This window comes from Acinetobacter sp. CY73 (assembly GCF_059515865.1).
On sequence record NZ_JCAKMZ010000028.1, the window covers coordinates 1 to 50,438 of the forward strand.

At 38.9% G+C, this 50,438-nt stretch carries 52 protein-coding genes; 23 read left to right on the top strand and 29 right to left on the bottom strand.

The annotated features are described in order from the left end of the window. Nucleotides 1-810 (bottom strand): IS5 family transposase (locus tag AC5YD2_RS12595; RefSeq protein ID WP_496126669.1); only part of this gene is annotated, 810 nt, incomplete at its 3' end. 464 nt (nt 811-1,274) lie between these two features. Between AC5YD2_RS12595 and AC5YD2_RS12600 the strand changes: the two genes are divergently transcribed. The 4 genes from AC5YD2_RS12600 to AC5YD2_RS12615 all read left to right on the top strand — a co-directional run bounded on the left by AC5YD2_RS12600 (nt 1,275) and on the right by AC5YD2_RS12615 (nt 6,409). Further along, nucleotides 1,275-1,664, top strand: coding sequence for a hypothetical protein (locus tag AC5YD2_RS12600; RefSeq protein WP_496126718.1), 390 nt, complete (start codon nt 1,275-1,277; stop codon nt 1,662-1,664). A gap of 464 nt (nt 1,665-2,128) precedes the next feature. Beyond that, nucleotides 2,129-4,153, top strand: a complete 2,025-nt coding sequence (locus tag AC5YD2_RS12605; RefSeq protein ID WP_496126670.1) for a CocE/NonD family hydrolase — start codon at nt 2,129-2,131, stop codon at nt 4,151-4,153. A 437-nt stretch (nt 4,154-4,590) separates the two neighbouring features. Then, entirely contained in the window at nt 4,591-5,148 is a 558-nt protein-coding gene (locus AC5YD2_RS12610; protein WP_496126671.1) for a hypothetical protein, read from the top strand. 484 nt (nt 5,149-5,632) lie between these two features. Then, nucleotides 5,633-6,409, top strand: coding sequence for a hypothetical protein (locus AC5YD2_RS12615; RefSeq protein ID WP_496126672.1), 777 nt, complete (start codon nt 5,633-5,635; stop codon nt 6,407-6,409). A gap of 121 nt (nt 6,410-6,530) precedes the next feature. On the opposite strand, the gene AC5YD2_RS12620 is transcribed toward AC5YD2_RS12615, so the two are convergent. Together AC5YD2_RS12620 and AC5YD2_RS12625 are read right to left on the bottom strand one after the other, a co-directional pair. Beyond that, complete coding sequence (locus AC5YD2_RS12620; protein ID WP_496126673.1) at nt 6,531-7,484, bottom strand: 2-hydroxyacid dehydrogenase; 954 nt, start codon at nt 7,482-7,484, stop codon at nt 6,531-6,533. A gap of 71 nt (nt 7,485-7,555) precedes the next feature. Further along, on the bottom strand, nt 7,556-8,275 hold the full coding sequence (locus AC5YD2_RS12625; RefSeq protein WP_496126674.1) for a TetR/AcrR family transcriptional regulator: 720 nt from the start codon (nt 8,273-8,275) through the stop codon (nt 7,556-7,558). Between the two features lie 80 nt (nt 8,276-8,355). On the opposite strand from AC5YD2_RS12625, the gene AC5YD2_RS12630 reads away from it, so the two are divergent. Both AC5YD2_RS12630 and AC5YD2_RS12635 read left to right on the top strand, forming a co-directional pair. After that, entirely contained in the window at nt 8,356-9,468 is a 1,113-nt protein-coding gene (locus AC5YD2_RS12630; RefSeq protein ID WP_496126675.1) for a fatty acid desaturase, read from the top strand. Nucleotides 9,469-9,608: 140 nt separating this feature from the next. Beyond that, complete coding sequence (locus AC5YD2_RS12635) at nt 9,609-10,043, top strand: hypothetical protein (RefSeq protein WP_496126676.1); 435 nt, start codon at nt 9,609-9,611, stop codon at nt 10,041-10,043. A gap of 5 nt (nt 10,044-10,048) precedes the next feature. Here the strand turns inward: AC5YD2_RS12635 and AC5YD2_RS12640 are convergent, their stop codons facing one another. Next, nucleotides 10,049-11,311: a hypothetical protein gene (locus tag AC5YD2_RS12640; protein WP_496126677.1), complete on the bottom strand. Its 1,263-nt coding sequence runs from the start codon at nt 11,309-11,311 to the stop codon at nt 10,049-10,051. Between the two features lie 120 nt (nt 11,312-11,431). Between AC5YD2_RS12640 and AC5YD2_RS12645 the strand changes: the two genes are divergently transcribed. Next, complete coding sequence (locus AC5YD2_RS12645; RefSeq protein WP_496126678.1) at nt 11,432-12,220, top strand: class I SAM-dependent methyltransferase; 789 nt, start codon at nt 11,432-11,434, stop codon at nt 12,218-12,220. Nucleotides 12,221-12,329: 109 nt separating this feature from the next. Beyond that, on the top strand, nt 12,330-12,896 hold the full coding sequence (locus AC5YD2_RS12650) for a hypothetical protein (protein WP_496126679.1): 567 nt from the start codon (nt 12,330-12,332) through the stop codon (nt 12,894-12,896). A gap of 58 nt (nt 12,897-12,954) precedes the next feature. Here the strand turns inward: AC5YD2_RS12650 and AC5YD2_RS12655 are convergent, their stop codons facing one another. Both AC5YD2_RS12655 and AC5YD2_RS12660 read right to left on the bottom strand, forming a co-directional pair. Further along, the gene (locus tag AC5YD2_RS12655; RefSeq protein WP_496126680.1) at nt 12,955-13,389 is read right to left on the bottom strand and encodes a protease inhibitor I42 family protein; all 435 of its coding nucleotides are present in this window, start codon (nt 13,387-13,389) and stop codon (nt 12,955-12,957) included. A gap of 109 nt (nt 13,390-13,498) precedes the next feature. After that, nucleotides 13,499-14,092: a hypothetical protein gene (locus AC5YD2_RS12660; protein ID WP_496126681.1), complete on the bottom strand. Its 594-nt coding sequence runs from the start codon at nt 14,090-14,092 to the stop codon at nt 13,499-13,501. A gap of 344 nt (nt 14,093-14,436) precedes the next feature. Here AC5YD2_RS12660 and AC5YD2_RS12665 point away from each other — a divergent pair, with 344 nt between their 5' ends. Beyond that, nucleotides 14,437-15,114 carry a class I SAM-dependent methyltransferase gene (locus AC5YD2_RS12665; RefSeq protein ID WP_496126682.1) on the top strand — a complete coding sequence of 226 codons (678 nt, stop codon included), beginning with the start codon at nt 14,437-14,439 and terminating at the stop codon, nt 15,112-15,114. Nucleotides 15,115-15,117: 3 nt separating this feature from the next. On the opposite strand, the gene AC5YD2_RS12670 is transcribed toward AC5YD2_RS12665, so the two are convergent. Continuing rightward, the gene (locus tag AC5YD2_RS12670) at nt 15,118-15,585 is read right to left on the bottom strand and encodes a Holliday junction resolvase-like protein (RefSeq protein WP_496126683.1); all 468 of its coding nucleotides are present in this window, start codon (nt 15,583-15,585) and stop codon (nt 15,118-15,120) included. A gap of 131 nt (nt 15,586-15,716) precedes the next feature. Between AC5YD2_RS12670 and AC5YD2_RS12675 the strand changes: the two genes are divergently transcribed. The 5 genes from AC5YD2_RS12675 (at nt 15,717) to AC5YD2_RS12695 (ending at nt 19,648) form a co-directional block, all read left to right on the top strand. Continuing rightward, a complete protein-coding gene (locus tag AC5YD2_RS12675) occupies nt 15,717-16,361 on the top strand; it encodes an AAA family ATPase (protein ID WP_496126684.1) in 645 nt (214 codons plus the stop codon). Between the two features lie 124 nt (nt 16,362-16,485). Continuing rightward, entirely contained in the window at nt 16,486-17,598 is a 1,113-nt protein-coding gene (locus AC5YD2_RS12680) for an AI-2E family transporter (protein ID WP_496126685.1), read from the top strand. Nucleotides 17,599-17,703: 105 nt separating this feature from the next. Continuing rightward, nucleotides 17,704-18,315: a superoxide dismutase [Cu-Zn] SodC gene (gene sodC, locus AC5YD2_RS12685; RefSeq protein ID WP_496126686.1), complete on the top strand. Its 612-nt coding sequence runs from the start codon at nt 17,704-17,706 to the stop codon at nt 18,313-18,315. A gap of 219 nt (nt 18,316-18,534) precedes the next feature. Next, entirely contained in the window at nt 18,535-19,071 is a 537-nt protein-coding gene (locus AC5YD2_RS12690; RefSeq protein WP_496126687.1) for a hypothetical protein, read from the top strand. Nucleotides 19,072-19,351: 280 nt separating this feature from the next. Next, nucleotides 19,352-19,648: a DUF3817 domain-containing protein gene (locus tag AC5YD2_RS12695; protein ID WP_496126688.1), complete on the top strand. Its 297-nt coding sequence runs from the start codon at nt 19,352-19,354 to the stop codon at nt 19,646-19,648. A gap of 162 nt (nt 19,649-19,810) precedes the next feature. Here AC5YD2_RS12695 and craA read toward each other — a convergent pair whose 3' ends face one another. Together craA and AC5YD2_RS12705 are read right to left on the bottom strand one after the other, a co-directional pair. Further along, nucleotides 19,811-21,040: a chloramphenicol efflux MFS transporter CraA gene (gene craA / locus AC5YD2_RS12700; RefSeq protein ID WP_496126689.1), complete on the bottom strand. Its 1,230-nt coding sequence runs from the start codon at nt 21,038-21,040 to the stop codon at nt 19,811-19,813. A 179-nt stretch (nt 21,041-21,219) separates the two neighbouring features. After that, the gene (locus AC5YD2_RS12705) at nt 21,220-22,080 is read right to left on the bottom strand and encodes a pirin family protein (RefSeq protein WP_496126690.1); all 861 of its coding nucleotides are present in this window, start codon (nt 22,078-22,080) and stop codon (nt 21,220-21,222) included. A gap of 218 nt (nt 22,081-22,298) precedes the next feature. Between AC5YD2_RS12705 and AC5YD2_RS12710 the strand changes: the two genes are divergently transcribed. Beyond that, nucleotides 22,299-22,682 (top strand): hypothetical protein, encoded by a 384-nt coding sequence (locus AC5YD2_RS12710; protein WP_496126691.1) that lies wholly within the window; start codon nt 22,299-22,301, stop codon nt 22,680-22,682. Nucleotides 22,683-22,727: 45 nt separating this feature from the next. On the opposite strand, the gene AC5YD2_RS12715 is transcribed toward AC5YD2_RS12710, so the two are convergent. The 3 genes from AC5YD2_RS12715 to AC5YD2_RS12725 form a co-directional block, all read right to left on the bottom strand. Further along, a complete protein-coding gene (locus AC5YD2_RS12715) occupies nt 22,728-24,131 on the bottom strand; it encodes an AbiH family protein (RefSeq protein WP_496126692.1) in 1,404 nt (467 codons plus the stop codon). Between the two features lie 94 nt (nt 24,132-24,225). Beyond that, nucleotides 24,226-24,594 (bottom strand): hypothetical protein, encoded by a 369-nt coding sequence (locus AC5YD2_RS12720; protein WP_496126693.1) that lies wholly within the window; start codon nt 24,592-24,594, stop codon nt 24,226-24,228. A gap of 171 nt (nt 24,595-24,765) precedes the next feature. Further along, entirely contained in the window at nt 24,766-26,175 is a 1,410-nt protein-coding gene (locus AC5YD2_RS12725) for a D-2-hydroxyglutarate dehydrogenase (RefSeq protein WP_496126694.1), read from the bottom strand. 365 nt (nt 26,176-26,540) lie between these two features. Between AC5YD2_RS12725 and serA the strand changes: the two genes are divergently transcribed. Together serA and AC5YD2_RS12735 are read left to right on the top strand one after the other, a co-directional pair. Next, nucleotides 26,541-27,773, top strand: a complete 1,233-nt coding sequence (serA, locus tag AC5YD2_RS12730) for a phosphoglycerate dehydrogenase (protein WP_496126695.1) — start codon at nt 26,541-26,543, stop codon at nt 27,771-27,773. Nucleotides 27,774-27,924: 151 nt separating this feature from the next. Next, the gene (locus tag AC5YD2_RS12735) at nt 27,925-28,800 is read left to right on the top strand and encodes an EamA family transporter (RefSeq protein WP_496126696.1); all 876 of its coding nucleotides are present in this window, start codon (nt 27,925-27,927) and stop codon (nt 28,798-28,800) included. 47 nt (nt 28,801-28,847) lie between these two features. On the opposite strand, the gene AC5YD2_RS12740 is transcribed toward AC5YD2_RS12735, so the two are convergent. After that, the gene (locus AC5YD2_RS12740; RefSeq protein WP_496126697.1) at nt 28,848-30,878 is read right to left on the bottom strand and encodes a PKD domain-containing protein; all 2,031 of its coding nucleotides are present in this window, start codon (nt 30,876-30,878) and stop codon (nt 28,848-28,850) included. A gap of 550 nt (nt 30,879-31,428) precedes the next feature. Between AC5YD2_RS12740 and AC5YD2_RS12745 the strand changes: the two genes are divergently transcribed. Further along, on the top strand, nt 31,429-32,304 hold the full coding sequence (locus tag AC5YD2_RS12745) for an EamA family transporter (protein WP_496126698.1): 876 nt from the start codon (nt 31,429-31,431) through the stop codon (nt 32,302-32,304). A 134-nt stretch (nt 32,305-32,438) separates the two neighbouring features. Here the strand turns inward: AC5YD2_RS12745 and AC5YD2_RS12750 are convergent, their stop codons facing one another. The 3 genes from AC5YD2_RS12750 to truB form a co-directional block, all read right to left on the bottom strand. Next, nucleotides 32,439-32,897, bottom strand: coding sequence for a hemerythrin domain-containing protein (locus AC5YD2_RS12750; protein ID WP_496126699.1), 459 nt, complete (start codon nt 32,895-32,897; stop codon nt 32,439-32,441). Nucleotides 32,898-33,052: 155 nt separating this feature from the next. Further along, complete coding sequence (locus tag AC5YD2_RS12755; protein ID WP_496126700.1) at nt 33,053-33,820, bottom strand: sulfite exporter TauE/SafE family protein; 768 nt, start codon at nt 33,818-33,820, stop codon at nt 33,053-33,055. Nucleotides 33,821-33,835: 15 nt separating this feature from the next. Then, complete coding sequence (truB, locus tag AC5YD2_RS12760; RefSeq protein WP_496126701.1) at nt 33,836-34,756, bottom strand: tRNA pseudouridine(55) synthase TruB; 921 nt, start codon at nt 34,754-34,756, stop codon at nt 33,836-33,838. A 143-nt stretch (nt 34,757-34,899) separates the two neighbouring features. Between truB and AC5YD2_RS12765 the strand changes: the two genes are divergently transcribed. The 5 genes from AC5YD2_RS12765 to AC5YD2_RS12785 all read left to right on the top strand — a co-directional run bounded on the left by AC5YD2_RS12765 (nt 34,900) and on the right by AC5YD2_RS12785 (nt 39,256). Further along, a complete protein-coding gene (locus tag AC5YD2_RS12765; protein WP_496126702.1) occupies nt 34,900-35,934 on the top strand; it encodes a lipase secretion chaperone in 1,035 nt (344 codons plus the stop codon). A gap of 144 nt (nt 35,935-36,078) precedes the next feature. Next, nucleotides 36,079-37,029 (top strand): lipase family alpha/beta hydrolase, encoded by a 951-nt coding sequence (locus AC5YD2_RS12770; protein ID WP_496126719.1) that lies wholly within the window; start codon nt 36,079-36,081, stop codon nt 37,027-37,029. Nucleotides 37,030-37,316: 287 nt separating this feature from the next. Continuing rightward, complete coding sequence (locus AC5YD2_RS12775; RefSeq protein ID WP_496126703.1) at nt 37,317-38,297, top strand: lipase family alpha/beta hydrolase; 981 nt, start codon at nt 37,317-37,319, stop codon at nt 38,295-38,297. A gap of 591 nt (nt 38,298-38,888) precedes the next feature. Beyond that, the gene (locus AC5YD2_RS12780; RefSeq protein WP_496126704.1) at nt 38,889-39,056 is read left to right on the top strand and encodes a hypothetical protein; all 168 of its coding nucleotides are present in this window, start codon (nt 38,889-38,891) and stop codon (nt 39,054-39,056) included. Then, nucleotides 39,053-39,256 (top strand): hypothetical protein, encoded by a 204-nt coding sequence (locus AC5YD2_RS12785; RefSeq protein ID WP_496126705.1) that lies wholly within the window; start codon nt 39,053-39,055, stop codon nt 39,254-39,256. Before AC5YD2_RS12780 ends, AC5YD2_RS12785 begins: the two co-directional genes overlap by 4 nt. A gap of 65 nt (nt 39,257-39,321) precedes the next feature. Here AC5YD2_RS12785 and rplS read toward each other — a convergent pair whose 3' ends face one another. The 13 genes from rplS to AC5YD2_RS12850 form a co-directional block, all read right to left on the bottom strand. Further along, nucleotides 39,322-39,699: a 50S ribosomal protein L19 gene (gene rplS / locus AC5YD2_RS12790; RefSeq protein ID WP_496126706.1), complete on the bottom strand. Its 378-nt coding sequence runs from the start codon at nt 39,697-39,699 to the stop codon at nt 39,322-39,324. A 144-nt stretch (nt 39,700-39,843) separates the two neighbouring features. Continuing rightward, nucleotides 39,844-40,584 (bottom strand): tRNA (guanosine(37)-N1)-methyltransferase TrmD, encoded by a 741-nt coding sequence (trmD, locus tag AC5YD2_RS12795; RefSeq protein WP_496126707.1) that lies wholly within the window; start codon nt 40,582-40,584, stop codon nt 39,844-39,846. 42 nt (nt 40,585-40,626) lie between these two features. After that, a complete protein-coding gene (gene rimM / locus AC5YD2_RS12800; RefSeq protein ID WP_496126708.1) occupies nt 40,627-41,175 on the bottom strand; it encodes a ribosome maturation factor RimM in 549 nt (182 codons plus the stop codon). A 25-nt stretch (nt 41,176-41,200) separates the two neighbouring features. Then, a complete protein-coding gene (rpsP, locus tag AC5YD2_RS12805; protein ID WP_496126709.1) occupies nt 41,201-41,458 on the bottom strand; it encodes a 30S ribosomal protein S16 in 258 nt (85 codons plus the stop codon). Nucleotides 41,459-41,596: 138 nt separating this feature from the next. Beyond that, nucleotides 41,597-42,019, bottom strand: coding sequence for a type IV pilin protein (locus tag AC5YD2_RS12810; RefSeq protein WP_496126710.1), 423 nt, complete (start codon nt 42,017-42,019; stop codon nt 41,597-41,599). Next, the gene (locus AC5YD2_RS12815) at nt 42,013-42,639 is read right to left on the bottom strand and encodes a type IV pilin protein (protein WP_496126711.1); all 627 of its coding nucleotides are present in this window, start codon (nt 42,637-42,639) and stop codon (nt 42,013-42,015) included. The genes AC5YD2_RS12810 and AC5YD2_RS12815 overlap by 7 nt, the downstream gene beginning before the upstream one ends. A gap of 4 nt (nt 42,640-42,643) precedes the next feature. After that, nucleotides 42,644-46,042 carry a pilus assembly protein gene (locus AC5YD2_RS12820; RefSeq protein ID WP_496126712.1) on the bottom strand — a complete coding sequence of 1,133 codons (3,399 nt, stop codon included), beginning with the start codon at nt 46,040-46,042 and terminating at the stop codon, nt 42,644-42,646. A 559-nt stretch (nt 46,043-46,601) separates the two neighbouring features. Then, nucleotides 46,602-47,357, bottom strand: a complete 756-nt coding sequence (locus AC5YD2_RS12825; protein ID WP_496126713.1) for a pilus assembly PilX family protein — start codon at nt 47,355-47,357, stop codon at nt 46,602-46,604. Then, entirely contained in the window at nt 47,354-48,331 is a 978-nt protein-coding gene (locus AC5YD2_RS12830; protein WP_496126714.1) for a PilW family protein, read from the bottom strand. Before AC5YD2_RS12830 ends, AC5YD2_RS12825 begins: the two co-directional genes overlap by 4 nt. Further along, nucleotides 48,331-48,834 carry a type IV pilus modification protein PilV gene (gene pilV / locus AC5YD2_RS12835; RefSeq protein ID WP_496126715.1) on the bottom strand — a complete coding sequence of 168 codons (504 nt, stop codon included), beginning with the start codon at nt 48,832-48,834 and terminating at the stop codon, nt 48,331-48,333. The genes AC5YD2_RS12830 and pilV overlap by 1 nt, the downstream gene beginning before the upstream one ends. After that, the gene (locus AC5YD2_RS12840) at nt 48,831-49,361 is read right to left on the bottom strand and encodes a prepilin-type N-terminal cleavage/methylation domain-containing protein (protein WP_496126716.1); all 531 of its coding nucleotides are present in this window, start codon (nt 49,359-49,361) and stop codon (nt 48,831-48,833) included. The genes pilV and AC5YD2_RS12840 overlap by 4 nt, the downstream gene beginning before the upstream one ends. Before the next feature lie 520 nt (nt 49,362-49,881). After that, the gene (locus AC5YD2_RS12845; RefSeq protein ID WP_496126717.1) at nt 49,882-50,130 is read right to left on the bottom strand and encodes a hypothetical protein; all 249 of its coding nucleotides are present in this window, start codon (nt 50,128-50,130) and stop codon (nt 49,882-49,884) included. A gap of 14 nt (nt 50,131-50,144) precedes the next feature. Then, the gene (locus AC5YD2_RS12850) at nt 50,145-50,288 is read right to left on the bottom strand and encodes a transposase (protein WP_496126720.1); all 144 of its coding nucleotides are present in this window, start codon (nt 50,286-50,288) and stop codon (nt 50,145-50,147) included. Nucleotides 50,289-50,438: the final 150 nt, after the last annotated feature.

Below are 50,438 nucleotides of genomic sequence, written 5' to 3' on the forward strand. Positions count from 1 at the left end.
TTTGATGCAATGCATCTTGGTTTCCACCAAACTTCGACGATGATAACCAGACCACTTTTTCCAAAGCGATCTTCCTAGCCGTTTGACTGTTTTCAATAACTCATTGCGTTCTATAGACCTCGCTTGTTGATCTTTCCAAGGTTTTGCATTCTTTCTCGGTGGAATGACCGCATATGCATCTCGATCTAAAATGAGTTGTCGGCAGTGCTTCGTGTCATAAGCACCATCTGTATAAACAGAATCAATTTGTTCATCCAAGGGAATTTGAGCAAGTAAATCTTCAAATACTTGAGAATCACTGACATCATTTGTGGTGAGTTGTACTGCACGTATTTGCAGGGTTTTAGCATCTATAGCAATGTGAAGCTTACGCCATTGGCGACGATATTCAGACCCATGTTTCTTGCATTTCCATTCACCTTCACCAAGAAACTTCAAGCCAGTAGAATCTACAAGTAGATGCAGCCCATTACTACTTTTTTGATAGCTAATCGCAATATTAATATGCTTCTGTCTACGACAAAGGGTGGAATAATCCGGAGCTGTCCAATCTAATCCACAAAGCTTAATCAGGCTTTGAACAAAACCTGTAACCATGCGTAAAGAGAGTCGAAATAGAGATTTGATCATTAAGCAGCATTGAATCGCTGTATCGGAATAGGTTTGATTTCGACCTTGCTTGCCTTGTGATTGTGCATACCACTGAGTCTTTGGATCAAACCAAATGGAAATATTGCCTCGATTAATTAAGGCTCGATTATAGGATGACCAATTGGTTGTATGGTAGATTTTAGCTGCAGGTTTATTCATTTTGAAATTATATTGCTGAATAAGCCTTACATGCTAGGTTTATGCAACAAAGCCATGTGAAATTAAAAATAGCTCAATATATATTAATTGCTTTTTTCGCTAATCTACCGTTTATATATTTATTTACTCAGTAAAAAATTTCCACAAAATTGGCGATTTGATTTTTTAAAAAAAAAGATAATTCTATTCAAATGATTTTTTATCCTCCAAACTTCTATATTAGACTAAAACTATAGACATGCCTTCAATCAAAAAGCTGTGTCGAATTGACTTTAATCCTACTCCTTATCACGTACTTTTATTAGCTCTGAGTAATGCAAATTCTATCCATATACGATCTCATGACTGGAATCGTTAAGTTACTTTCAACCTGCCACTCACTAAACTTCAACCATCTAGCTATATCCAATCTTATTTCAAATTCATATACTTAAAATCAATTTGATGGAAATATAAGACATATGATGAAAATCCAAAATTTAGTTATTTCAGCTTTAACTTGTTTAACCCTTACAGCATGTTCAACGACACCATCAAACCCTAACGCCCCTACCGTTTTAGAACAACACAAAAACATCGCTGTTGAACCTGAAACCAAACACAATTTGGCACGATTGATTAAACAATCGAACAACTGCCTCATCGAGTTCACAGGTAACTTTGCAACAGGTAAAGCCACTGAATATTGGCTATTTCAAAACAATCAACTGATCTCAGCATTCACCAAAGTCGATGCACAAGTTGAAGACCAAAGCACTGTATTTGATCCACAAGATCCCGAAAAGATCAAAAACTTCCATGCGCTCAAAAACAACTTCAAAGTATCGAACTTAAAACAATGTGAAAATATCTAAGAGCAGATCTTTAAACCTTGAGCAAGATTTAAACAACACTTTCCAAACCATCAGCACAAAGAGACATACTCTTTTTGTGCTTTTTTATGCGCTCAATTCATCAAGCTTGCTATTGGCGAAATACATCAAGATTGAGATTGCTTAACAATTTAGAATTAAAGAATAATCATTTAAAAATAGACGGATTTATATACACTTATATTTTATATAGTGGCTAAAGAGTCATAACTTCCCAATAAAAATAAGTCACTTAATCATTTTGTTTTCGCTATTCCGACAAAATGCACACTTAAATCTTGTTAGAAAAACTAAACAGTGATACAACATTTAAGCCTGATAAAAATTCATATTTTTAACCCAAAAAGGCAAATGAAACACATAAAAAATTGGGAATAAAAATACGAAGACTATTCCTTTCCTTATTTAAAGCACTGTGAAAAATAAATCGAACAAGGATTTGTATCATGAAATTGCTCAACTCTTTCTATACCGCTTTAGGTATAGGTGTCACGATACTTGCGACATCCATCGGCATAGCGAACAAAACACTTAGCCCAACTCAAAATGTCAATTCAGATTTGAATTATCTTACGCCACAACCTGCACCTTTGAATCCATCTAACCCAAGTACAACCTTACCAGGTACAACGATTTCGTTGAAAAATACGCAGTTGGGTACACGTCATTCACCGAGCAAAGCGCAAGTTCCTTTGCTCACCAATGCCAATGCGCAATGGCAACTGTATGATCGCCCTGCGCAATATCCAAAATCTGTCACGCTTCCACCACAGTGGATTACTATGCGTGATGGCACTCGACTTGCGGCTTATGTCACCCTACCTGCGGATGAATCTGGTCGTCCAATTAATGAAAAATTCCCTGTCATTCTGATACAAACTGCATATAGCGCAGGTACAGCAGGTAAGGTTTCAGCGATTGCAGGTGGTGCCGATCCTGAAATGGTGAAACGTGGTTATGCGACTGTGGTTGCAGACGTGCGTGGTACAGGTAATTCAGGCGGTAAATGGGAAGCTTTTGGTAAAACTGAACAGCAAGATGCCTATGAAGTCATTGATTGGTCAAGTAAGCAAAGTTTCTCTGACGGTAAAGTCGGTTTATACGGCGTTTCATATTTAGGGATTACAGCAGTGTTGGGTGCAACGACTCAGCATCCTGCGATTAAAGCAGCCTTCCCGATTGTCCCGATGGGCGATGCATATCGTGACATTTTGTTCAATGGCGGTCAGCTGAACAGTAACTTCATTCCGCTTTGGATGAGCTTGATTACCATTTTGGGCACATTACCGATTGATACATTGGTACAAGACCCAATCACAGGTAAATTAATGGCACTGGATAAGATTAAAAACAGTACCGAGTTCCAAATCCCACTCTTCACCGATGCATTCAAAGGCAAAGCCAATTCTTTTGACAATGAATTTTGGGAAGAACGTTCACTGTTAGAACAGGCAGATAAAATTAGCGTACCGACCTTTATTGTCGGTGGTACACGTGATTTGTTCCAACGCAGTGAACCGCTATGGCATGAAGCGTTGAAAGACCACACGACGGTTAAAACCTTCATTGGTCCTTGGGCGCATATTCAAGCAGCACAACTGTTCCCGAGCTTGCCAAAAGGCAATGTTCCGCGTTTAGACAAAATGCAATTGCAATGGTTCGACCAATATTTAAAAGGCATGAACACAGGCGCAGAAAGCTTGCCAAACGTGACCCAATGGGTGCATGGCTATGATCAATATGTGGTGAGTACAGATTGGCCACATGCTGCGATTGATCCAGATCGTTATTTCTTAAACAATCGCGGTAATCTTGTAAAAGATCGTCCAACCAATACTTCAGGTGAAAGCTACTTACTTCAAGCACCGACCTTTGGTCTATGCTCAAGCACAACTGAACAAGTGTTGATTGGTGCGACGTCTATCTTGCCATTCCCATGTCTTGAAAATAGTAATCTGTCTAATATTCCTGCTTCAGTCTTCAACTCTGTACCTTTAACAGAGGACTATTACTTAAATGGTCCTATGCAGGCTGATTTGTGGATTTCATCAAGTTCGAAAGACAGTGGTTTAGTGGTGCGTGTCTCTGATGTAGACCCTAAAACAGGCAGTGCCAAGACTTTGAGTACAGGGATTATCACAGCATCGATGCGTAAAGTAGATGAATCACGTTCACGCTACATTAAAGGACAAATGATTCAGCCTTGGCATACGTTTAAGGAATCGGATGTTCAACCTTTAGAGAAGAATAAGCCTGTACTGGTGAGTATTGAAGTTCCAGCAACTGCGGCTCTGATTCCTAAAGGACATCGTATCCAGATCTCTGTGGTTTCAAGCGATGTATGGAAAGGCGTTGCGCCATTACCAAGTTTAACCTCTTCACTCCTAGGATCGATTTCGATTTACTCAAACTCGAAATACCCATCCAGTGTTGTTCTTCCTAAAGTACCGACTCAATATTTAAAGAACTAACTTGAAGAATTAATTTTCATTTTTGATGATTTGAAAAACCTGAATACTTTCGAGTATTCAGGTTTTTTAAGGCTTAAATTAGCGCTTAAACACAGTCTTAAATACGGTCTTAAATATGCTTTTGTCGATGGTTAGAATGGAATTCATAGGCTGTAATCGGTCTTTTTAGAATGTGATTTTCTCACTTACACAGCTTTACTTTGTAAATAAAAAACTTAAGCACAATTTAAATCATGCAAATAAAGAACCACTTACAAATTTTTCAATGGATTTGTACATTCATAATCTGTTCATGATTGTTCATACAGCGTTGATTGCCTGTGTGTGTTTAATCTCAAATCCAATATTGAGTGTATTTAGCCTTTACTATGCTTTCTGTCTGATCCCTGATGACCATTTTAATCGTCATTCAGGAAAACCATATAGGAGACAGATCCATGAACAACATAATGAAAACCACAGTTCTAGCAACAGCTTTAATGACTTCAGCTTCAATCTTTGCGAACATAACTTCGACCACAGGTGCATCCGTGAATGGTCAAGTCAGCACATCTGCTGAAGTAAATACTAAGAATCAAGGTGTGATCAGCTCTTTAAACCAAGGCATTCACAATGCTGCTGACAAGGTGGGTCATGGAATCGAAAAAGGCGTAGAAAACACGCGTGAATTTACCAAAGATAAATGGCAAGACACCAAACAGTTTAGTTCTGAGAAAAGTGCTGTAGCGAAAGAAAAAACCCAGCAGGTCAAAGATAAATGGTCAGAAAAGTCTGAAGCAAGCAAAGAAAAGACCAAACAAACCCAAGACAAATTGGCTGACAAAACTGAAAAAGCTAAACAGCATACACAAGCAGGTTGGAACAAAACCAAAGAGGCTTTAAGTCCTAAATCTAAAGAAGTTGATACGCAAACAAGTTCTAATCTCGAAGTCAACACACCAGTTGGCAGTGCAAAAGCAGGTTTGAACACCAATGGTAGCATCCAAGCACAATAACTGTGTTTAAGCCCAAGATCATTGAGTGAATCACCTATTTAATCTTGTACTTTAAGACTCAAGCTGAATGGTGAGTAGAATGCTTAGTCCCTGATCACCTTTCTACCCACGACAATCAAGCCGATGATTAAGTGATCTCTAGCCTTGGTCATCAGCAAAATACAGCTCACCTAGACTTGTCTCTGGGTGGGTGGTATGCCAATTTAAACTCATGTTTTAAATCTCGTATCGACTCAATTTCCGCAGCAGAATTGAAAGATAAAATTAAAACGATTCATCCACCCTATTGCTCTCGTCATTCGTTATTTGAAAAGCGATGGTGCTTTACATCATTGTTCAATAAACGCCAAAAATACGATTTATACTGTCTCTAAACCTTGAGCCTTGATTCAAGATGATCCAATGTTTAAGCGAATCACTTTTGATTGAGCATGTATAAGTTCAATTCAGTATACTCAGCTGAATAGAGAGGGAATATTAAGAAATGAAAAACAACACTTTGGCTTTAGTTACAGCCACACTCTGTTTAAGTACTGCATGTTTGAGTACTTCTGTTTTTGCTCAACAAGATGCTGCGCAAAAAACCACGCCTGCTTATGGCGACAATCCAAACTTGATTAAAGTTCTCGCTGTAAAAGCACAAGATAAAATCCAAACGACAGCTGAAAAAGTCGGCGCCGTTACTGAACGTGGTGTTGCAAATATCAAGCCGAGTGTTGATCAAGCATGGCAAAATACTAAAGAATACACCACTGAAAAAGCTGTGATTGCGCGTGATAACACTCGTCAAGGCATCGACACTGCTGTCCAAAAAGTCAAACAAAGCAAAGACAACCTGAGAGGTAAAGGTGGCGTTCCGATTGAGCGTGGCAGTATGAGTCAAGGCTCTACCGCTCCGATGAGTACCCAATTTCCTGTGGTGAACACAATCCCTGTATCGCCTCAAGTGATTGAACCTATTCCAGTTTCACCAAACTTACCTTCTACAAGCTCACCGTCTGCAAGCTCAATAACATCTGATGTGCCAGTACAAGATACTCAAAGCAATAATACCCAAGGTACAAATACTCAAAGCAATATCCCAAATAGTAACCCTCAAAACAACATCGAATTTTCTGAATCTGAGATTCAACGCCAGTCTATTCCGATTCAAAGTTCGAGTGCATCAGCGCCAGTGAATGTTGAAACACCTGCATCATCCGCTACGCCTTCTGCAGTCCCTCAAAAATCTCAAGAGGATGACGTTGGTGTTCCTCGCTAATTGGATTGGATCTATTCAGAATAATTTCATTGAGCGCCTATAAATAAAAAAGCCCGAATAACGGGCTTTTTTATTGAGTTATGAATACACGTCAATTGACTAAAGCATAATCATCAGCATGTTAATTCACTTGTCGTATCGGTTGATTGTTTTGAAATGCTTTTACATTTTCAGTCAGTTGTTGCACGATCCGTTGACGTGCATCAACACTGCCCCAAGCACTGTGCGGGGTAATAATCAAATTCGGAATATCAGTATTGAGTAATACATTGCCCTGTTTCGGTGGTTCAACTGTGAGCACATCTGTTGCTGCTCCCGCGATTTTCTTTTGAATCAATGCATCAGCCAACGCTTGCTCATGAACAATTCCACCGCGTGCACAATTGATCAGGAAAGCACTGGATTTCATGAGATCAAAAGCCTTTGCATCGATTAAATCTTTGGTTTCATCCGTTAAAGGACAATGCAAAGACACATAATCAGCCTGACTCAATAATACATCCAATTGAACTCGACCTTGTCGTTGTGGTCGGTTCGGCAATGCGCCAATGATCACTTGCATACCAAACGCTTGAGCCAACTGAGCAACGGCCTGTCCAAGTTCACCGTAACCAATGATGCCCAGTGTCTTCCCTGCAAGTTCCACAATCGGGTAATCTAGCAAACAGAATTGTTTAGCTTCTTGCCATTTACCCTGCTGAACAGCTTGGTGATACTGAATGACTGATGTCGAAAGTGCCAACATCAACATTAAAGTATGTTGTGCAACCGCAGAAGTCCCGTAAGCCTGACAGTTACAGACCACCACACCGCTATGCTTCGCTTGAACCAGATCCACATTATTGGTGCCAGTTGCAGAGATCAAAATCAGCTTAAGCTGTGGAAGCTGTTGGATGATTTCAGCCGAAATTCGAACTTTATTGGTGATGACGACATCGACATCTCGAATTCGCTCTAACACTTGATCTTCATTAGATGCTGGATAAAGTGTTAGATTTTCAAAAGCAGCATGAAGTTTCGAAAAATCCAAATCATTCTGATCAAGTGAGGCATAATCTAAAAATACAGCTTTCATAAGGTGAGAATCTCATTCCAATCGAATTACCTTTCAGGCTCACTATGCTCGATCAACTATAAGCGTGCAACTCAATCTTGAACCTGAGGAGTGATTTTTTTGACTTGATCAAGATTAAAGACATTGTTCTTTAAGGCCGCCAGATATGACATTGCAATACGATAAGCTTCCTGACAAATCTCCTCTGAAATATAACTTTCGGTGTAATAACCATGCTTCATACAGGTAAAAATAAGCTCAATCAAAATCGTCATCGTGTCTGGTTTCACTGGAATAAATTCATCAATATTGAGCATCTTTAAACCTTGACGCATCGTCTCACTGACTTTTTGCAGTTCGACTTGATATTCCATAAATGAATGCTGAGTTACTGCTCCGCCTAAAATCAGAATACTCGCCACATCAGAATCATTATAAAACTTGGCTGTCGTTCGAATCATTTCAGCAGTGATTAGAGGGCCGTAGACAGTAATCGGTTGGTTTGGATGATCCAAAACCACTTGCATGCCAACGGTCTCTAATTCGTTCAGGAGCACTTGCAAATACTGTAAGGCAATATGCCTGAGCAAGTCGTATTTCGTCGGGAAAAACTGATAAATACTGGCACGAGGAACACCAGATTCGTTAGCAACTTCTGGAATTGAAATTTTTTCCAAGTCCATATTTATCAACATTTTTTCAGTTGCTGCTACGACTTTTTCCATGCGCTTTAGTGTGCGCTGTTGTTTTGGCAAATTAAGTGGTTTGCTCATTATTTTTGGTACAACAGTTGACTGAGTTTGACCCATCATATACTCTCTCTAAAAATCCGACATTTGTTGGATTTTTATACACATTCCTTGCTATTCCTAGTTCACAAAGGAAATTGGATATGAATTTACCGCTTTCGGATGTAAATATGTCAAGCCAACAAAAATTTAAATTGTTTGCTGACCCTGAAGATGAACAACGCAACCATCGCATCCGAAAAGGTATTTTGGAAGCGGGTAATCAATTGCGCGCTCAACATCCTTGGTTAGTCAAATATCAAGACCAAATCGGGATGGGTATTCTGATTACATCCGTGACGGGCATTATTTTTAATATTACCCAATATGCACGTGGGAAAATGCCTTGGTATGTGGCAGTTTCACTTTCTGCATTTTGGATGTCTATTTTGCATGAATTAGAGCATGATTTGATACATCAAATGTATTATCGCAAAAATAAAAAAATAAATAATGCGATGTTGGCGACTGTTTATGCGTTTAGACCGAGTACGATCAGCCCTTGGATTCGTCGTGACATTCATTTGCATCACCATAAATCGTCAGGTACGGCATCCGATATTGAAGAGCGTGGCATTAATAACGGCGACAAATGGGGCTTAAAGCGCCTGATCATGACCGGTGATAACATGCTGGCGATAGCGCTACGTCCATTTACGATGTTGAATGCCACCAATGAATATGCCAATGCACAAAAAGATTTGGGTTTAAAAGACAAACTCAAACTAAAAGCAAAAATGGCACTTGGCTATACGCCCTTTGGCAATATTCATTATGGTCTTTGGTATAGCTTCTTATTTATGAGCATCACCAAGATCGGTATGAAAGCATTAAATATCAAGCAACCGAGCCATCGTATTTGGCGCTTCATCGATAAATCCACTAAATTCTATGCAGTGGCAATAGCTGCTCCAAATTATTTACGGACTTTAAGTCTGCATTTCACCAGTTCAAATATTCATTATTATGGCGATGTGGAAAATGGCAATGTGGTTCAACAATGCCAAATTTGGACTGATTGGCGCATGAAGCCGTTACAAGCTTTCTGCTTTAACTTTGGTGGTACACATGCGATTCATCACTTTGTGGTTCGGGATACATTTTATATCCGACAAGCGATTGCCAAAGATTGCTACCCGATCATGAAAGAAAACGGCGTTCGATTTAATGACTTCGGTACATTTAAGCGTGCCAATCGTCGTCTTGAACGAGCATAATCATTGAGATTTATTATCTAAGAGGAACGCTTGAGTTCCTCTTTTTTGGAAAAGTTTTTTTATCTAGCGTTTTTAACAGGATTTTTCTAATCTTTTACTGAGTACAATGTATTCATCCAGAAAACAATAAATAAAAGCCAATGAATTTAAAAGTCCAAATCAAACTTTGTGTATTGGCACTATTAACCGTTAGCCTCATTGGGTTTTCTAAAGAGGTCACTTTGGCTTCAATTTCAAATTTAGATCATGAAGAATTCAGATCAGATGAAGGTAATTATTTTAAACTCATCAAAATCAATACGCATTGCAGAATTGAAGCTCGCTTTTATGTCTCATTCGAAAATACCTTATATAGCTATATGTTTAATCAGACGGATTTAATTTCAGGGACAGAAAAAAAGTTTCGATACCAGTATCAAAAAGATCATGAAGGATCCTTACTGCATGTCACGGATGTTTATCAGTATTCGTCTTCGCGTTATGACTTAAGTGATCCAATCAGAAACGCTGAAATAAAAAAGGACTTTATCCGTTATAAAGCCCTTTTTTCTCAAGCATCACTTTCTCAATGTTGAGTTGCTTAACTCACCACAAATTGCTCTGTTTCACCAACCGTTTCAGCATCAAAGATACAATTCCCAGCTTCATCTGAACGCATATACAGCGCCTTATAACTTAAGCTATAAAAGCCTGAACCTTTCTTCACCACCAAAGGTTGCATATCCGAACTGAGTTCATCATCCAACTTAAACAGTTTGGTCACACGGCGATCATTCATACAAATCAAATAATCTTGCTTCTTCACTTCAAGCGTAGCCAAGCCGGTATTCTCAACATGCAATGGAATAACATATTTTCCATTCACATCAATCACTTGCTGATCATAACTCTCGATCTTTTGAGTAATCACATTAAAGACTAGGATTTTGCCAAAGCTGTCTTGTAGCTGTGTCTTATTTTCAAAAGGCAAATTCACCGAAATACCGAGCTTTTGCAAATCCTGCTCATCGACGCGTTTATTGGTCAATAAAATACGCGTGATGGTTTGCTTTAAACTGGCATCAAAAAAAGCACTGTCGAGTTGTAAGTCAATAGTTTTGAGAATCTTGCCTAAAGCTTCATTGTGATTACCCAATAGATGTGCAATCACACTACGATAATAAAACTTACTGTTCTTTTTGACATCACGAATTTGTTTATAGAAATACGTTGCTTCAAAAGGATGTTCAATAAAATCATGGAGTAGCGCTGAATTGGCCAATACTGCAATTGCATCATGACCCGTATAAGGTAGATGCAAAGTATGTAGCTGAGGAATCAAAGGTTTAATTTTTCGATAATGCTCACGATCCAAATCAAAATAAGGATCATAGACAATGATATATTCACATTCAGGGACAATATCATCCGCTTGAATCCGCATATCGCCATTGACTTCGGCATCGTAAAAATCGGTATAACGACGGTCTTCCACTTCTTCAGGATTGATCGAATATTGAGGTACCATGGCTACAACACGATTCATCTTAAAAGGTTTCGCGTATTTAATCGCAGCATAGCCACCCATTGAGCCACCATAGGACACAATGTTTTTATATTCAGCTAAGATCTCTTGAACGGCGTCCAATGCACCCATCATACTGGCATGTGGAAACCAAGATTTTTGCTTTGGCATAAAGCCAATCACACTATATTCGTACTTACTTAATGATTTTTCTGCATTGATGGATGTTCCTTTGGCACGTGTAATAAGATCGCCAAAAGAAAGAACCAACGTTTCAGTTGAACCTTTTAAATAAATTGCTCTGATGTGTTCATCTTCAAATACTATTTGCTTATCCATTGCAATTCCAAAAAAGGCACTCAATCTGTTGTTTGCAAAATGAATCAATCATTCACTTGCCTAAACATTCCACCAAGTGTCATATTTTATAGATACTGCACAGATAAAAAAGCGCAAAATATGACACATTCATTACATCCTGCTGCTCAAACTGGATTCAGTTCTGCTGCTGAACTTTATCAAAGCGTGCGTCCAAATTATCCTCAAGAATTGGTCAATTGGCTCACTGAAGACCTCTTACTCACTCACGAATCCACTGTGATTGACCTTGGCTCAGGTACTGGAAAATTCTTGGATTATTTAAAACAAACCACGCCCAACATTATTGCCGTCGAACCCATTTCAGAAATGCTTGAACAGCTGAAAATAGTACATCCTGAGGTACAAACTCAACAAGCCTTAAGCCACGATATTCCACTTAAAAGCAACAGTATTGATGCGATTTTGTGCGCTCAATCCTTTCATTGGTTTGCAAATATCGAAACCTTGCAGGAAATATATCGCCTACTCAAGGATTCAGGTCATCTCGGTCTTGTCTGGAATCAGCGTGATGAAACCGTGGATTGGGTTAAAGCACTGGCTGATTTTTTAAAAGACTATGAAGCTGATACCCCACGCTTTCACAGTAATGAGTGGCAAAAGGTGTTTCAAGCGCAAGCATTATTTGAATTTGAAAGCAAGAAGGTGTTCGTGCAACATCAAACTGGAACAGTGGAAGATGTTGTCAGTCGACGCTTACTGTCGACCAGTTTTATTGCTGCTATGCCACAACAACAGCAAAATGAAATGAAGCAAAATTTTGAAAGCATCGTTTTCGAATACACTTCAAAAAGACCTCAAGATCAAATTGAATTTCCCTATATGACTTATGCTTTTCATTTTAAGAAATTGAACCAGACAACAACATAGGATTCATCCAGTTCACGTATATTTGGATAGCAAAACCGACTGTTTAAATGCTCATTTTAGCACTCTAACTCAAACCTACTTTTATATATCAATAAGGAGTACTTCTATTATGCAAACATTAAAACTACATACAGCACTACTCCCTCTCATCATCGGTAGTACGCTGTTGATGACTGCCTGTACGCCTAAAGATGCGACGTCAGAGCATTCATCTGATTCATCGAGTTTAGATTCTAAAGACGGTTCAGACTTGAAGGATAAAACCGAAGCCAAATCCATTCAAAACTTTCCAGCAACACCTGATGACGCTCACGATATTCAACTTCTCACCACTTATCAAACGCAATTCGATCGTTTGAGTCATGATTTAGAAGCAGAACTGCAAAGTTTGGAAAAAGACAATAACCTCACTGACGAGATGAAAAGTCAACGTAAACATGACTTGATTAAATCATCACTGAACATGTTGAAAGAATTGGATTTAAAAACAGAACAAGGGCGCTATATCCAAGGTTTGTACTATCAATATTGGGAAAATCAAGCCAAAGTTTACCAAGAGTTAAAACAATCGGCTGACAATGAACTGGCGAATCCAACCGATGCGATTGAAGGCATGAGTGATTACTACACAGCTCAAGCACAGCTTCAACATTGGCAACAACAAAGCACTCAATAAAAAGTCGCTCAATGCATTGAAACGTCTAACACCTAGAAAAGGATCTCAGATCCTTTTTTTATGAAATTCGAACTCGGCATTGCCACTGTTGTTCAGGTTGTTGACTGCTTTCCCACGATCTCACATAAACCAACTCAATCAACTCTTGCCCGAATTTTTCAGCTTTAAAGTGGAAATTCTTTTCACCACCCACACCAACCATTCCCTCTTCAGCTTCCTTTTGCAGATATGTTTCTTCCGTCTTCAATAGTTTTAAAGGCTGTAAGAGTTTCCATTGGTAGCCTGTCGAAGGATTTTCAGGTGCTTGGAAATGTAGAACCTCTCCGACTTTCATATCGAGTAAAGTGGGACATTTTTGATTTAAAGAATAGTGATGTGTTTCAAGTTTTACACTGGTACTCGGACTTTGACAAGCGACCAATCCTAGACTGGAAATAAATATGGACAGGGTCGTTAGGCATAATATTTTAGGACTTAGCTTCCGTGTTTTCATGATGTTTAGCCTGCTTTTAGTATTTCCCTAAAACTATTGTTACCCCAGAACGAAATTTACTCGAAGCATTAAATTGTTCGCTTTTGATATTTTACACAAAGTCCTACGATTAAATATTTTGCTTCTCAACCCATTTGATCGAATCAACACGAATCAACTTGCATGCGCCATCGCCAATTCCGTTCCAATCTAATGCCGACTTCCATCTTAAATCTTTAGCATCAATTTGAACCAGGTCACCTTCTAAACGCACCAAATCTCCACGTTTCACTTGTTTGATTTGTTTCGCAATTTCAGGATTGGCTGGAATGATATGCATATTGCTGACTAACTGCGTAGCGAGTTTAGGTGGAATCGGTGGTTTCGCCATTTTCCAATTTAAGTAACGATCATATTGGTTAATCGAAATCTGTCGAGCAATGTCAGGATCTGTAAATAATCCTCGTGTTACCGCATAATCAATCGGTGAATATTTGGCTTGTTCATCATCATGATACTGCTTAGATCCTAAGATACGAAACTCACCTGAAAATGGCTCAAGTAATGAGATTTTTTGGTCCTTTAAAACAGGGGCTAAGCCATTGGCAATATTAAATTCACTGTCTAAGCCTGCTTGAACATTTTGATCAAATGCACTGGTCTGAGCCTGAGCATTCAGCCCAAACAATGCCATGAATACTGCAAATACCATAGGTTTAGACATTGCCAAATTCCTCTTCCATTACTTATCCATTACTTAACCGATGTAATTCATCTTGTTGAATAGTTGTTTTGTAACGGCGTTTCGTTACTCATTCACGATTCACGATTGCATGTTGGAGTGCCCTTTCAGATCATATTTAAGCCTTCATCTAAATACATAAATACAGCCAACAAGAATCAACATAAAATAGCCATCACTGCTATACACTCACTATACGTGTTAAAAATTAAATGAAAATTGAGAGTAAGTAACAATTGTGAATGCTTTAGTCAGTTTTTTGTCTTTCGCACTTGAATGAAATCTGATTAAAATCAAAGAACCACTCTATACAAGGCATTTGTGTAATGCTTTATAAACTGTATCAAAAACGTATTTTCCCGCATCTGTTAAATCAAGTCATGCAAACGCCCAGCTTGATGGACAGTCGACGCGAGTTACTCCTCCCCATTCAAGGTGATGTTTTAGAGATTGGTTTTGGTACAGGATTAAACCTACCCTTTTATCAAGGGGTCAATACGCTTTATGCACTAGAACCTAATCCAGATATTTTTGAACTTGCTTCAGAACGTGTATCTATAGCGCCGTTCTATGTTGAACATATTCAAGCGGGTGCAGAACAACTTCCCTTTGAGGATGAATCGCTCGATAACATTGTCAGCACTTGGACGTTATGTAGTATTCCCGATGTGGATGCGGCGCTACAGGAAATTCATCGTGTACTGAAGCCGAATGGCACATTACATCTGGTTGAGCACGTGCTCTACCATGACCATGCTCTGTTAAAACATATGCAAAACCTGCTCACACCCGTTCAGAAAGTCGTTGCCGATGGTTGTCATCTCAATCGAGATATTGAACTGAGCTTAGTCAATTCTCATTTTATTTTGACCGAAAAGCATTACTTCGATGCAGTCGGTATTCCCAAAGTTGGACGACGTATGTTATTGGCCCGTGCTCAAAAATTAAAACAATGTCGTTATTTTTTGATCTCTTGTGTACTTTCGATGTCCCATGATGACTAAGGATTAATCCTGAAAATCGATGCGTATCGTTTCAAATCGTACTTTTCCCTCTCGAATGGCTTGCGCAATGGCCATTTGCCCTTTGGTCAATCGAGCGCCACCACTTTTAATATCGATAAATACCACTTCGATATCTTCTGCGCGTCCATCACCATCTCGAAAGTCGGTATAGCCATCAAACACGACATAATCTATAGGATCACCTAGGAATTTGGCATCACTAGGTAGGTACTGAAACTCGGGCATAATAGGTGCCATTTGTTCAGCCATTTTCCCTTTTAGTACGGCTCGACTGGTGTTCACACTGCGTTTTTGTGCTTTAAGTAGAGCTTCTTGGTGTTCTAATTCAAGTTCTGCAATATATTGTTCATATTCAGCTTTTATTCTTCCATTTCTCGTACCCGATAAAATGATTGTCGTGAGCACAATCCCGATACAGGTACCGATTAACATCGCCATCCAAATGGACATGGTATTTCTCATCAACTGAATTATGCACAATGTAAACAAGATCTAGACTTTTGTCATGTAGACGCGCACTTACTAAAATTAATGCTAAGCTACAAATAGACCTCACTTGCTTACATTAGATTTTATAAATCATGAAAACGATACTTATTGCAAATCAAAAAGGCGGCTGTGGCAAAACGATTACAGCGATTACTTTAGCAACAGCTTTGGCTCAAAAAGGCTATAAAGTGGCTTTGGCAGATGCGGATAATCAAAAATCGGCATTGCAATGGTTAAAACAGCGTCCCGAAACGGCGACAGCGATTCAAAGTCTCGACTGGCGTCATGAAAAATCAATTGGCGAAGCACCCAAAAAAACAGATTATTTAATTATTGATGCACCTGGAGCACTTACAGGCGAACACGCCGAGCAATTGATTAGTGAATGCCATGCGATTGTGACGCCTCTGCAACCCTCTTTCTTTGATATCGACAGCACTAAGCGTTTTTTAAAGCATATTCAAGAGATTAAGCGTATTCGTAAAGGCAAAGTTCAAGTTCACTTATTGGCAAATCGTGTTAAACCCACAGGTGCAAGCGCCAAAGATATTCAACAGTTTTTTGCCAAGATTGATCAAGAGCCTGTGGCATGGATTGCAGAACGTGCAGCGTATGGTACTTTAGCGATGCAAGGTTTAAGTGTTTTTGACAAAAATCAAAAACTTTACTTAGCAATTCAACAACAATGGCAACCTTTGTTAGATGTTTTAATCGAAGATCAAGGTGACTGGTTTTAATTAGATCAACTATTTATTTAATTCTTTTTATTAATTTTCAGAGTAATATGAATTAAAACTTGAGTGCGGCGTATCGTGCTCCTTTTAAATCCTGCTGCATAGCTAAAATAGATTAGAGACATCAGTGCAAGATTTTAATCCGACATTACAACGCGCCTTATTGTTTGGTTTGTTTTTTATACTCCTCTATTTAGGTTTTGACATCCTAAAGTACTTTATTGTACCTGTACTTTGGGCATGTATTATCGCGTATATGACATGGCCAATCTATAAACGCATTCAACGTGTTTGTGGTGAAAATCGCCCATCCTTGAGCGCCCTGCTCATGACGACATTATTAACGCTTGTGGTCGGTCTACCTTTTACTTTTGCGATATTTATATTACAACATGAAGGTCGTAGCTTATTCTTTGATTTACAACGTCAATTGGCTTCAGGGCATTTATCTGTCCCCGATGTGATTCGTGAATTACCCATTGTTGGTAAAGAATTAGGGCGAATTATTAAAGAAATCAATGCTGACCCCAATGCCTTATTTAATAATATTAGCGTGTGGGTTCAAGGACATCTCAACTACGGTAAATTTGTTTTAGGTGAAATCACGCGCAACTTAGTCAAACTGGCTTTCGCGATCCTTTCTCTGTTTTTCTTTTATCGAGATGGCCCAACCATTGTCCATCAAGTCAGTAAGGCGATGGAAAAAGTGGTTGGTCCGCGTATTCAGCACTATATGGACACCATTTCTGAAACTACACGTGCAGTGGTTTATGGTGTGGGTTTAACAGCAGTCGCGCAAGCTTTACTTGCAGGACTGAGTTATTACTTTGCTGGTGTACCCAATCCAATGTTATTAACCATGTTAACTTTCATCATGGCATTGATTCCATTTGGCCCTCCGATTGCATATGGTGCGGTATCCCTCTGGTTATTCTCACAAGGTCAGACTGTAGAAGCGATTGGTGTTTTAGCATGGGGCGTGTGTGTGGTCAGTACCGCGGACAACGTGATTCGTCCATTGGTGATCTCAGGCGCAACTCAGATTCCATTCTTGTTGATTATGTTTGGTGTATTGGGTGGCTTAGCCAGCTTTGGTTTGGTCGGTCTATTTATCGGCCCTGTAATCTTGGCTATTTTATTGGCGATTTGGCGTGAATGGTTACATGAAACAATTGAACCTGAACCTGTTCCCAAAGCCACAATGCTCTACGATCTTGATGATGAACCTGATTTTAAATAATCATCTCGTTAATAAACTTATACATTCAAATACTTAATCAAAGTTGTAGTCCCCGCCTTATTTTGTTTCACTGAAACAGTATATAAAACAAAATAAGGATGGATTATGTTGCTTCAGACCGTTAAAAAAAATTCTCTTAAACTGACTGCGCTTAGTACTGTGCTCAGTGTTCTCATGCTGGGATGTAGTTCGAATCCTGCTGTAACCTCGCAACCAGAAGAAAGACCAAACGGAACAGTGTCTACAACTCATGCTGTTGATGTCCATGCTGTTGATGTCCATGCGGTATCTGCATCTGGGATTGGTGAAAAGATCGGTACGATCGAATTCAAAGACAGCGATCAAGGTCTTGTTCTGAATACAGATTTACAAAAACTCAGTCCTGGTTTTCACGGCTTCCATATCCATGAAAAAGGTTCATGTGAGCCTGCTGAAAAAGATGGAAAAATGGGGGCAGCTTTGGCAGCGGGTGGTCATTTTAATCCACAACAAACCCCACATCATGGAACACCCAATGATGGTCATTTAGGTGACTTGCCTGTACTTAATGTAGATAGCCAAGGTGTTGCCAAAACCACTGTGGTTGCTCCTCGTTTAAAACTCGCAGATGTGAAAGGTTTAGCCATCATGGTTCATGCGGGCGGTGATAACTATTCGGACTCTCCTAAGCCATTAGGTGGTGGCGGTGATCGTGTGGCTTGTGGCGTCATCAATTGATTTTTTATTCATTTGATCGCATTAAACTTTTCGGTAATTCAATAAATTTTGAATCTGGGCTTGTGGATAAATTGAGATTTATTCACAAGTCACTTTGAAGATTGCTGAGTCAGTACTTCAAATAAACCGCAGCTCTTTTAAACTCAAAATCAGAGGTGTGATGAAGCTGAGTTCTTACCTAGCACAACGGTCACTTTAATCATAATCATTCGAGCGTCTATGATACAGTCAGCCCATTCTCATCAGCCAAGAATAACCACCTTGACCGATATTCATCAGAAACGCGATGAAATCCATACGCTGTTCAGCAGTAGCATACAAGGTTGCCTAAATTGTAGTGACTTTATACAAGTCAAATATGCTGTGCTTCAGCACTTTAAAGAAGCGGTTAAATATATCAATCGGTGTATTCTCAGTATTTCAGAGAAACTTCCTTTATCTAATCTTCAACTGTTCAATCATGATGATTTATTTGGAACCATCGATACTGAGGCTCAATCGACAAACATTGAGTACACGCTAGATCAAATCGAAGTTCAACTTCGCGATTTAAGCGCTGCCATTGATCAATGGGTGTTTGTTATTCGTGATTACCCTGATATCGAAACTAAACCGCATACCCTTTTACTTGCTAAAGCAATGTGTGAAATTTTCGAAATCCAGCATTTTTATATTTACCCTTTTCGAGAAGATTTAATCCCCGATTTTTTAAACAAGGCAACTTTTAATCGTCATCTTGATCACCCCATCAAATAAATATTGATCCATCACCAGAACAATTTAGGCTTCAAATCTAATGCAGTATTGATTGATGACTCACGAATATCTAGTGGATGATCTGCTAAAAATTGGAATGGTTAAAAACATCTTCCGATTTAAAAAATCGTCTAGCGCATTCAACACAAAACCTAGTAATAACATCGGATTTAAATATTTTAAATACAAATACTTAGGTGAATATAATTTGTGATTTATGCTGTAAATCTAATTCCACTCAGGTACACTTTAACCTACATTTATTTGCTAGTCGTGAATCATGAATATCAAAACTTTGCGCTGGGTTGGTTTACTCGAAGGTATTTCATTTCTACTTCTACTCTTTATTGCAATGCCGCTGAAGTATATTTGGGACAATCCGATCTTGGTCAAATATGTCGGTATGGGGCACGGTGTCCTGTTTGTTGCATTTTTGGCTGTGCTTTTTATCGTGTGTGAAAAACAGAAATGGTCGATCCAAATTTTTATTTTAGGATTAATCGCTTCAATTCTTCCTTTTGGACCATTCATTTTTGATAAAAAGATTAAAAAGTTAGAACAAGAAAAAACAGCTTAAGTGAAATAGATGGTGCGATAAGCTCCGTTGCTTCAATAAAAAAGGTTGGAAAGATAATCCTCTTCCAACCTTTTTTAGATTCACATTTTAAAGCTTGAACTTTTGAAACTGAGTCTATGAAGACTTAGCCAATTTAAACTGAGTGTATTAAAACTGAGTGTATTAGAATTGCCCACCGAGCTTACGTTCTTGCATGATGCTTCTAACCACTGATCTTGGCACGGTGAACCATACTGCGATTAAAGCAAAACACGCCAATGCATAGGCCCACATATCAAAATGACCATATAACACACGAACAATTTCGATCACCACGAAAAATGCCACCATCATGATCATCCCTACTGCAGCGGCTACAGTGCCTTTAGATACCTCTGAAGCACTCAGTGAAAAACGATACAGTACCGAAAAACTGCAGCCTTCACCAAAGCTAATCAACGTCATACCCAGTATCAAACACCACAGCATGTAATCTTGCCAAATCACGCCAGCCATCACGATCAAAGTCCCGATGAGCATTAAAGGCAATGCCAACATCACCGTTCGACCTAGTGCCAATTGATTAATCACACGAATCAACACGATATTGCCTAGTATCAAAGCGCCCAATACAGGGACTTGTGCTAAACCATATTGCATATTGGTCAGACCCATTTGCTCGACCAAAATCACAGGCGACATCGCAATCCAGAGAATCAAGGGAATCGAAACCAGTGGTAAAGACAGTGCCAATGCCATAAAACGCTTATTACTAAACACGGCTTTAAAATCATCCCAAACATAACTCAACGGTTGTTTAGGAATACTGACATGCTGTTCAGGCATTTTGGCTTTGAGTCCAAACCAACTCAGTGTCGCCAATAATGTAATGCCAAGAAAGCCCCAATGCCATGACACATGTTCGATCATAAATGCGCCAATCACAGGACCGATCAGCGGTGCAATGAGAGAAATATTTGCCATGAGCGCCATGACTTTAATCGCGTCGCGTTCTTCAAAAATCTCTTGAATGGCTGCATAACCCACGGCGGAAATGATAGTTAGACCGATCCCTTGTAAAAATCGTAGTGCCAAAAATTGTTCTATGGTTTGTGTCATTAAGATCAACAAACAGCAAATCACAAAAAAGACCACACCACCGAGGAGTACTTTTTTACGTCCTAAACGATCGGACAAAGGGCCTAAAAACCATGCCAAGCACGCACCACCGAGAAGGAAGAACGACATGGAAGATGGCGCCCATGCGCTACTCACCCCGAACTCTTGAGTAATGGTGATCATCGCGGGTTGAACTAAATCATTACAGATATAGACGGAAAATTCGAAAAGTACCAGTGCCAATGGAAACATCATCGTGGCACGGGTTAAAGTTGCTTTTGAAGCAGTTTGCATTATGTTCTACATTTCATTTGAGCAAAGTAAAACTGATTTGTGTATTGAATGATCTACAAACAGATGCATTTCTATCAGTTTTTTTAAGGCTTTATTTTAGAATAAATTCGACTATAACATCACAGTTAATTGTTTCATGATGATTAAACAGATGCACTTTCTCAGTCTTAAAGCGCAGATTAATGCTGAATAAACGTATTGTTCTTCAAATCTTCATAGGCTTGCATCACCTCAGAAAATTCATTCATCACAAAGTAACCTCGTGCATAGATTGGTTCATTCAACGGCTGACCCGATAAATATAAAAAAGCCGTGTCTTGTAATGCGATGAGCTGAACATTTTCACCTTGATTCGACATGACTGCCATTTGATGCGATTCAACTTGCTCACTTGAGTCTGCGACCTTTAGTCGACCAGAACGTAGATAAACCATGGTGGTGCTTTGATTTTCTGCGGGCAAGATCATTGACGCTCCTGCCTTTAGACTCACATCCAGCACTCGAATTGGGGTAAGGGTTTGTGCAGGACCAATCACATCTGAATATTGTCCTGCAATCACTCTGACGAATGAGCCGTTCTCTAAACTGATTTTTGGAATCGTTGCATTCAATAAACTTTGATAGCGTGCAGGATTCATTTTATCTTTGGCAGGCAAATTCACCCACAATTGTAAAAACTCAAAACTTCCGCCTGCCTTGGAAAATGCTTCACTAAAGACTTCTTCGTGCAATACGCCTGAGCCCGCGGTCATCCATTGCACATCCCCTGATTGGATCACCCCACCCCCACCTGTCGAATCTCGATGTTCAATCTCGCCTTTATAGACAATGGTGACGGTTTCAAAACCACGATGCGGATGTTCAGAAACACCTCTTCTTAAACGAGTCGGCGATAAGCGTCCAGGTCCAAGATGATCGAGTAATAAAAAGGGTGAAGTGGTATTACCCAGTTGATAATGCGAGAACACTGAAGTGACAGGAGAGAAATCTCCGACTGCTCCACTTGAGTCTGGTTCATGTATAAATGCTAATGTTTTCATCTTATTTATAGTGTTTGATTTGGTTTTATCTTAATCAATCAGGGTGACTTCGACTAGAACATTCTCTCAATTTGTCTTGAGCAATTTATGGCATTAATTCATTTTTATAGGATAACAAGACCTCATAAAATCATTACACATCGGTCATTTTTTCAATTTGAAAGATTTTATTATTTAGTTAAACTACATAATCTAAAAAACGATAAATGCATAATAAAATGAAAAATTTAAATCCTAAGACTTCTTTGATCATTGGTATCGTGTTGCTTATTCTCAGCGCTTTTATGTATTGGAAATCAAATACACCGAATATCAGTACTGCCGATCAAATGCTCTGCAAACAACAACTTCAGCAAAAATATAACAATCAAGCAGATCCGCAACTTTTAGAAATGTGCAAAACTTCTGTCGGTATAGTTGCTCAAACTAAAGCCGAAGCCAGTGGTGCAACCTCTGCTGAGGAAATGGCGAAAGCCATTAGCCAAGCCAACCAAGGTGAAACAGGGGGAACCATGTTTATGATGTTCTTTGTTGGTCTCTTTTTATTAATTGGTGGAGTGCTAACGATTCGTGGGGTGCAAGGCATACTTGCGAAGAAGTAAAATATCCAAATAAAAAAGCATACTGGTTAGTATGCTTTTTCTACTTTATACCCCAAAATTAATTTCAGGATTTTTTTCAAATTTGAGCCAGCCCTTTTTCATCCAATGTTCAACTTTATCTTTTCCTAGAATCGCTAATAAATTATTGAGCAATAAAAATTTTGCTGGTTTATCAAAGAAGTAAACCGTCACTTTGACATTTCGATCTATATCATTGTTTAATGAAAATAAATCTTTGATATAGTCCTGATCGGAAACATCAAGCGAATGTCCCCATACTTCTATATTCAAATTGAGGCTTTCTAACTTGTTAATTGTTTCATTAAATTGTTGACTGCTTTGGTGCCTGTAATCTCTCGTGTAATTGCTAAAATTATTTTTGTATAATTTTACCTTTGAGACTTTTTCATCTAAAAATAAGTAATCTGTATCTTTGAACAATTTTTGATGATATTTAGTAAATCCAAAAGCTTTTAATTTTTTTAATTCTTCATCTTCTAAATCAGAAATACCTAAAACTATATTTTGATTTTCACCGAACCTACCATGTAAAAAATCAGTATTAACTGATGTATAAAATTTACGGAACGTATCTGTATAATTAAATGAAAAAATATGATCAGGTTGTACCCAACTGTGGGATTCAATAATAAATTTTGTCTTAGACTCTAATTTATTAATGATTAACTCCAAGTAAATATTGAATATCTCAATAAATTCTTCGAGTTGCTTATGTATTGAGTTGATAAAAATATTTGGATTTAATCCATTCTTAATTTTATTTCCATAACAAAATTTTGGATTAATATTTTTTCTACTAGACTCAATTTTTTGTTCGACTCCAGAAACTGGCATAAATTTATTAATTATTTTTTCATCTTTACTGAATTCAAAATAATTTAAAAAATCTAAATCATTGCCCTTTAGGTCTAAGTTAACAGCATTAAGGCCTGCTAAAAATTGAGTAACTTCATATAGATTTTCTAACTTTTTAAACTCTAATACACATCTTGAAAGAATTCTGAGCGCATCCTCTATCTTATTTTCAAAATCAATCCAAGTATCAATGTCTTTTAGATGAACCTTAAAGTATTGATACCACCCATTATTTTTAAGAAGATACTGTATTTCAATAATTTTTTCAAAATCCAACTTGATTGAATGAATTTCGTATATTGATTTAGTTTTATCTATGAACCCTTTTTCACGACATTTACTAAATAATTCATCGAAACCCATTTCATAATTCTTTTCATTTAAAGCTTTTTTAACTTCAAGAATTTTCATTAAAAGTGTAGGAAAATCATCAACTGAATTCCTAAATACATCTAAAATTGGTTGACCTAAATTCTTTTCTTCAATTGCTCTCATCACATCCATAAAATGATCGTACTTAGTAGGTAAGTAATGCGATAAATCAAATCCATTTCCAACAATCAAAATATTCATTCTTATAATCCCCAAATGCAAAAAAAGCGCATCAAATTTGATACGCTTTTTATGGGGTTTTTAGATTAAATTTCAATCACAAATCAAATAATTATCAAGGGCATCTTGCTGTTTGAAAACCTTTATTCTTTCCACGCGAACATTGATACGCTTTTTGGGTATCAATCAATTTCCAATCATCATTCACATTTTTAAAACGAAAAATGGTACGAATCGACTTTACCGAATCATCCAATAACCCAGTTTCAGTCACTTTCACTTCCGCCGCAGTGGGATTCTCAGCCTGATTAAAGTATTGACGAATCTCAACCGTCGCCAAGTTTTTACGCAAATCAGAAAGCTCACCCAATACCTGAGCCAACGGTGTACCTGAGCTACTCACTTTATTCACTAAATTTTGTGTAGTTGCGCAACCTGATAAAATTCCCAAACACATCGCTGATGCAGCAATTAAACGAATCATTCTTTGATTATCCCTATATACATTTTTAATAAATTTTGAGCTTATTTCGTATTTAACAGTAGTGAAGCTTTGTTACACAAGTGAGACATGTGATGGCAAAAATCAAGCCTCAAATAAAAAAAGCGCATTCCTCAGAATACGCTTTTTTGAACCATTAAAGATCGCTCGATCTTAAAGATCAAACAATTTACCTGGGTTCATTATGCCGTTTGGATCGAAGACTTGTTTCAACGCTTTCATGTATCCAATTTCTTCTGGGGTACGTGTGTAATCCAAATATGGTTTTTTGGTCATACCCACGCCATGCTCAGCAGAGATCGAACCGTCATATTTTTTCACAGTTTCGAACACATATTTATTCACCACCTGACATTTCGCAAAGAATTCATCCTTAGACAAATCAGCAGGTTTCAAGATATTTAAATGCAAGTTCCCGTCACCAATATGACCAAACCAGCAGATTTCAAAATCAGGATAGTTGTCAGACACGATCGCATCAATTTCTTTAATAAATGCAGGAACATGAGTGATCAATACTGAAATGTCATTTTTGTACGGTGTGAACGGCGCAATTGACTCTGAAATGTCTTCACGCAAACGCCATAGACTTTCAACTTGATCAAGGCTTTGGCTTAACACGCCATCATGCACCCAGCCTTGTTCCATGCAGTGTTCAAAAATTTCCATCGCCTTGTCCATAATCGGTTCAAACGGCGCTTCAAACTCAAGCAATACATAGAATGGACATTCAGTTTCAAATGGACGTTGAACATGACCATTTGCCAATACTTTTTGCATCGCAAGTTCACCAAAGAACTCAAATGCAGTTAAATCAATTTTCGCTTGGAATGCATGAAGTACAGGCATGATCGCATCAAAATCAGGTACACCGAGTACCATGACTTGAAGGTCTTGCGGTTGGCGTTCAAGTTTGATTTCAGCTTCAGTGACTAGACCTAAAGTCCCTTCCCCACCGATGAATAGGTGTTGAAGTGCATAGCCTGTTGCGTTTTTGATCATGCCTTTGTTTAAACGAAGCACATCACCTTTACCTGTCACAACTGTCAGACCCAATACCCAATTACGCGTCATGCCGTATTTAATCACTTTAATACCGCCCGCATTGGTACCGATGTTACCGCCAATTTGCGACGAACCCGCAGACGCGAAGTCGACTGGATAGTACATGCCTTGATCAGCAGCATAGTTCTGCAGTTGTTCAGTCACCACACCCGCTTGAACACGAACCATACGGTCTGCTGGAAAGAATTCCAAGATTTGATTCATCTTATCCATGCTGACCACGATCTCGCCATTCGCAGCAACAGCACCCGCAGATAACCCTGTACGACCACCAGACGGTGTAATCGCAACATTGAATTGATTCGCTAATTTTACAACTTCTTGCACTTGTTCAGTGGTCGATGGAAATACGACAACAGATGGATTTGGATCAAAGTGTTTGGTGTGGTCTCGCCCCCAATTTTGTAGACTGTCCGCATCGGTTTTGATACGATTTTCGCCAACAATAGCGGTCAATTGGGTTAATAACTCTGGGGTTAAAGCGATTGGAGCATTCATCGTTTTCAGACCTTGCAAGAAGTAAAACAAGTTGTTTTGAGGGTCTAGAACTGGATCTTACTCAATGGCAAATTAGTGCCATTTTAAGTACACACATTCTAAGACAAGACATGAACGAACAGCCGACATGAACAGTGGCTTCGATTTCATGAGTGCGTATTATATGTCATTTTTATCAAACTCGCTGAAAAACGTGTTTCAAGAATCTCACCTTTTAAATTACATAGTTAATTAAACCGCAAATAGCATGTTCGTCCATATCACTTGCAAAAATATTAGAATCGAATGTCATAAAGGAAATGTATATCAAGCGATCTCATATGCTATGATACTGCCACTAAATTTGGCCTTGTAGCGGAGCCGTAATGAGCCAACATCTCTCTTTGCCTAAAGATAAAATTCGTTTCTTGCTGTTAGAAGGCGTTCACCAAAACGCTATCGACACTCTAAATGCTGCTGGATACACCAACATCGATTATCGTAAAACTGCGCTTGAAGGTGAAGCGTTGAAAGAAGCGATTAAAGATGCTCACTTCATCGGCATTCGTTCGCGTACTCAACTCACTGAAGAAGTGTTTGAAGCTGCGAATAAATTGATTGCTGTCGGTTGTTTCTGTATTGGTACAAACCAAGTGAACTTAAATGCAGCGATGGAGCGTGGTATTCCTGTATTTAATGCACCGTACTCAAACACACGTTCAGTTGCTGAACTTGTTTTGGCTGAAGCAATTCTTCTTCTACGTCGTGTACCTGAAAAATCTACAGATACACACGCAGGCGGTTGGAACAAATCTGCTGTGGGTTCTTTCGAAACTCGTGGTAAGACTTTAGGTATTGTTGGTTACGGTTCAATCGGTTCTCAACTTTCAGTTTTAGCTGAAAGTTTGGGTATGAAAGTGATCTATTTTGACACAGTGACGAAACTACCATTGGGTAATGCACGTCAAGTCGGTAGCTTAGGCGAATTGCTTGCCACTGCTGACGTTGTGTCTTTACACGTGCCAGATGTTCCATCTACACGTAATTTCATGACCAAAGATCAATTTGCTCAAATGAAAGAAGGCGCGATCTTCATCAATGCTGCACGTGGTACATGTGTCGTGATTGAAGACTTAGCTGATGCGCTTAAATCAGGTCACTTGGGTGGTGCGGCTGTTGACGTATTCCCGAAAGAACCAAAAGCGAATGGTGAAGAATTTGTATCGCCTCTTCGTAACCTACCAAACGTGATTTTAACACCGCACGTGGGTGGTTCTACCATGGAAGCTCAAGCAAACATCGGTCTTGAAGTCGGCGAAAAATTTGTTGCTTACTCGGATAAAGGGATGACTTTATCTGCTGTCAACTTCCCAGAAATCGCACTTCCATTGACTGAAGGTAAACACCGTTTACTTCACATTCATAAAAACGTGCCAGGTGTGTTGTCTAAGATCAACAACTTGTTTGCTGAACATGGGATCAACATCTCTGGTCAGTCTCTCATGACTAAAGGTGATGTGGGTTACTTAGTCATGGATGTTGATGCAACTGCATCTTCTGAGGCTTTAGATACACTTCATAACGTTGAAGGTACAATTCGCGCTCGCGTATTGTTCTAATCTATCTAAAGTTTTGAAAACCACAGCTTTCAAGCTGTGGTTTTTTATTGTTCACAACCTTACATGTTCGGTGGCTCAGACATGTGAGGTTTTTTGTTTCAAATTTCAAAAGTTCCCCAATAAAATAACATCGCTCATTTAACGGTTTTGTATGTCCAAACTCCAAAATATGCCACACATCCAAGCAATTCTTTTGCTCCTCATTGCTATGGTGAGTTTACAAAGTAGTGGTTCGTTGGCGAAAGTGTTGTTTGAGCAATTTCCAATTTTGACTGTTTCCGCGATGCGTCTTTTACTCAGCGCAATCATATTGGCTGTTATTTTTAAAATCTGGCAGATTGATTTTAAACAAATCAAATGGAAAGCCATTATCAGTTATGGCGCTGCGCTTGCTGGCATGAACTTACTGTTCTATTTAGCCATTGCCCGCCTCCCCTTAGGGATTGCAGTTTCATTTGAGTTTATTGGACCACTCAGTGTCGCCCTGTTCTACGCACGTCAAAAAATTGATTTCGTTTGGGTCAGCTTAGCCATTTTAGGTCTGATTTTACTTTTCCCCTTTGATCAAGCCAATCAACCTCTTGATCCTATCGGGATCGCTTTTGCATTGGGCGCAGGTGCTTGCTGGGGGTTATACATTATCGCGGGGCAACGTCCTTCTGGTGTTTCAGGCAATCATACTGTGTGCTTAGGCATGTTTGTAGGAACAAGCTTGTTGCTACCTTTAGCGCTATTTTTTGGATTACCGAGTGCGGTGTTTGAACCGTCTAACTTTATCTATTTTATAGCGCTTGCCATCCTTGCCAGTGCTTTACCATTTACTTTGGAAATGATTGCGCTACGTAATTTAACGGCACTGAGCTTTGGAACACTGATGAGTATTGAACCTGCTGTCGCTGCATTATCAGGTTTTATCTTCCTAGGTGAACAACTGCTTTGGACACAACGGCTCGCTTTAGCCACCATTATTACTGCATCTATTGGCTGTACTTATACGACTCATAAAGCTAAAGCGTTATCTTACTAAGCCATAAAAAAACCACCCCCGAAAGGTGGTTTTAAAATTATGAAACACTATTGAGGAAGAATTGGAGTTGGAACTAGGTTACCATCTCCAGATGATGGTGAATCAGGATATAGACTATCAAGTTCAATATTATGGACGATAGCCGTATCAGGACGAGTGCTAAAATATAAGTATCCTGTATAAATCGGTGCATTATTATTAACACGATCCACATAAGCTGAGATATTCAGTCCATTCAATACACCTGTACCATCCTGAACAAAACCTGAAACGTCTGCAGGAAGCGAGATTTCAACAGTTTCTCCCACTATTGCAGAATAGCTAAATTGTGTATCAGGAGCTGCTTGACCATATGGTTGAACTGTAATACTACACTTACGATTACTCAAATGTAATTCATCAGATGTCGCTGCGTTACATTTGACTTTAAAACGTAATTCATCCCCTACCTTAAAAATTTCCTCGCGTTGATTAAGTGTAATCACTACAGTTCCATTCATCGTTGATGACTGATTGCCACGATAACGAACCCAACTATTACCTTCCAAAATCAATTGCGATTCAGCTGACCAGGTTAAAGCCCCATCTTCATCTTTAATACCAGTGATTAGATAACTTCCTTCCTCTGTCGCATTAAAAAGGAATGAATCATTCATTTTTCCTGAACAACTGACTTTTTGTCCATTCGCTAATTGGCAACTTAAAAAATTATTCGTGGTTGGTTTACCTAAATCAATAATGACATCACCTGCCATACCAGATTTTGTTTCTCCAATTAAAGTTCCAGAGAAATCTTTAGCTGTCCACGAAATAGTTCCCTCATTCGGCATATTAACAACTGTAATTCCTTCAGCAGAAATAGAGTAGGTATAACTAAGTTTAGAATTATCAGCTAGATTGATTTGTGCACTCAAATGACACGGTACACTTATTCCAGCTGATTGACACTGTACAAACACAGAACCTGCGTTATCAAACTTAAAGTCCCAATTCCATGTTGAAAAATGTTTAACCTTAGCATGTACAGCTAAACCTGTAGCTGACTCTTTAGATGAAACCACATGGCCAACACCTTCTTCAACCCATAGGCCTTTAGATTCCTCAAAATGCCACATTGGGATTTCAGTACCAATTTCCATAGATTGATTATTGATACTTTTTAGAGGGAGATCCATTTGAATATCTGCTGTTTTACCAGCCACTAACTGTAGTTTTTCACCATTTGCATCTTTAAATGTTGCGCTAATCATACCTGCGCTAATCAACTGTGTACGATTACCCTGAGCATCAATTGCAAAGCCATTAGCAGGCATAGCTTGAAGATCTAAACCTTGAATATCCCAAGGTGTGAATTCCACATGAACAAGACCATTGGCCAAGCGCCCATCAGCATAAGCAAACGAATTTTCAGAAATGGTAATTGAAGCCCCTAGATATAACGATTCAATCTTCTGACCATGCTCAATATTTTGAACAGGAACGATCTGTTTAACTTCAGTCAAACGTGCAGATATAGCATGCAAATTGGATACGTCATATTCAATCGCCTGAGTGATATAACCAGATTTTTCAAACTGTGCTACAACTTTGTCTTGACCTTGTGGAAGTGTCAGATTGATTTGAGCTTGGCCATATGCATCTGTATTTACTTTTTGACCATGAATGGTCACAGTTGCATCTGAAATTGTTGCACCCGATGTGGTCGCTACAGAAACTGAAATTTGTTTATTCACTACACTGGCTTGCTTCACTGTAATTCTTTGCGTTGTTATACTGGTTTGTCCTGCCAAATCTGTAACGCTCAATTGAACAGTATATTTGCCTGCTTTTTGAAAACTATGCTCAACAGTTTTACCTGTTAACTGAGTACCATCTCCAAAATCCCACCCATATACAGCAATAGCATTGCCTTCACTCGCCTTATATACACTACTTTTAGTTGCATCAAATTTAACGACTTCACCTGTACTTGGCTGTGTAGGTAAATATGTAAAATTTGCCGTAGGCTTACACGCAATTAAAAATAAGCTAATAAATGCGAATAGAAACCATCTTAAATTATTGTTTATCGTATTCATATTTATGCCTTATTATTTACTCATTGTGTGATGTAAATCACATTACATATTTTATACATTAATGCTTAAAAATAAAGCGATTATTTAAAATTCTTATTAATTATTATTTATATAGGTTAATTCAAGCATTCATTCATACATGTCGTGCTTTGGACGAATATCAAATTTGAGGCGTAGAAAACCACCTAGAAAGGTGGTTTTCTATATTTAAATACAATCTCAGTCATCATCGCCGTTATGAAGTAACAATACAGTTTTCATCTGTTATACCATCTTCACAATTGGTGTGTAAGTTAATCACAACCACTTGATCATCTTTGATGTTGGCGAACAAAGAACTCTAACTCGTATGCTGATACTGAGAACTATTTGTTGCTTTGGCAAATCCATTAAAACTGTCATTGGAGATAATCTCTTATTTTCATAATCATTTTCAGCTGCAATATGAATTAACGAAACTCAGCAATTTAACTGAGTGGGAAGTGTGAGTCAGCAATATCTAACTAAAAAGTGATAAAATTTGTCTTAACACTCTGTTGTTCTTAATTCAATGCCAAATACCCAACTGACTGCTGTCCTTTACATGGTCTTATCCATGGTCGCCTATCAAATTAGCGCCTCATTTGCCAAGCAGTTATTTGAAGTGTTAGATCCACTGACTGTGGTCACTTTACGCTTAGTATTTGCGTCTATTTTAGTGATTTTGATGTTTAAATCATGGCGTATGATCAAACAACTTCCTGAGCTGAAATGGAAACATTTGCTGCTCTACAGCGCTTCTGTCTGTTTTATGAATGTATTGTTTTATGCCTCATTAGGACGTTTACCCCAAGGGATTGCTGTTGGTTTAGAATTTATAGGACCATTGGCTTTAGCTTTTTTCTCGATTCAACATCGTGGTGATTATGTTTGGGTGATTTTAGCGATATTAGGGGTCGCTTTAATGGTGCCTTGGCAAGATGCCAATGCTGAAAACTTTTCTTATTTGGGTGCAGCGATGGCACTCGGCGCGGGGTTATTTTGGGCTTCCTATATTTACTTTGCTCAAAAGGTTGCGCGTCAAAATATTGGAATGCATGCACTCAGTATTGCGATTGTGCTTTCAGCTTTGGTCCTTTTACCGATCAGTGCTGTACATAATCCAACTGCATTAATCCAATTTGAATATTGGCCTCAAGCGTTGATGATCGCTTTATTAGCCACAGCAATTCCTTATGCTTTGGACTTAAAAGCACTGAAAACACTAACTAAACTGAGCTATGGAACACTTTCAAGCTTATCGCCTGCTTTGGCAGCAATCGCAGGTTGGCTACTGTTAAACGAACGGATCAGTGTGCTCCAAACACTCGCGCTACTTTGCATTATGTCAGCATCGATTGGCGTGACCTATAGTGCCAGTAAAAGATCACGAGCTATAGATGTATAAGTTTAAATAAAAATATTAAAAAACTAATCCCAGAACAAAAACCAGCCTAATAAAATGATGAACACTCAATGAATCCCTGTAAAAAAGATGGCATAAGCCATCTTTTTTTATTTTTTAAACGGATAGCATCAAACTCAAACCAAGCTATCCTTGTCTAAGTTTTTATATTTTTTATACTCTTTTAAGTACTTCTTCGCTAAGGATTCTTTTTCCTTATCTTCAAGTATCTTACCAGCTTGTTGAAAGAAGCCTTGCTCTTCTTCTTTAAGATGATGATGCACAGTTTCAGAAAGTTTCTTGGCAATCGCTAACCAACCTGAACTACTAAACTCTGTTTCAGTGAGTTGCTCTAATAACTCATCCATTTCATGATGTTCAGCCAAGGCATGACGCGTAATATTCAGTCCTGAATCCGTCATCATTAACGGAATATAGAAATAACGGTCCTCAGCAACAGCATGGGCGAATAATTCATTTTTAAATTGATCAAATAATTCACGGCGTTCAGGCGTGTCCCCTGAGGTTTTAATCAGCTTTTCAGCAAGCTCACGTTGAACATCATGGCTTTCTCTCAATGCTTCAAATATATTCATTGTTATTTTCCTTTAGGTCTTCATGTCGTGTTTATTTTAGAATGGATTTAGAGGCAGCTTTTTAAAAAAGCGTGCAGAACACTTTCCTAAAATATCAATAAATTTCGTTATGTTATGCCCTAAATTGTATGAATAACTTTAATATCGAGAATGAATTACATTAAGAACATTTGATATGCCAGACGGCAAATCAGCACACTGACCAAAATCAAAAACAAAATACGAATAAAGCCACTCCCGTATTTTAACGCCATTTTCACACCGAGCAATGAACCACATACATTGGCCACCGCCATCATCAGTCCAAGCCCAAGTAGCACATGTCCCGTCGGAACAAAGAAACTCAGTGCGGCAAAATTGGTCATAAAGTTGCCAATTTTGGACAGTGCAGAGGCGTGTAAAAAATCAAAGTTAAGATATTTAATGAAGAAGAAAATAAAGAAGCTACCTGTGCCAGGGCCAAAGATTCCATCATAGAATCCTATTGCTAAACCACCGAGACCAGCCAAAATGAGCATTTTGCGCGTTAACACTTGCTTTAGGTGTGTTTGACCAAATTGCTTTTTTATCAAGGTATAGATTGCGATCACGATCAGCATCAAAAGCACGAAAGGCTTTAATACAGCTTGTGGGATCATAGACACGCATGCTGCACCACCAAATGAGCTGACACATGCGGTGATCGCAACGACAGCCAGTAATTTCCATTCTAATTTGACTTGGCGTAAATAAGAAAATGCAGCGGAAGCTGTGCCACAAATAGAGGCAAGTTTATTGGTACCAAAAATCGTGGCTGTCGAAGTGTGAGGGAGCGCTCCCATCAATGCAGGAATCTGAATCAATCCTCCGCCTCCGACTGCAGCATCAATTGCTCCTGCAAAAAATGCCATACAGATTAATGTGATGATGACTTCCATTTCCATCGTTTTAGACTCACATTACAAGTTGAGAACGCGCTTAGGCACTAAACGTTTTTTATCTGTGATTTCGGCTAAACCTAAACATTTTTCACCATCAAATACGATCACTTGGGCTTCTGCTGGATGATCAATATTACTTTCCATGCCACGGCTAAAATATTCTGCACGCCCTTCAGGGGCTTGGATTTTTGGGAAATGATTCACGGGTGCATAGGCTGGCAGTAATAAAGCCTCACGTTCATGCTCAGTCAAACTTTCCAAGTATTCAATCGTATATTCAGGGATAATTTCAAACTCACCCGTTTGGATGCGATGTAAATAGGTCAAATGCCCATAGGTATTTAACGCTTGTGCAATATCTTCACCCAATACGCGGATATATGTTCCTTTCGAACACGTGATATCAAGCGTAATACTGTCTGTCGTAAACGAAATTAGTTCAATTGCATAAATATGAATTGGACGTGATTCACGTTCAATCTCAATCCCTTTGCGCGCTAACTCATATAAAGGACGCCCTTCTTTTTTGAGTGCAGAATACATCGGTGGGATTTGTTGAATATCGCCTTTAAATTTTTCCAGCGCTTGCAAAATAGTGGCTTCATCTAGCTTTGGAATTGCCTTTTCGAGTAAGACCTCACCTTCTACATCACCTGTAGTTGTACTCTGTCCAAGCTGAACAGTGGTTTGGTAACGCTTAGTTGAGTCCAATAGAAAATGCGAAAACTTCGTGGCTTCTCCTAAACAAATGGGCAATAAACCCGAAGCTAAAGGATCAAGCGCCCCAGTGTGCCCCCCTTTTTCAGCACGATACAACCAACGTACGCGCTGTAATGCTGCATTTGAGCTAATCCCCAAAGGTTTATTAAGTAGAAAAACACCACTGATATGGCGGCGCTTAATTCGTGTAGGCTTATCACTTGAAGCTGGTGCAGACATTTGAAAGATTCGTAACAGACTTAGCTCACTATCTTAACAAATCCATTTATCTATTTTTACAAATTTCAGTTTTGATTTTTTCAAGACTATGGCAAATTAGCCAATGAATAGAAAAATAATTCAGATATTTCAAAGGACTTGGAATGCAAAAACATCATAAAAGAATTCTTCTTATTGTGATTTCAATCACATTTGTTATAGCACTTATTTACTGGCTCAAACCCCAAGAAGCTTCACCAACTGAAGATTCTCAATCTCCTGCATCAACAGCATTCAGCACTGAACTATCTGGAGCTACGCTGAATGATCAAGGTCAGCTGAGCACTCCATTTTCAAGTGCGAGTCAGCAAGACATTGAAATTAATTGTCAACTTTCGATGGATGCATCTAATCGACTGATCGTCAATGAAGCGACTAAAAACTGTTTCGAGTTTTTTATTACTCAATATGGTGAAAAAGAGATTCGACAAATTAAAGCTGATTTTATTGGTTATGCTCAAAGTCGTTACAAAGAGCCTTTACTGGGTCAATTAACAGATTTATGGTCGCGTTACATCCAATATCGTGAAAGATTAGGTGAATTACAAGCACCAAGTGGTGATAAAGAGTCATCCCACTATTTCAAAGCTATTTTCAATAATATGAAAAGCTTGCGCCAACAATTGTTCTCTCAGTATGAAATCGAAGGTTTGTTCGGAACAGAGGATGTCTATAACGATTATACCCTTTCACGTATGGCCGTGATGGAAGATAAAAAACTGAGCGAAGCTGAAAAGGCGAAGAAGCTACAAGATTTATTTAATGAGCTGCCTGAAGATTGGAAAGAGAATCTGAAACAACTGTCTCAACTTGAAGATCTGAGAAAGCTGACCGCTGAAATTAAAGCCCGCGGTGGAAGTAGCGATGAAATCCGTCAAATGCGTATGAATTTGGTCGGGCCTGAAGCAACACAGCGTTTGGAAACTTTAGATGTACAACGAAGTGACTGGAAGAGTCGCGTTGATGGTTACTTGGCAAATCGTCAAACCATTCAAAACAGCACGATGAGTGAATCTGCAAAACAATCGGCAATCCAAGAACTACGTAATCAACAGTTTAAAAATCCACAAGAACAACTACGCCTTGAAACTTTCGAATCGGTACATGACAAAGGAGGAAAACTCCCCTATAGCGATTGATCAATCGCATGGACAAAATATTCGACATGGAAATGTTTTGAATATGAATCAGGATGATGATTCAACAGGGAATACTCATCTTTAAACAACAAAAAAATGAGAGTGCTTTTTATGAAATGGACGACTAAAACAATGGTATGTGCAATGCTGTCTTGTGCCAGTATTGCAGCACCACCAATCACCCAAGCCAGTAATACTTCACAAATCAAAGAACGCTTTGTGTTCTCATCTTATGCGAAAACTCAGTACCCCTTGGTATTTGCACACGGTATGGGCGGATGGATTCGTGCAGGGACAGATGAGCTCGGCGTAGATTATTGGTATCAAATTTTACCTGATATCGCACGTAACGGCGGTAATGTGTGGGCGACTCGCGTTTCACCATTTAACGCATCAGAAGTTCGTGGGGAACAACTTTTGCAGCAAGTCGATGAGATCATTGCATTGACAGGTAAAACTAAAGTCAATCTTTTAGGTCATAGCCATGGGGGGCATAGTGTGGCCTATGTGAGTAATGTGGCGCCACACAAAGTGGCATCATCGACAGCCATAGCCAGCCCACTAAAAGGTTCAAAAGTTGCTGATTTGATCATTTCAGTCCAAGGCAGTGCTTTAGAACAACCGGTTGTCGAGGTTGTAAATTTCGTTTCCAAGATGCTGGTTTGGGCGCAAGGGATTGATCCAAATCGCTTCCCTCATGATTCTTTAGCAGCAGGTAAAAGCTTAAGTTTGGTGGGTTCTGCGGCATTTCAAGTTAAATATCCACTGGGTATGCCTAAAACAGCCTGTGGTGAAGGTACTGCAATTGAAAAAGGGATTCGCTTCTATTCATTTGGTGGTACAGGTACAGTCACGAATACTCTAGATCCTGACATGCTCTTAGGTATCACAGCCAAACTAACCGATAAGAATGGAGATAATGACGGATTAGTAACGCGCTGTAGTGCCAAATATGGCAAGACCTTACGTGACAATTATCATTGGAACCATTTAGATGCCATTAATCAATTCTTTGGGCTCACAGCAACCTTTGCACCTGATCCTGTTTCTGTGTATCGCCAACATGCTAATCGTTTAAAACAACAAGGTTTATAGCTTTTAAACTCTCTATATACTTAATCCATCAATACAAGAGATCAGTAATTGATCTCTTGTATTGTTACATTACATGCTATGAATCACAAAATGAAAAAAATAATCTATATTCAAAGCCCTCTCCTAGTGTCCAATACTCAATCCATTATTAAGAGAAACTTAACTTAGTGTTAAATAATTCAACACCTTATACCATTTATCGGCTTAAGCTTTTATTCAAAAAACATGACGCTATACTCATTTTGTATTTAAAAAAATAAATAAATCACAAGCAGTGAGTAAGCAAAATGAAATATGGATATTTATGTGCAGGATTAATCGCAGCAACCTCTATGTCTGTTGCTCAAGCAAATACCGCAACCCAAGTCAAACAAGTCAAAGCTAATTATGTAGTTTCTAGTTATGCCAAAACAAAATATCCAATTGTTTTTGCTCATGGTCTAACAGGCTTTATTCGTATGGGAACGGAGAGCTTCGGTGTAGATTATTGGCATCAGATTCTTCCTGACCTAGCACGCAATGGTGCAAATACATGGGCTACACGTGTCTCGCCTTTTAACTCAAATGAAATTCGTGGTGAGCAGTTGTTACAACAAGTTGAAGAGATTATGGCCATTACGGGTTCGCCAAAAGTGAACTTGATTGGTCATAGCCAAGGTGGTCCTACAGTTCGATATGTCGGTGGTATTATTCCTGAACATGTTGCCTCTATGACCACTGTTGCTGGTGTAAACAAAGGCTCACCCATGGCAGATTTTATTTTAAAAGCGGAAGGGACTACTGGCTTAGCTCTCGTAGAAAGTGCTGTCAATTTTCTGTCAGGTGCAATTGTTTGGGCTCAAGGATTAAATCCAAACTCTTACCCTCATGATGCTCTAGCTTCTGCAAAAAGTCTCTCTACACCTGGCTCAATTGCTTTTAATCAACGCTTCCCTGTTGGTATTGCGGCATCAGCTTGCGGTGAAGGCGCTTATAGCCAAAATGGTATGCAACTTTATTCCTTCACAGGAAACTCACCATTTAACACCGCCTTAGATGCTTCAGATTACATCATGAAAGTTTCTTCTGCGATTGTCGGTCAAGAAGGTGCCAATGATGGATTGGTTCCTGTATGTAGTGCTCGCTTTGGTAAAACGATTCGTGATAACTACAATTGGAATCATTTAGATGAAGTGAATCAATTATTGGGGATTCGTGGTCTATTCTCTCAAGACCCTGTGCAAGTCTATCGTGAGCATGCGAACCGTTTAAAACAACAAGGTTTATGATTTTAAAATCATGCCGATTAAACTAAATGAATAAATGCCACCACACTAGGTGGCATTTTTCCGACCAGTAATCATTAACTTTAATTCAACGATCTTCCTTATCTTATTATTGAATTGGTAGTAAGTATTTGTTTTATGAGTAGATAAAAATTAACAACAGACAACTAGCAATAAAACTCGTTCAATTCACCACATTGTATATTTTTTAAAAATTTTCATACTCGATCAATGCACCTCATTTATTAGATTAGTTTGACCATCTGGATGGTTAAGGTTTTTTATAAAGGATAAAACAATGAAAATAAAATTATTCATTCTTAGCATGATGACGACATTCGCCATCGTTCATACTTAGGCACAGGTACAGGCACAGGCACAGGCCACTCAAGCACTATAAATCAGGCCCAATTATATTTAATCGAATTATGCTCAGATCAAATATCTCACCTATTTACACATGGGATATTCGGTTTCATTTGACTCGGCACTGAATCTTTAAGCATGGACTATTGGTATCAGATTTTGCCTGATCTTGTTTGCAATGGTGATAGCGAGTTCAATTTAATTGGTCATAATCATAGGGCAAATAGCATGCGTTATGCTGCTGGTGTAATGCCAGAGCACATTGCTTTAGTCATGATTATTTCAAGTGCAAATAAAGGTGCCAAATTGCAAATACGCTTGAAGGTGTCTGGTCGATGGTATTTTAGAAAAATAGCACGCGCAATCTTTGATTTATTGGTTTCACCTGTGCATTGATCAATAATAAAGGCAACAATAGTGGAGTAGTCGCACGTTGTGATACACGTTTCGGTAAAGTGATTAAAGATAATTACACTTGGAATCACTTTGATGAGATGAAGCACTTTTGGGGTATCCGCAGTTTGTGTTCAGCAAATCCTGTTCGAGTGTACCGTCAATATGCGAATCGTTTAAAAACCAAAGATTATAAAATTTAATCAAAAAAAAATGCGCCGATAGGCGCATTTTTTAACTCGTCATAAAACTTAACTTTAGCCTAAACTTAAGAAGCTTTAACTTTACGAGCTGGTAATTTTTCGCGGATACGCGCAGCTTTACCAGACAATTCACGTAGGTAGTAAAGTTTCGCACGGCGAACTGCACCACGACGTTTCACTTCAACTTTAGCAACGATTGGAGAATGTGTTTGGAAAACACGTTCAACACCAACACCGCTAGAAATTTTACGTACTGTGAACGCAGAGTTGATACCACGATTTTTAATCGCAATGACAACACCTTCAAAAGCCTGAAGACGCTCACGGTCGCCCTCTTTAACTTTTACAGAAACGATAACAGTGTCACCTGGCGCAAACGCAGGAAGATCTGTTCTTAATTGTGCATTTTCAACTGCTTGAACTAAAGGATGCTTACCGCTCATGGGGTATCTCCGATATTGCGGTTCAGAAGAGGTCTGATGTCCGCGGGGTATAGAGGCTAAAGCGCATGTTACCCGTTTAACTTTCTCTTTATGCTTGACCACTTCAATGCATAAAAAGCCGATTTAAAGAATATTTAAAAAAATTTAAATATCCGAATCCTTGAGCCATTTTTTTTGCTGCTTGGTCAACTCGACTTGTTCCACCAACTCTGGGCGGCGCTCAAGTGTACGCTGATAGCGTTGCAAAAACCGCCATTTTTCAATATTTGCATGATGACCTGATTTAAGTACTTCAGGCACATCCAAACCTTCAAAATGATCTGGCTTTGTATATTGTGGGCAATCTAATAGACCATCCACAAATGAGTCTTGTACGTGTGATTGCTCATCGGACATAGCATTCGGAAGTCTCCGAATAATACTGTCTAATAAAACCATCGCAGGGAGTTCACCGCCAGAAAGTACATAATCCCCAATTGACCATTCCTGATCAACGTATTGCTGGATTAAGCGCTCATCGACACCTTCATAACGTCCACACAGTACAATCAATCCATCATATTCGACAAAATCTTTGACTGCAGTTTCGTTTAAGGTCTTTCCTTGTGGAGACATATACACCACAGGAACGTTCACTATACCTGCTTGCGTCGCAAGCTCTTTGGCATGTTGGATTGCTTGAGACAAAGGCTCAGCCATCATCACCATACCTGGACCACCACCAAATGGACGTTCATCCACTCTTTTGTAGTTGCCCTCAGCATAATCGCGAGGATTAATACAATGGACTTGTATCAAATCACGTTTTGCTGCACGCCCGCTAATACCATAGGCTGTAATCGCTTCAAACATTTCAGGAAAAAGCGTAATCACTGCAAAAAACATCGCAGATTCCTCTATTTTCGAAATGCATTAATCCTTAAAGGATTAGTAATCTACGCCCCAATTAACGTAAATACGACCAGCTTCTAGATCAACACGCTGTACCACATCTTTATGCCATGGAATCATACGCTCTTCAGCATCAACGCTCTCTGGTGTTGCGTGAACCACCATCACATCGTTGGCACCTGTCTCAAACATTTCATGGATTTTACCGAGATTTACTTCTTGTTCAGCTTCATCCAAACCTAACACTGTTAAGCCTTTCAAATCTGACCAGTAGAACTCATCCATTCCTGCTTTCGGAATTTGCGTTTTTGAAATCCATACATCAGTTCCAACCAAGCTATCTGCCCCGGTGCGATCAATTACACCTTTGAGCGAAACAACCAAGCCTTTACCATGCGGTTTCCAACGTTTTACATCGACACTTTGCCAACCTTCTTTAGTCTCAATATACCAAGGAAGATAATCAAAGATGTTGCTCATAGGTTCTGTATTAGAATAGATCCAGAGCCACCCATTTAATCCATATGCTGAACGTAACTGTCCAATCTGAATACGATCTTCGGGAACATTCTGTGTTGGTTTCATGGGCTACCTACTACTTAATTTAAAATTATGCAGCAACTGCAGCTTTCTTAGCTTGATTAGCTAAAGAAGCAACACGTTCAGACGGTTGAGCGCCTTGAGCAACCCAATGAGCAAAACGTTCAGTATCTAAACGAACTTTTTCTGCTTTACCTTGAGCTGTAGGGTTGAAGAAACCAATACGTTCGATGAAACGACCGTCACGTGCATTACGGCTATCAGTCACAATGATTTGATAGAACGGACGTTTTTTAGCACCACCGCGTGCAAGACGAATTACAACCATGATAGAACCTTATAGTTTTTACGGATTATCTGTGTATCGACCATCGATACATTTCAAACCCCTTTCATAGAGGGCGGTATTTTACTTTAAATTCTAAAAAAGGGGAAGAATAAATATGCGCTGTCCACAGTTTTGAATTTAGTCCCAAGTTGAAGCATTGGAAAGCTCAATACAACTCGAACTACCTTTGCTCCAATAGCGATTTCCATCACTATTTAAACAGATCCATCCATTGTCTTTTTGCATGGATGTAGTTTTAGGTTTCGCCACTAACTCCCAGTAGGTCGGCGTTAACTGATTAAAAGATACATCATACAAAGGTTGATCTTTAGGGACCGTTGTTGCGCCATACAATGTATTGATATCAGCGCCACTATATGAACTGTTCATCGCTTTATATGCATTCATTTTTTGAGCAATTTCAATCAGTTCAGCTTGTGCATTAGCCCGCATCGTCTTTTGACGATAGGACGTGTAGGATGGGTAAGCAATTGCAACTAAAATTGCAACAATAACCACGACAATCATTAGCTCAATCAATGTGAATCCTTTGTTTACCATAATTCAGCCCCCTCTTCCGCTGTACCACAACTGGTATAAGTGACTTTCGTTAAATCCTCTTTATTCATACAACGCATACCAAGACTGTTAATTAAAATATTGTAGTTCCCTACTTTTTTAGTCTCTGCCTTAATTGCCCACTGATTTCCGACAGCAAATAAGTCCTGCATTGTGGCACTATCGAAATTCACCGTCTGAGTAAGAAGTCCTGTCTTCACTTGCGCCCCCTGAGCGGTTTTGTTCCCATCTTCATCCACTTTAAACTCATCGACCGAATAAAAACCGATCACCGTTAATTCATAATTTGGGTCAGCCACGTTTAACGGAAGCTGAACTTTCTGCTGGGCAACATTCACCGCAGAAGACAAGACTCCAGCTTGATCTTTGTAAAAATGTGAGATATCGAAGCCTTTATAACTAAAATTTTTTGCCTTATGTCGCTCTAGTTGATCCGCTAGCTTTAACATTTCTTGTTGAGCTTGCGCTAAATGCCCTTTACGGATATAACTTTGATAACTGGGTATAGCGATGGCGAGTAAAATTGAAGTCACCACCACCACCACCATTAATTCAATCAAAGTAAAACCTGATTGTGTCCGATTGTCGTTTAAATAGGTCATTGAATTATTCCTTCACGGCATAATGTTCGTACCAACGATGCGGAATGAATTTCAATGCACCTCCAGCAGCAATAAAACGTTTGCCTGGTTCAGGGCAGTCAGTACCCTCACACTTCATGTTTTCAGCACGTGTCGGGTCAGGAATAATAATGCCCTTATTTCCATCGCTTGAACTATTCATTGGTCCTACATTTAGTCCAACGATACCGGAGCCTAAGTTATATTTATAATTGGCTTGTTCTTGGCACACACCACTTGGTAAGCAGATTCTTTGAGTAAAGGTTTGACCTTTTACACCTGCACCGCAGGTTTCTGTTGAACCATCTTCAGAAGCATCATAGACCGTGACATATAAGTTTCCTTCCATTGCCACTAATGGTGACAAACCTTTAATCACACCTGCACTTTCAGTTCCATTTTCAAAGTTTTTATCAAATTTGTAATACCATCCGCCCCAACCATTAACAGGGTTAATTATCGCACCTAAACGAGTCGTTGCATTCTTGGCATTCACCAGCGTACTGAGTGGCATAAGTTGGGTTAAACTCGGTGTTGTTACTTGAGTGCTTAAAGTTTTATCTTTTGTCGTGACTGAAGGATAGTAAACACCTGAAGGATGGATGTCATACTCATAAATTGCGAATACCCCATCCATTTGTAAACCCGTTGAAGTTTTATGTTGGGTCGAAGCGGTTGTACCTAGTAAAGGTGAACTTTTGTTTCCGGAAACAAATGTCACCATCACAATATTTCCACCTTCAACATAACGCGTTCCTGATGGTGTCATCCCATTTGCACTATGATGAGCAGTAAACATAGGAGAATAATAGAATCGCTGACTGGTTCCATCGGTTTGATGCAGATTTAAAATTCGTGTGACTTGTGGATCGAATACAGGCTGTCCATCTTGAATTTTATTTAAATCAATACGAAATGCTTGACCTGCCAAATCACCAAAGTACAAATGATCCACAATACCGTCATTATTGCGATCTACAGTTTTAATATCTGATACCACACTGAATTTTAAATCATCATTTTGGGTATGCTCCTCGGCATCGTGTAGCGTAACCTCTTCGGGAGCATCCGTGAATGTAGAGTGGTTCGTTTTACTTGCGTACCACAGTAAATCACCGTTATCTGCATCGAACATATAAACGCCTGAACCGATTTCATTAGTCTGTTCATAATTATAGTCTTCATAACCTGCATATCCGTTACGGACACGGGCGCCGTCATATAGACCATCACCATGTTCTCCGCCAGCATCGTAGCCACCACCGACAAACATCACCAGTTTACGTTCGCCATTCCAGTTCACATAATCCAGTTTCGGCTTTGACCAACTTTGTCCCATCTTGGCGATGGCAGGATAAATTTTCGAAACGGTAGTCATTACCCCATCTTTCTTGGCCGACTTATGCACAGACCCCGTATCTGGATCAATATGAAATTTAATCTTAGGCTTATAACTCGCTGAATCGTCTAAATCAGTCAGGTCTAAAGCATAGTAACTACGTCCACCCATACGCAAACCACCGTAAACCCACTGCTTTCCTTCCAAGTTTTCTTTTTCATCCGGACTTCCGCCCGTAACATCGCGAAGCACGCCATCGACCGTTAAGGTTCCATCGGCTTTACTGACATAAACTGTATGTGCTGTCCATTCACCATCAACGCCATAGTACAGCGCATTTTTTCCGTAGTCCCAAGTTCCAGCATTGTACTTAAACAGTTCATATTGCTTTTCGGCCATTTCTTTCGGCAAAAACGCAAATTTTTCCTCACCCGACTCTGCATCCACTATATGCAGTAAACCCTGCGTTGTGCCAAATAACACATAGTCTTTACGATTTGCAGTATCAATGACAACATTGCTACCCTCTTGTTTGGCAACAGCCTGACCTTCTTGAGTCAATAAAATAGGAAGCGAATGTAAAATACTGCCCATTTGACGCATGCCCGCAGTGACATTGGTTAAATCTTGAGTAGCATCACTAATGTTATAACCAAGCAACCCCATCAATCCTTTGATTCGATTCGCATCATCAGTTTTAGTACTCTCAGCGGTCGTGTATTCGTGTGTGATTCTGCTTAATGCTAAATTTTGTCCGATGCCATTTTCAGGATCATAAGCGTAATCCGTTACGATATTACGCCCTGTTATCTTTTCATCTTCTTTCGCAGTTCCAAGTGTAAGCTTTGCTAAAACGCCATATTTTGCATAGACCGGTAAGTTTTCATTGGGTGCCTCACCGCCCCAGATATCTTTAAAATCTTGTAAACGGCTTTTTTTGTCCACTTCAACGACAACACGTTTAGTTCCCTCATCATCTGCAAAGATCCCATTATTGACCACATGGTATTTTTTAAGATTGCCGAACCAAAGTTGCTGTTTAGCATCATCATCAACTTTAGGTTCAAACTGAGGGAAATAAGAATAGGGTTGAATAATTTCAGGGTTTAAAGCATCTAAAGGAATAGTGGATGAACCTGTACTGATACTTGGAATTGCCCCGCTAACTTTACCGATAAAATCATTTAAGCTTTTTACAATTTCTTCAGACTCTTTAGCTGCAATGAATCCTCCTTTACCATAATATCCACCATTTTCTTCTGATAACCCCCAATCATATGCGTTTTGGGCATCCTTATTCATTGAGGAATAATCTCCATCAAAAACGCTTCCAAAGCCTACAACTGCTGTTAAAACTTCACGTTTCGCTTCTTGTACTTTTAATGCATTCTTGATCACTTCTGTATCATTTAAGGACTTTGAAAATGAACCAATTGCTTTCCAATCTGACTTAGCATACACAGGGTTCCTATTTGTCCCCAAATTAACACCTTCATTTTCACCACCAAATAATCCACTATCGAAATTATAGTCAGTACTCATATTGAGTGCATTTTTCATTAGTGTAGCAGTATTAGTTGTCTGTAATGTTTGTGGCTGACCATCTGTTAGAAAGTAAATTCCTTGACCACTACATTCTGCTGCACTTGGTGATTTATCTAGCGGAGAAACATAATTAGAACCAACCACCAAAGAACTATTTGCTGCTTTTGACAAATTAATTCCGCTATATTCTCCAATACCAGTAGTAGTACCTAAAAGATATGCTGCTGCTTCTGCATAGGCTGCCGAAGTGGGTGTGCCGCCCGTACCCTTAAAATTTGAATCTCTAATTAAAGATAATACTTTAGCTCTTTGAGGTGAACCTATCTCTCCCCAAGTTGCTGCAGGAATTCTTATATATCCCCTTTTATTATTTTCACTTCCATTTACATATGGATACGTGCCTATTCCAATTTTGACATCAGACTTAATTCCTTCTTGTGAGTTTTCATTATAAACAGGCATCGTAGCTAAAGCATATAAAGCATCCTTTAAACGAGACATCCGATCAAAATATTTTGTTGAGTTCTTAATAGCTATCTTTGAATGGAATTCTTTACTACTATAATTAGTTTTTTCAAAGCCTCCTGTATCAGGGACTTTGTTTACTAATGAAAAGCAATTACTATTACTATTAACGGTTCCTTTTAAACAAGAGTACCATTTACCATTTTGTTTATAATGATAATAAATTGGCAAGTTACTACCACTAGAAAAATAACAATATCTTTTTGTATAACCATTCTCTGTTAAATGACCATATGATATTGACCTTTCTCTTTCCAAACCTTCTGGTAAATCACATGCACTTTTTCCTACTCCAAAATCATTTGCACTCAGATCCATACTGCCAGATGTGTCTAACATCATTACTACAACACCTGAGCTCTTTGAAGCGTCTGGTTTTGTATAAATTTCTATATCACTGGCAAAACTAGATGCACTTTGTAGAAAGAGGAATGAGATTGCACTTGCTAAAGTGCCAACTTTAAACTGCGCTAAACCTGACCGTGCTTTCTGATGACGGTGTGATTGCTGATTGTTGTAGTCCATATTCATCCCCCTATGACGTTGCTTTTAAAGAACGTAAGCTATATTCCATATGCTGGGTGCTATAAGGAACGTTATGATTGGCAAGACAATCTGTGACTGTATCGTTGTCTATAATCGGATCTTTAAAGCTGGTGAAATTTTTTAAACAGCTATTTAAGGTCACCACACTTACATTGCTTAAATGTGGTAATAACGAAGTTGATGTAATAACAACTCGTTGAATGCCGGTACTTTTTGAACTTTCTTTATCATCACCATCCATAAAATGCTCCCAGTCATTTGAAGTCGATGCAGCTCTAACACTCACTTGTGTGATCACAGCTTCACGCCCACTGGTGTAGTCCCCGCGTGTGGTTTGACAAAATCCATTTTGACCCAACTCTGAATTGACAATTTTATTGCCTTGCCAGTACACCGCACTGGCCAATCGACTGCCTGCAAAGTTATCGTCCACAGAACCACGTATACAAAAGACTAATTCTTTACCTTTATTTTCAGGACGTAACACATAGGCAAGCAGGCCATCTCCAATACGCATTTGAGCAAATGCCAGAGCGTTGCTAGTTTTATTTTCCAATTGATAAAACACTGAGTCACTGTTTTGCATGAGCAAGGATTGGGCTTGTGCATTGGTCGATATATTCAATGTGGTCATACTCGAACGAATTGCCCATGTTCCAGCCAAAGCAATGACCACCAACATGGCAAGAACCACAATTAAAGTCGCACCTGATTGTTTGTGACGAAAATTTCGATGAGCTATCATTTTGCCACCCCAAATCCATTTCTTAACGCAATTGTTTGAGTCATGATCTGACGCATATAGAACTGATTACTGGCATCCTCAGCAAGCTTCGCTGTGACGTGCAACAATTCATAATTTTTATCTTTATTAAATAAATTGTTTTCTTTGACTCTTTGCGTTGATCGAACAAGCACACCCAATTTAACTGAAACCACTTGAGGCTTTGGCATTGAAGTGATGGCGTTATAATTTTCAATAGGAATGTAACCAAAGCAACTCATACGCCCGTCAGCAACCTGAGAAGCTGTACAGGTATCCTGAGCCACACCGAGTAATACGGAGAAGTGTTCAATGCGTGGAATTAAAATTTGCCCATCACCGCTAAAGTCAATTTCTGTAGGTGTAGTTCCTGCATAGGTAAACGCTTTACATGCCAATGCATAAGGTTGATTTGGCTCATTTTCCGCTTGAACTTTTAGGACGTGATATTTTTGAATTACATAACTATTTACAGGAATCTGTTTTCCTTCACAGTCAAACTGTCCTTCTGAGACATTGCGGTATTGAATCACTAAGCGATCACTTTTTTGTCCTGATAAATTGGAACTATCATCAACTTTACCCGCAGATAAAATTTCACCCTCAACATCAAGATCCAGCGTTGTTGTGGCCTGTCCTGCATCGTTTAGAACATAGTTATTAGAAATATTTTGTGGCGTAAAGACAATGCCGCCATGTAGTACCTGATCATTAATCATGCTTTCACTAGCATTTAAATTACTTAACCTGACATCACGCATGATGGACTCTAATCCAAATAATGCATCACTTTGAATATTCGAATAAGCTTGTTGATCAGATACCCCTCGCTGACCAGAAATAGCAAGTTGAATGGCAATTCCACTCACAATCAAGCCTAAGGTTAAAGCAACCATTAACTCCAGCAAGGTAAAGCCAGCCTGATTCAGCAACGGCGATCTTTGTATATTTTGCATTAGAACGCCTCCATAACCAAACATTGGCTATTCGGTACATATGTCCCCGTACTGCTCACACATGCATCCAAGTTACTACTGATATCTGTTTTGCCCCATGCAATATAAATGCATTGAATCGAACTGCCTTTGCAAGTATTGAGCTTGACGGTATGCCCATATGATTCCGCTTTTTGATGAATTTCCCATGCATCAGAACTTGCCATTTGGGTCTCATTACAACCTGGAACATAATTCGCAGTGGGAGTGGCGTAACATGTAGTTGTTTGTGTTTTTGTATTGACCGCAGTTTTATAGGCTTCGAAAGCCGTACGATTAATACGCATGCGCTCTGCTAAATCACGTGCAATATTCATCGCAATGGTCCGATCATTTGCTTCGATAGCAGCACTATTTGCTCGAAGCTGTAATGCTGAATAACCCAATACACCAATTGCCAACAAAAGTAATGCTACCAATACTTCAATTAAACCCACACCTCTTTGTGTATATTGACTCCTCATGAACAAACTCCTGATGCAATATTCGAGACGGTGCCGTTTACAGATAGCTCAACCGTTTTACTTCGATGAAGTTTGGTGTTGCATAAAGTAAATTTGAGAGGCAAGAGCACAACAAGTTCGGTTGGGTTTTCAGCAGGATTCGTTGAACCTTCTGGAGGCGCTACATAATCAGGATTAGGGATGGTTTTTTTACGTTGTTGTACTTGACCAATGGGTGAAATCACCACATCTGAAAAATCGACATCATTGGCAGTTGCATCCAATTGAATCGATTGGTGTTTAGGTATCCAATAGAATGTTGTTGCTGAGTTTACCCCTGATGTGAACTTAATCATCATTTGCTTGCGTGTCGTGGTTGCTTTAGCACGTGCATCTGTAAGTACATAAGACAATTCACGTGCAGAATGATCTAACTTACGCTGTTCGATTAAATCCCCAAATTGAGGTGCTGCCATCATTGCAATAACAACAAAAACCATAATTGAAACCATGAGTTCAATTAAGGTAAATCCCTTTTGAATGTGCACAAGTTTCCCCCAAACTTATTAACACCCCCACAATATCACTGCTATAAAATATGATTCAATCTAGATAACGATAAAATGTATTATTTATCAGATAATTAAAAATAATTATTCTTGATTTATATACATGGTTATCATTTTGTTTTTAAAATAGGATAGATATGGCATTTTATAAAAATAATCATGATTTATAAATTTTGAATTGTTTTGAATATTGATTTAATTAATTCTTCATAATAAAAAAAAGCCAATAGAAAATATTGGCTTTCCCATTATGAGCATTTATATTTCACAAATTACCATGTTTCCGTACATTGGTCTGGTGCAATAGGCTAACCTGTTTCATCTATTGATGGTATCGCCTTAGCAGAATCATTGTCCTTATACCAACACCTGATCTGACCAGAACTGATCAAAATAGCTCCTGTACTTTTTTGTCTACCGCTTAGATTCGGTCTCACCACTAAAACCTAAGTTTGCGTATTTGCTTGATCAGAAGTTAAAACAATACCATTTCCATCCGTCAAGCTGATCTGATAATTTGCTGGGCTGATGCTGGAAAATCACTCTCTCCAAACTGAGTTAATGTTGCATTCACATAAGATTGATCTGCCAATTTATAATTTTCTAACCGATGGCTAGGTTCCATCAAATGTGTTTGGATTTGGACACGATTTGTATGCTGAACATCGCATAAATAGCTCGGATAAACAAGAATCGCAATACAGCCACTGCGATCATCAACTCGATCAGCATAAACCCGTATAGCCAAATATGAAACATAAGCTACATCATCTTAAATACGATATCCAGAGCTTCCTGAATGGTTTTATTGTTCTGAGCAATGATGTGCCTGACTTTACTTTTTAAGACAGACCATGCTTTTTCAATAGGATTGAGGTCGGGACTATACGCAGGTAGATAAACGATTCTTGTCTTATATTTTGCTGCTCAATCATCAATCGCTTGACCTTTATGAATTGAGGCATTATCGAGAATCAGCAAATAATTTTTAGTCTGAATATCCTTTTCCTGTAAGTCCTTTAACAAATACTCCAACCAACACAGAAAAATACTCCG

Excerpts from the sequence above, each read along its gene's own strand:
- AC5YD2_RS12600 (WP_496126718.1), top strand. The coding sequence starts at position 1,275 with ATGAAAATCCAAAATTTAGTTATTTCAGCTTTAACTTGTTTAACCCTT.
- AC5YD2_RS12605 (WP_496126670.1), top strand. The coding sequence starts at position 2,129 with ATGAAATTGCTCAACTCTTTCTATACCGCTTTAGGTATAGGTGTCACG.
- AC5YD2_RS12610 (WP_496126671.1), top strand. The coding sequence starts at position 4,591 with ATGAACAACATAATGAAAACCACAGTTCTAGCAACAGCTTTAATGACT.
- AC5YD2_RS12615 (WP_496126672.1), top strand. The coding sequence starts at position 5,633 with ATGAAAAACAACACTTTGGCTTTAGTTACAGCCACACTCTGTTTAAGT.
- AC5YD2_RS12620 (WP_496126673.1), bottom strand. The coding sequence starts at position 7,484 with ATGAAAGCTGTATTTTTAGATTATGCCTCACTTGATCAGAATGATTTG.
- AC5YD2_RS12625 (WP_496126674.1), bottom strand. The coding sequence starts at position 8,275 with ATGATGGGTCAAACTCAGTCAACTGTTGTACCAAAAATAATGAGCAAA.
- AC5YD2_RS12630 (WP_496126675.1), top strand. The coding sequence starts at position 8,356 with ATGAATTTACCGCTTTCGGATGTAAATATGTCAAGCCAACAAAAATTT.
- AC5YD2_RS12635 (WP_496126676.1), top strand. The coding sequence starts at position 9,609 with ATGAATTTAAAAGTCCAAATCAAACTTTGTGTATTGGCACTATTAACC.
- AC5YD2_RS12640 (WP_496126677.1), bottom strand. The coding sequence starts at position 11,311 with ATGGATAAGCAAATAGTATTTGAAGATGAACACATCAGAGCAATTTAT.
- AC5YD2_RS12645 (WP_496126678.1), top strand. The coding sequence starts at position 11,432 with ATGACACATTCATTACATCCTGCTGCTCAAACTGGATTCAGTTCTGCT.
- AC5YD2_RS12650 (WP_496126679.1), top strand. The coding sequence starts at position 12,330 with ATGCAAACATTAAAACTACATACAGCACTACTCCCTCTCATCATCGGT.
- AC5YD2_RS12655 (WP_496126680.1), bottom strand. The coding sequence starts at position 13,389 with ATGAAAACACGGAAGCTAAGTCCTAAAATATTATGCCTAACGACCCTG.
- AC5YD2_RS12660 (WP_496126681.1), bottom strand. The coding sequence starts at position 14,092 with ATGTCTAAACCTATGGTATTTGCAGTATTCATGGCATTGTTTGGGCTG.
- AC5YD2_RS12665 (WP_496126682.1), top strand. The coding sequence starts at position 14,437 with ATGCTTTATAAACTGTATCAAAAACGTATTTTCCCGCATCTGTTAAAT.
- AC5YD2_RS12670 (WP_496126683.1), bottom strand. The coding sequence starts at position 15,585 with ATGTCCATTTGGATGGCGATGTTAATCGGTACCTGTATCGGGATTGTG.
- AC5YD2_RS12675 (WP_496126684.1), top strand. The coding sequence starts at position 15,717 with ATGAAAACGATACTTATTGCAAATCAAAAAGGCGGCTGTGGCAAAACG.
- sodC (WP_496126686.1), top strand. The coding sequence starts at position 17,704 with ATGTTGCTTCAGACCGTTAAAAAAAATTCTCTTAAACTGACTGCGCTT.
- AC5YD2_RS12690 (WP_496126687.1), top strand. The coding sequence starts at position 18,535 with ATGATACAGTCAGCCCATTCTCATCAGCCAAGAATAACCACCTTGACC.
- AC5YD2_RS12695 (WP_496126688.1), top strand. The coding sequence starts at position 19,352 with ATGAATATCAAAACTTTGCGCTGGGTTGGTTTACTCGAAGGTATTTCA.
- craA (WP_496126689.1), bottom strand. The coding sequence starts at position 21,040 with ATGCAAACTGCTTCAAAAGCAACTTTAACCCGTGCCACGATGATGTTT.
- AC5YD2_RS12705 (WP_496126690.1), bottom strand. The coding sequence starts at position 22,080 with ATGAAAACATTAGCATTTATACATGAACCAGACTCAAGTGGAGCAGTC.
- AC5YD2_RS12710 (WP_496126691.1), top strand. The coding sequence starts at position 22,299 with ATGAAAAATTTAAATCCTAAGACTTCTTTGATCATTGGTATCGTGTTG.
- AC5YD2_RS12715 (WP_496126692.1), bottom strand. The coding sequence starts at position 24,131 with ATGAATATTTTGATTGTTGGAAATGGATTTGATTTATCGCATTACTTA.
- AC5YD2_RS12720 (WP_496126693.1), bottom strand. The coding sequence starts at position 24,594 with ATGATTCGTTTAATTGCTGCATCAGCGATGTGTTTGGGAATTTTATCA.
- AC5YD2_RS12725 (WP_496126694.1), bottom strand. The coding sequence starts at position 26,175 with ATGAATGCTCCAATCGCTTTAACCCCAGAGTTATTAACCCAATTGACC.
- serA (WP_496126695.1), top strand. The coding sequence starts at position 26,541 with ATGAGCCAACATCTCTCTTTGCCTAAAGATAAAATTCGTTTCTTGCTG.
- AC5YD2_RS12735 (WP_496126696.1), top strand. The coding sequence starts at position 27,925 with ATGTCCAAACTCCAAAATATGCCACACATCCAAGCAATTCTTTTGCTC.
- AC5YD2_RS12740 (WP_496126697.1), bottom strand. The coding sequence starts at position 30,878 with ATGAATACGATAAACAATAATTTAAGATGGTTTCTATTCGCATTTATT.
- AC5YD2_RS12745 (WP_496126698.1), top strand. The coding sequence starts at position 31,429 with ATGCCAAATACCCAACTGACTGCTGTCCTTTACATGGTCTTATCCATG.
- AC5YD2_RS12750 (WP_496126699.1), bottom strand. The coding sequence starts at position 32,897 with ATGAATATATTTGAAGCATTGAGAGAAAGCCATGATGTTCAACGTGAG.
- AC5YD2_RS12755 (WP_496126700.1), bottom strand. The coding sequence starts at position 33,820 with ATGGAAATGGAAGTCATCATCACATTAATCTGTATGGCATTTTTTGCA.
- truB (WP_496126701.1), bottom strand. The coding sequence starts at position 34,756 with ATGTCTGCACCAGCTTCAAGTGATAAGCCTACACGAATTAAGCGCCGC.
- AC5YD2_RS12765 (WP_496126702.1), top strand. The coding sequence starts at position 34,900 with ATGCAAAAACATCATAAAAGAATTCTTCTTATTGTGATTTCAATCACA.
- AC5YD2_RS12770 (WP_496126719.1), top strand. The coding sequence starts at position 36,079 with ATGCTGTCTTGTGCCAGTATTGCAGCACCACCAATCACCCAAGCCAGT.
- AC5YD2_RS12775 (WP_496126703.1), top strand. The coding sequence starts at position 37,317 with ATGAAATATGGATATTTATGTGCAGGATTAATCGCAGCAACCTCTATG.
- AC5YD2_RS12780 (WP_496126704.1), top strand. The coding sequence starts at position 38,889 with ATGCGTTATGCTGCTGGTGTAATGCCAGAGCACATTGCTTTAGTCATG.
- rplS (WP_496126706.1), bottom strand. The coding sequence starts at position 39,699 with ATGAGCGGTAAGCATCCTTTAGTTCAAGCAGTTGAAAATGCACAATTA.
- trmD (WP_496126707.1), bottom strand. The coding sequence starts at position 40,584 with ATGTTTTTTGCAGTGATTACGCTTTTTCCTGAAATGTTTGAAGCGATT.
- rimM (WP_496126708.1), bottom strand. The coding sequence starts at position 41,175 with ATGAAACCAACACAGAATGTTCCCGAAGATCGTATTCAGATTGGACAG.
- rpsP (WP_496126709.1), bottom strand. The coding sequence starts at position 41,458 with ATGGTTGTAATTCGTCTTGCACGCGGTGGTGCTAAAAAACGTCCGTTC.
- AC5YD2_RS12810 (WP_496126710.1), bottom strand. The coding sequence starts at position 42,019 with ATGGTAAACAAAGGATTCACATTGATTGAGCTAATGATTGTCGTGGTT.
- AC5YD2_RS12815 (WP_496126711.1), bottom strand. The coding sequence starts at position 42,639 with ATGACCTATTTAAACGACAATCGGACACAATCAGGTTTTACTTTGATT.
- AC5YD2_RS12820 (WP_496126712.1), bottom strand. The coding sequence starts at position 46,042 with ATGTCTCGTTTAAAGGATGCTTTATATGCTTTAGCTACGATGCCTGTT.
- AC5YD2_RS12825 (WP_496126713.1), bottom strand. The coding sequence starts at position 47,357 with ATGATAGCTCATCGAAATTTTCGTCACAAACAATCAGGTGCGACTTTA.
- AC5YD2_RS12830 (WP_496126714.1), bottom strand. The coding sequence starts at position 48,331 with ATGCAAAATATACAAAGATCGCCGTTGCTGAATCAGGCTGGCTTTACC.
- pilV (WP_496126715.1), bottom strand. The coding sequence starts at position 48,834 with ATGAGGAGTCAATATACACAAAGAGGTGTGGGTTTAATTGAAGTATTG.